Below are 55,698 nucleotides of genomic sequence, written 5' to 3' on the forward strand. Positions count from 1 at the left end.
GCATCCGGGCGCGGTCGGCGGCGGAGGTGCCGGGCGGGAGCTTGTAGGCCAGGGCGTCGTAGAGGGTTTCGTTGTCGTGCGCGTCGGCGTAGGCGAGGGCGTCGCCGGGCGCGGCGGCATAGCCGGCGGGGGCGCCGTTGTAGTCGACCTGGGAGCCCTTGACCCGGTGGCCGACGGTGTCGGTGAACGTGTAGTCCGCGAGGTTGCCGGTGAGGCCGACCTTGATGAGGTCCTGGTAGTGGAGGAGTCGGGAGCGCTGGGCGGCCGGATCGCCGTTGGCGGGCGAGGAGTTGGGGTCGGTGGAGAGGCCGGAGGCGAAGCCCTGGACGCGGGGGTCGGTGTCGAAGGGGCTGCCGCCGCGGATCGCGTCGCGGGTCCGGTCGTTGAAGGTGGCGATGCCGGTGCCGGCCATGTTGCGCTGGGTGGCCTGGACGAAGCGGGCGTCGTCGGCGGCCTCGCCGAAGTTCCAGCCCTCGCCGTAGAGGATGACGGCTCGGCCGTCCACGCCGTCGCGGGCCGGGGTCAGTGCGTCGAGGGCCTTGCGTACGGCGAGGACGTCGGCCTTGGGGTGGTGCCCCATGAGGTCGAAGCGGAAGCCGTCGACCTTGTACTGCTTGGCCCAGGTGACGACGGAGTCGACAACGAGCTTGCCCGTCATGGTGTGTTCGGGCGCGGTGCCCGAGCAGCAGGTGGAGGTGGCGACGCCGCCGTCGTCGAGCAGCCGGTGGTAGTAGCCGGGGACGATGCGGTCCAGGATGGAGTGCGGGTCGTTCTGGCCGCTCGCGGCGGTGTGGTTGTAGACGACGTCCATGACGGTGCGCAGGCCGATGCCGTTCAGTCCCTGCACCATGCGGCGGAATTCGACGATCCGGGCCGTCCCGGACGGGTCGGAGGCGTAGGACCCTTCGGGGACGCTGTAGTGGAGGGGATCGTAGCCCCAGTTGTAGGCGTCGTGGTCGGCCACCTTCGCCACGCACTCCTGCTGGCGGTCGGAGTCGGCGGGCAGGGAGGGCAGGTCGCAGTCCGGCCGTTGCTGGTCGGCGCGGCGCTCGGGGACGGAGGAGAAGTCGAACGCGGGCAGCAGGTGGACGTGGGAAGTTCCGGCCGCGGCCAGGGACTTGAGGTGCCGCATGCCCGCCGAGCGGGTGTCGGTGAAGGCGAGATACTGGCCGGGGTGGCGGGTGGTGGGGTCCTCGACGGAGAAGTCGCGGATGTGCAGCTCCTGGATACGGGCCCGGCGCAGCGGCACCGGCGCGGGCTTGCGGAGCGTCGCCCAGCCCGCGGGGGCGAGGCGCGGATCGGCGAGGTCGACGACCAGACTGCGGGCGGAGTCGGTGGTCAGCGCGGTGGAGTACGGGTCGGTCACCTTGTTGGTGACGGTCCTGCCGGCCGTGGGCGCCCAGACGGTGACGAGGTAGCGGTAGGGCTTCCCGGTCCAGGTGCGCTCGCCCCGTACGCTCCACACCCCGGTCGCATCGTCCCGGCGCATGGGGACCGGGCGGCCGTCCAGTTCGAGCGCCACGGTGCGGGCGGTCGGCGCCCAGACGGAGAGCGTGGGCCGGCCGGCGTGGAACACCGGGCCGAGGGCGGCGTGTTGGGCGCGGGTGCCGTAGAGGTCGTCCAGGATGCCGGGGATCTGCACGCCGGTGGTCGTGGTCTGCCGTCCGTCCGCGGTGCGCTGGGTGGCGACCAGCCGTTCGCGCAGGGCGGTGGGGGCCAGCCGGCGGTCGCGCGGGTCGACGGTGAAGGCGGGGAAGCCGGTGAGGTGCGGGTACTTGGCCCGTTCGGCCGGGGCGAGGGTGCCGGGGGTGAGCCGGATGCGGCCCGACGCGCGTCCCTTCGACCCCCCGGCCCGCTCCCCCGGCTCCCCGAACTCCAGCTGGGCGGCAGCGTGTCGGGCGCCCTTCCAGACCACGGTGGTGCGGTCGATCCACTGCGCCGCGGCAGTGACCGGGCCGTCGGCGGAGGCGGCCGGAGCGGCCGGCTGCGGCGGCAGGACCAGGGCCGCCGCGCCGGCGAGCAGCGCGAGGAGGGCGGTCGTGCGGCGGCGGGCGCGGTGCGGGGTGGCGGACATGACCCTTGGTTCTATCCGTGCCACCTCATTGCTGCAAGACCTTTCGCAAGAGATTGCAACGGTGTTACGTTCCCGTGGTAGCCGGTCCGGCCGGCCGGAGGCCCACCGGGTGGTGGTCCCTACGCGCCCGGCCGGTCGGACCGGTGCCATATGTCTTCGCGGAGAACGGGTTCGCCGGTGGTCCGGCGGGTTGGCGCATAGTCACCCAGGCAGCAGACGAGGTGAGTTGCCCGGACGACAGCGGGGAATCCACCCACCATGATCAACAATCCCGAGGACACCACCGGCACCACCGGCACCACGCCGCACCACGACACCGCGACCCGCAGCTATTACGAGACCGGCGACGTCGACGCCTTCTACGACGCCGTTTGGGGCGGCGAGGACATCCACATCGGCGTCTACGCCCATGCGCACGAGGCGATCGCGGACGCCTCGCACCGTACCGTCGAGCACGCGGCGGACAACGCCGCGGACCTGCTCGGCCCGCACGCGACCGTGCTCGACCTCGGCTCCGGATACGGCGGTTCCGCCCGCGCGCTCGCCGAACGCTTCGGCTGCCGGGTCGTCGCCCTCGACCTCAGCGAGGAGCACAACCGGCGCCACCGTGCGGCCAACGCCCGGCGTGGACTGGACGGCCTGATCGAGGTCGTCACCGGCTCCCTCAACGAACTGCCCTACGAGGCGGGGCGGTTCGACGTCGTGTGGTCCCTGGAGGTCCTCAGCCATGTGCCGGACAAGGAGAGCGCGCTGGCCGAGGCCGTACGCGTGCTCAAACCGGGCGGCGCCGTGGTCTTCTCGGACATCATGATGGCCGAGGAGACCCCGGCGGAGGCCGTGCGGCCCGCGACCTCCCGGCTCTCCATGCCGGCCCTGGCGACACCGTCCTTCTATCTGGACCTGCTCTCCGGCCTCGGCCTCAAGGACGTCGATTACGAGGACCGCACAGCGGACATCACCACCCACTACGCACGCCTCGACGAGGAGGTGCACCGACGCGCGGCCGAACTGCGCGACGTCATCAGCCCGGCCTACGTCGACGAGTTGCTGACCAACCTTCCCCTCTGGACCGACATCACCCGCCGGGGCCTGCTGCGCTGGGGCATCTTCCACGCCCGGCACCCGGTCGCCTGAACCGAACCAACCATCCCGTTCCGCGTCCCCCTCTCCTCCCCTCTCGGCCCCTCTCCTCCCCTCTCCTCACCTGTCCGGGAGGTCCAGATCGGCTCGGACGATCTTGCCGACCGGGGGCCGGTCGAGGACGGTCCAGCAGGTGGCGAGCGCGGCGACGAGGATCAGTCCACGGCCGGTCTCGGAGTCGGGCGCGGGCGGAGCGAGCGTCCAGGGGTCGGGTGGGCGCCGCTCCGTCCGCGTGTCGGCGACCTCGATCCGCAGGGTGCCCGGTCGGGCCGAGCCCGGCAGTTTCACGAGCCGCAGCTCGAAGTCCCGTCCGGGCACCCGGCCGTGGGTGGCCGCGTTGGCGGCGAGTTCACCGACGATGGCGGCGGCGGTGTCCGAGACCTCGCCGCCGTACGGAAAGCCCCATACGTCGAGTTGCTGGACGGCGAGATGGCGCGCGAGACGGGCCCCGCGCGGGGTGGCACTGAAACGCTGTGTGAACATCCGTACGGCGACGGTCGGCTGGACTGGCATGGCGCCAACGGTGCTGGTCAGCAGGCTCGTACGCCAGGTACTCGGCTCGTACTCCGGAAACTGTACGAGTTCGGTACGTGGACGGGACGAGTAACAGGCGGTAACCATGGGTGACTTGCGGGGCAGTCAGTACCAGTACATCGGGAGCACCCGACCATGGAAGACAGCAACACCGACCACTACGACGGCGGCGAGCCGCCCGAGCCGTCCGGCAGTCTGCGGACCTTCGGCGCCGTCTATCAAGGGTTCCGCGAGAACGCGGGATTCACACAGGAGTCCCTGGCGCCGGTGATCCGGTACTCGGCGCACTACATCGGCTCTGTCGAGCAGGGCCGACGCCTCCCGTCGAAGAAGTTCGTCGACCGCTCGGAAGACACGCTCAACGCGAACGGAGTGCTGCGGAAGGCGGCCAGTCGACTTTCCAAGCAGCCGGGACTGGCCCGGTGGTTCCGTGAGTGGGCGGAGCTGGAGAAGCAGGCGATCAGTCTCTACACGTATGAATGCCGCCTGGTGCCTGGCTTGTTACAGACGGAGGCGTACGGCCGGACGTTGTTCACCCATCAGGTCCCGCACCTGGATGACGACGAGATCGAGGTCCGTTGGGCGGCCCGGTGCGAGCGTAAGCGGCTGTTGCGGGAGCGCCCGAACACCGCGTTCAGTTTCATCCTCGAAGAGCAGCTCTTCCTGCGCCGCACGGGTGGAGCGGAGGTCACCAAGCAGCTCATCGATCACGTCCTCGAACTCTCCGAGATCCGGAACGTAGACGTCCAGCTCATGCCGCTGGTGCAGCAGAATCATGCCGGACTGCACGGGCCGATGCAGCTGCTGGAGACCCCGGACAACGAGTGGTTCGGCTACTGCGAGGGACAGCGCACCGGGCTGTTCATCTCCGACCCAAAAGAGGTCAGCATCCTTCAAATGCGTTATGCGAGACTGCTTTCGCAGGCTCTGACCCCCCAAGACTCGCGGAGCCTGCTGAAGCAGATCCGAGGAGCGCTATGAGCAGCACCCCCGAACTGGCGTGGTTCAAAAGCAGCTACAGCAGCAGCGGTGACGGCGACTGCGTAGAAGTCGCCCTCTCCTGGCGCAAGTCCAGCTACAGCAGTGGCGACGGCGACGACTGTGTAGAAGTCGCCCTCCCCTGGCACAAGTCCAGCTACAGCGGTGGCGACGGCGACGACTGCATAGAAATCGCCACCTGCCCCACCACCGTCCACATCCGGGACTCCAAGGACAAGGGCGGCCCACAGCTCGCGGTTCCGGCCGGAGCCTGGGCGGCGTTCGTCTCGTACGCCGCCCAGGATGCCTGACCCGCGGTCACTCACCCGCACCGCGGGCCGGTCGACCCCCGTACGACCAACTCCGGCCGGAAGACGAACTCGGTGCGCTGGACGGGGTTTCCCTGGATCTCCTCGATGAGCGCGCCGACCGCGGCGGTCGCCATGGCCTGTACCGGCTGTCGCACCGTGGTCAGCGGTGGGTCGGTGAAAGCGATCAGCTGGGAGTCGTCGAAGCCGACGACGGAGAGGTGGCGGGGAACCTCAAGACCCCTTTGGCGGGCGGCGCGTACCGCGCCCAGCGCCATGAGGTCGCTGCCGCAGACGATGCCGGTGCAGCCGTCGTCGAGCAGTACGGCGGCAGCCGCGTGGCCGCCCTCGACGCTGAACAGGGTATGGCGGACGAGTCGTTCGGCCTGCCCCCTCGACAGGCCGAACGACTCCCCCAGCGCGGCGGTGAAGCCCTCCGCCTTGCGGCGAGAGGGAACGTAGCGGGCGGGGCCGACCGCCAAACCGATGCGCTCATGGCCCAGTTCGGCGAGATGGCGTACGGCCATACGGGCCGCGGCCCCGTCGTCCGGTGAGACGAAGGGCGCGTCGATGCGGTCGTTGTAGCCGTTGATCAGGACGTAGGGCACGCCACGGGAGGTCAGGCGGGCGTAGCGGGACGGGTCGGCGGCGGTGTCGGCGTGCAGGCCGGACAGGAAGACGATGCCGGTGACGCCACGCTCCTCCAGTTGCTCGACGAGTTCGTCCTCGGTGGCGCCGCCGGGCATCTGCGTGCAGAGCACCGGGGTGTAGCCGTGGCCCGCCAGCGACTGCTCGATGATCTGGGCGAAGGCCGGGAAGATCGGGTTGGTCAGCTCCGGGATGACCAGGCCGACGAGCCCGGCACTCCGCCGTTTCAGCCGTACCGGGCGTTCGTGGCCGAGGACGTCGAGCGCGGCGAGCACCCGCTGCCGGGTGCTCGCCGCGACGCCCGCCCTGCCGTTCAGGACGCGGCTGGCGGTGGCCTCGCTGACCTGTGCCTGGGCGGCGATGTCCGAGAGGCGCGGGGTCACTCCTCCCACCAGATCGTGGCCTCGGCAGGGATTTCACGAATTTCGGAAACTTCGAGATTCTCGGGAACACCCAACGCGCCGCGGGCGTTGGACGGTTGACGAGAGGAGGAGAGGGCCGCGAGGGCGGACGGAGTGGAGACGGCACCGGCCGCGGGGACGAACGGAGCGCGGGAGGAGAGGAGGATCCGGACGGGAGGCAGCGTCAGCCGTACTGCCTCACCGGTGGTGTTGACCGTGCAGAGGAGGCCGCCGGGGCGCCGGAAGGCCAGTACACCGTCGGGGGCTTGGAGCCATTCGACCGAGTCGCCCGCGCCGAGGCCGGGGTGACTGCGGCGCACCGCCAGTGCGCTGCGGTAGAGCTCCAGGGTGGAGTCCGGGTCGCCGGTCTGGGACTCGACGGTGAGGGCGGCCCAGTCGGCGGGCTGGGGCAGCCAGCTGCCGCCGTCGCCGAAGCCGTACGGGGGTGCCGTGCCGCTCCAGGGGATGGGTACGCGGCAGCCGTCGCGGAGGCCGTCCTGGCCACTGGCGCGGAAGAAGGACGGGTCCTGGCGGACCTCGTCGGGCAGGTCGGTGACCTCGGGCAGGCCCAGTTCCTCGCCCTGGTAGAGGTAGGCGGAGCCGGGCAGCGCCAGCATCAGCAGGGTGGCGGCGCGGGCGCGGGCCAGTCCGCCGCCGAGGCGGGTGGTGTGGCGGACGACGTCGTGGTTGGAGAGGACCCAGGTGGTGGGCGCACCGACGGTGCGCATGGCAGTGAGGGAGGAGTCGATGGCGTCGCGGAGCGCTTCCGCGTCCCAACGGGTGTTCAGGTAGTGGAAGTTGAAGCCCTGGTGGAGTTCGTCGGGGCGGACGTAGCGGGCGAGGCGCTCGACGCTGGGGGCCCACGCCTCGGCGACGCCGATCCGCTCCCCGGCGTACTCGTCCAGGACCGTGCGCCAGGAGCGGTAGATGTCGTGGACGCCGTCCTGGTCGAAGAAGGGGAGGACTTGTGAGCCGATCAGCCGGGCCTGTTCGCCGTGGCCGATGTCGGGGAGGCCGGGGGCCTTGACCATGCCGTGGGCGACGTCGATCCGGAAGCCGTCCACGCCCAGGTCCAGCCAGAAGCGGAGGATGGAACGGAACTCGTCCTGGACGGCGGGGTGTTCCCAGTTGAAGTCGGGTTGTTCGGGGGCGAAGAGATGGAGGTACCACTCGCCGTCGGGAAGGCGGGTCCAGGCGGGGCCGCCGAAGACGGACTCCCAGTCGTTGGGCGGAAGTTCGCCGTCGGCGCCGCGGCCCTTGCGGAAGTGGAAGCGCTCGCGCAGTACCGAGCCGGGGCCCTCGGCGAGCGCACGGCGGAACCATTCGTGCTGGTCGGAGCAATGGTTGGGGACGATGTCGATGATGATGCGGAGGCCCAGGTGATGTGCCTCGCGGATGACGGCCTCGGCGTCCGCCAGGGTGCCGAACATCGGGTCGGTGGCGCGGTAGTCGGCGACGTCATAACCGGCGTCGGCCTGCGGGGAGGCGTAGAAGGGGCTGAGCCAGACCGCGTCCACGCCCAGGTCGCGGAGGTGGGGCAGCCGGCTGCGGATGCCCTGGAGGTCGCCCATGCCGTCGCCGTTTCCGTCGGCGAAGCTGCGCGGATAGACCTGGTAGATGACGGCGTCCCGCCACCAGCCGGCGGCGGTGTTCCCGGGAGCGGTGTTGCCGGAAACGGTGTTGCCGGGAGCGCTGTTGCCGGGAGCGCTGTTCCCCCTGGTGGTGGGCGCAGGAGTGACGTTGTGCTGTCGGGTCATGTCATCCCTTGGTGGTGCCGGCGGTCAGTCCGGATACGAGGTGGCGCTGGGCGAAGGCGAAGACGAGCGCGGCCGGTGCCGCGATGATCACGGCGGCGGCGGTCATCGAACCCCAGTCGTCGGTGTACTGGTTGACGAAGGTCTGCAGGCCCCCGGCGAGCGTCAGGTTCTCCTCGCCGGTCATGAAGGCGGAGGCATAGGCGACCTCGGCCCAGGCGGTGACGAAGGTGTAGAAGCCGGTGACGGCGAGGCCGGGGCGGGCGAGCGGGAGGACCAGGCGCCAGAAGGTGCCGAAGGGGTTGAGGCCGTCGACGCGGCCCGCTTCGTCGATCTCCACCGGGATGGTGTCGAAGAAGCCCTTCATCATCCAGGCGCAGAAGGGCACGGCGATGGTCAGGTAGGTGATGACCAGTCCGGCGGGCTGGTTGAGCAGGCCGAGGGAGGCGAGGAGGTTGTAGAGCGGCACGATCAGTACCGCGACCGGGAACATCTGGGTGATCAGCAGCAGCCACATCAGCGGGCGCATCCCGGGGAAGCGGAAGCGGCTGACGGCGTAGCCGGTGGTGGCGGCGGTGAAAACGCCGAGGACGGTGGTCAGCCCGACGATGATCACGGAGTTCCCGAACCAGGTCAGGAACTCCGTATCCGCCACCACGTGCGTGTAGTTGGCGAGGGTGAAGTGCCTGACGAGGCCGGTGGTGAAGGCGTCGGTTCGGGGTTTGAAGGAGGTGATCAGCAGCCAGAGGGGCGGGAAGACCGCGATGACGGCGGCGAGCGCCAGGGCGGTGTGCAGCCCGGCGGAGGCCAGCCGGTGCCGTTCGTTGCGCCGACGAGCCATGGTCACCACACCTCTCCCTGCTTGCGCAGCGCCCGGCGGTAGACGACCGCGACGACCGAGAGCAGTGCCAGGATCAGTACGCCCCAGGCGGCGGAGGCGGAGAAGTCGCGGGGGCTGTCGACGAAGGAGAGGCGGTAGGCGTAGGTCACCAGGATCTCGGTGGCATCGCCGGGACCGCCCCTGGTGAGCAGGAAGATCACCGGGAACATGTTGAAGGTCCAGATGGTGGAGAGCAGGATCACGGTGCCGCTGACCGCGCGCAGTCCGGGCACGGTGATGTGGCAAAAGCGCTGCCAGGGCCCGGCACCGTCCATCTCGGCGGCCTCGTGGAGCTCGCCGGGGATGGCCTGGAGTCCGCCGAGCAGTGCGACGAGCATGAAGGGCACGCCCAGCCAGACGTTGACGGCGATGACGGAGAGCTTGGCCCAGGTCGGGTCGTTGAGCCAGGGGACGGCGTCGATGCCGCCGCCGGCCAGCAGCTTGTTGAGGATGCCGTTCTTCTCGTTGTAGAGCATCCGCCAGGTGAAGACGGAGACGAAGGCGGGGACGGCCCAGGGGAGGATCAGCGCGAGGCGGTAGAAGGTACGGCCGCGCAGTGTCCGGTTGAGCATGGTGGCGAGCGTGAGCCCGATCAGGAAGGTGAGCGAGACGCAGGCCACGGTCCACACCACGGTCCAGCCCAGGCGGTTCCAGAAGACGCTGTCGGCAAGGACGGCCCGGTAGTTGTCGAGGCCGACGAAGTGGTAGGTGGCGGGGATGTGGTTCATGCCGATCGAGCGCTCGACATTGGCCTCGTTGGCGTCGGTCAGGGAGAGGTAGCCGCCGCGTACGAGGGGGTAGCCGATGATGACGCCGATGACGAGGACGACCGGGGCGACCATCGCCCAGGCGTACCAGTGCGTGCCGAGCGCGCGGCGGGCCCGTACGGCGAGCGTCACTTGTAGTCCTTGAGCAGCTTGCGGTAGGCGTCACCGGTGGCCCTGGCGGCCTGTTCGGGCGTGGCGGCGCCGGTGAGCACCTTGTTCATCTGGACCTTGACCGGCTCGAAGAGGGAGTTGCCCTGGGCGATCCAGGGGCGCTGGACGGCGCCGTCGACGGCGGGCTTGAAGAACCTGACCATCTCGTTCCGCTTGGCGGCCGGGACCTGGTAGACGGACGTGCGGGTGGGCAGCAGGCTGAGCTTGTCGGTGGTCTCCTGCTGTACCTTCGCGGAGCTCATGTACCGCACGAAGGCGTAAGCGGCCGGCAAGTTCTTGCTGCCGGCGTAGACGGAGAGGTCCCAGCCGCCCTGCGGGGAGCCCTGTGCGATGCTGCCGCCGGGGACGGGGGCGACGCCGAGGTTGCTCTTGTCCTGGAAGGCTTTGCCGGCGCGGGCACCCTCGATGTCCCAGGGGCCGTCGACGGCCATCGCGACGGTGCCGTCCTTGAGGGCCTTGAGCTGGTTCTCCTGGCCGTCGCTGGCGTCGGTGACGGCGGCCTTCGAGTCGACCAGGCTCTTGATGGTGCGGAACGCCCGTACCCCGGCGGCGTTGTCGATCTTGATGGACTTGCTGTGCGCGTCGACCATGTCGCCGCCCTCGCCGTAGAGGTAGGGCAGGAACCAGTAGGGGTCGTCACCGCGCAGGTAGAGGGCGGTGGCGCCGGTCTTCTCCTTGATCTTCGGGGCGGCGGCGGCCAGTTCGGCGAAGGTCCTGGGTACGGGGACGCCGGCGTCCTTGAGGAGCTTCTTGTTGTAGAAGAGGGCCAGGGTGTCGATGACCTGGGGCGCGGCATAGGTCTTGCCGTTGAACCTGGTGGAGCTGACGGCCTGTGGAAGGTAGTCGGCGGTCTTGTCGAGGGCCGGGGTGCCGTCGAGCGGGGCGAGGTAGCCGAGGCTCGCGAAGTCGGCGACCCAGGCGACATCGGTGCGCATCACGTCCGGGGCGCCCGCGCCGCCGCCGGCGGCGTTCTTGAACTTGGCGTTGGCATCGCCGAAGGGGACGTTCACATACTTGACGTGGACCTTGGGGTGCTCCTTCTGGAAACCCTCGGCCAGCTTCCGGTAGGTGGCCTTCTCGGCGTCGTTGGAGGTGTCCCAGAAGGTAACGGTTCCGGACAGTTCACCGCCCGCACTGCTGCCGTTGCCACCCCCGCCTCCGCATGCCGTCGCCGCCAGTGCCAGGCCCGCTACCAGCGCGGTGGCGAGAGCGCCACGTATGCCACGCCGCATGTGAACTCCTTAGGAAAAGCCTCAGTTGGCGGTCTGGAAGGTAACAGCGCCGAAAACAAACCGAAAGATGTTGCGGGAACTTTCTGCAAGACAACTGGAAGACTTTGCACTGTGATGGCCGGAACGGGACCCCTGGCGGCCCCCTCCCCCCGTCGCCCGCCGTCACCCGCCGCCCGCCCGAGCGTTGACTCGGTGGAAGCACCTTCGCCTCTTGACCTGACAGGGACGGCAGATGACCCAGGAGCTCACTTCCCCCAGCCCCGCCCCCCAGGCCGCCGGACCACGCCGAGGTCCGCGATGGTGGCGCGACGCCGTCATCTACCAGGTCTACGTCCGCTCCTTCGCCGACAGCGACGGCGACGGCGTCGGCGATCTGCGCGGGGTGCGCGAACGGCTGCCGTATCTGCGGGACCTGGGCGTGGACGCCGTCTGGCTCACCCCGTTCTACGCCTCCCCGCAGGCCGACGGCGGCTACGACGTCGCCGACTACCGCGCCGTCGACCCGCTCTTCGGCAGCCTCCAGGACGCCGGCGACCTGATCGACACCGCCCATGCGCTGGGTCTGCGGGTGATCGTCGACATCGTCCCCAACCACACCTCCGACCGGCACCCGTGGTTCCGGGACCCCGAGCTCGCCCGGCAGCGCTACGTCTTCCGGCCCGGCAAGGGCGAGCGGGGCGAACTCCCGCCCAACGACTGGGAGTCGGTCTTCGGCGGCCCGGCCTGGACCCGTACGGAGCGCGGTGACTGGTATCTGCACCTCTTCGCCCCCGAGCAGCCCGATCTCGACTGGGAGCGCCCGGAGGTGCATGAGGAGTTCGCCGCCATCATGCGGTTCTGGCTGGACCTGGGCGTGGACGGCTTCCGGATCGACGTCGCCCACGGCATGGTCAAGGCCCCCGGTCTCCCCGACATCGGCCACGGCGAACAGGCCCGGCTGATCGGCTCACAGGTCCTGCCCTTCTTCGACCAGGACGGGGTGCACGCCATCCACCGCACCTGGCGGCAGCTGCTGGACGGCTACCCGGGCGAGCGGATCGGCGTCGCCGAGGCCTGGGCCCCCAGCGTCGAGCGCCTCGCCCTCTACGTCCGCCCCGACGAACTCCACCAGGCGTTCAACTTCCAGTTCCTGAACACCGGTTGGGAGGCCGGGGCGCTGCGCCGGGTCATCGACGCCTCGCTCGCCGCGACCGCCTCGGTCGGTGCGCCCACCACCTGGGTCCTCTCCAACCACGACGTCGTCCGCCACACCACCCGCCTCGGCGGCGGACTGGCCCGCGCCCGCGCCGCCACCCTCCTGATGCTGGCGCTGCCCGGCTCCGCCTACCTCTACCAGGGCGAGGAACTGGGCCTGCCCGAGGTCACCGACCTGCCCGACGAGGTCCGCCAGGACCCGGCGTTCTTCCGCGGCGGCCGTGCCGCGGTCGACGGGCCGGGGGCCGACGGCCGCACCGCAGCCAGCGGGCAGGACGGCTTCCGGGACGGCTGCCGGGTACCGCTCCCCTGGTCCGGCGAACAGCCGCCGTACGGCTTCGGTCAGGGGGGCAGTTGGCTGCCGCAGCCCGCCGGCTGGCACCTGTTCAGCGTCGCGGCGCAGACCGGCGATCCGTCCTCCACGCTGGAGCTCTACCGCGCCGCGCTGGAACTGCGCCGCCGTCTGCCGGGGCTGGGCGACGGGGAGATGAGCTGGCGGCCGGCCCCCGAGGGAGTGCTGGCGTTCGCCCGCCCCGGGGTGCTGTGCACGGTCAACACCCTGGGCCGGGACGCCGAACTCCCGCTGCCCGGCGAGCTGCTGCTCTCCAGCGCCCCGGTGGCCGTGGACGGCGGTTGCGCGGTGGTCCCGGGGGACAGCTGCGCCTGGTGGGCAATCTGACATGCGACCGGTACAGTCCCGTTCCATGACCGCCCGGCTGGCCGATATCGCAGCGCAGGCGGGTGTCAGCGAGGCCACCGTCAGCCGGGTTCTCAACGGGAAGCCCGGCGTCTCCGCCACCACCCGCCAGTCCGTGCTGGCCGCTCTCGACGTGCTGGGCTACGAGCGCCCGGTGCGGCTGCGGCAGCGCAGCGCCGGCCTGGTCGGACTGATCACCCCGGAGCTGGAGAACCCCATCTTCCCGGCCTTCGCCCAGGTCATCGGGCAGGCGCTGACCCGGCAGGGCTACACCCCCGTACTGGCCACCCAGACGCCCGGCGGCTCCACCGAGGACGAGCTGACCGAGATGCTGGTGGACCGCGGGGTGGCCGGCATCATCTTCGTCTCCGGGCTGCACGCGGACACCTCCGCCGACATGTCGCGCTACGAGCGGCTGCGCGGCCAGGGCGTGCCGTTCGTCCTCATCAACGGCTTCTCCGACAAGGTGCAGGCGCCGTTCGTCTCCCCCGACGACCGCGTCGCGGTGCAACTGGCCGTCACGCATCTCACCGCGCTGGGGCACCGGCGGATCGGGCTGGCGCTCGGCCCCAAGCGGTTCGTACCGGTCCAGCGGAAGATCGAGGGGTTCCTGCGCTGCCTGCGGGAGCAGCTGGACATCGGGCCGGCCGCGGCGGAGCCGTTCATCCAGCACTCCCTCTACACCCTGGAGGGCGGCCAGGCCGCGGCGGGCGCGCTGATCGAGCGGGGCGCCACGGCCATCGTCTGCGCCAGCGACATGATGGCGCTCGGGGCGATCCGGGCGGCCCGCCAGCGCGGGCTGGACGTCCCGCGGGAGATCTCCGTGGTCGGCTTCGACGACTCCCCGCTGATCGCCTTCACCGATCCGCCGCTGACCACCATCCGCCAGCCGGTGCCCGCCATGGGCCAGGCCGCGGTGCGGGCCCTGCTGGAGGAGATCGGCGGCACCCCGGCACCGCACAGCGAGTTCGTCTTCCATCCCGAGCTGGTGGTGCGCGGTTCGACGGCGTCCGCCCCGAAGTCCTCGCCGCTGACGCCGACGACATCGCGGACATCACCGCCGTCACCGCCATCGACAACACCGGCGAAGACCGCAAAACCGGCAAAGCAGCCCAAAGTTGCGAAGATCCCCCGGCCGTCGCGGGGTGGCTAGCGGGCCGGCGGGGTGGACGCCGTGCTTCCCCGCGTGACCGGCCGGTGACCGGCGGGGGTCGGTGTGGTGTCCCGGGGGGACCCTTGGGGGAAACCCGTATCCTCCCCCTGAAGGATCCGGGGGGGCGCATACCCGACCCGGGGATGATCGGCGACACACCCCTTTCTGGCAGACTGTCTGCCTATGGGTGAAGCGAATGTGAGGACTCTGGACGACCTGTCGGCCCCCCCGGCGCCCAGCGGGGAGCGCGCGGACCGCCCGGACAGGGGGCTCCTGACCCACCTGAGGTCTCCTCGCACACCCCGTCTCTGGTTCGAGATCCTGCTGATCGCGGTCAGCTACTGGACGTACTCGCTCATCCGCAACGCGGTGCCCGAGCAGAAGGCCCAGGCGCTGCGGAACGCCGACTGGATCTGGCGGGCGGAGCACGCGCTGGGCATCGCCGTCGAGCACACCGTCAACCACGCGGTGAACTCGGTGACGTGGCTGATCGTCTCGATGAACTACTACTACGCGACGCTGCACTTCATCGTGACGATCGGCGTGCTGATCTGGCTCTACCGCTGGCATCCGGGGCGCTACGCGGCGGCCCGGCTGGCGCTGTTCGCCACCACCGGTATCGCGCTGGTCGGTTACTACTTCTACCCGCTGGCGCCGCCCCGGCTGATGCCGGACGGCGGCTTCATCGACACCGTCATCCAGCACGGGACCTGGGGCTCGATGGCGTCCGGCAACCTCGCCTCGATGTCCAACCAGTACGCCGCGATGCCCTCGATGCACATCGGCTGGTCGCTGTGGTGCGGAATCACCATCGCGCTGCTGGCGAAGCCCGTGTGGGCGCGGGTGCTGGGGCTGCTCTACCCGGCCACGACGCTGACCGTGATCGTCTCCACCGCCAACCACTTCTGGCTGGACGCGCTGGGCGGGGTGCTGTGCCTGGCCTTCGGCTTCGCGCTGGCCTTCGCCTGGTACGGGACGCTGCCGCACCGGCTGGCGCGGCACGTGGTGCCGGAGCCGGCCGCACTGCGGGCATGAGGGCGTGCGGGGCGTGGAGGGCTGAGGGCCACAGCGCCCGGGGCGGGGCTCAGCCCTCGTAGAACAGCTCCTCCATGACGCCCCGGGCCCGCCGGGTGATCCGCCGGTAGTCCTCGACCATGTCCCCGACGTGACCTTCCTCATAGCCGAGGTAGCGGCCCACCGCCGACAGCTCCCGGCCGTCCGCCGGGAAGGTGTCGCCGGGACGGCCGCGCACCAGCATCACCGCGTTGCGCACCCGCGCCGCCAGTACCCAGGCCTCGTCCAGCGTCTGGGCGTCCTCGGTGCCGATCAGCCCGGCGGCGTGCGCGGCGGCCAGTGCGTCGCGGGTGCGGGTGGTGCGCAGCCCGGAGATCTCCCAGCCGTGCCGCATCTGCATCAGCTGGACCGTCCACTCGACGTCGCTCAGCCCGCCGCGCCCCAGCTTGGCGTGGGTGGTCGGGTCCGCGCCGCGGGGCAGCCGCTCGGACTCCATCCGGGCCTTGAGTCGGCGGATCTCGCGGACCGCGTCGTCGCCCAGCCCCTCGGCCGGATAGCGCAGCGGGTCGATCAGCGCGATGAACCGCTCCCCCAGCTCCATGTCGCCGGCGACCGGTTCGGCGCGCAGCAGCGCCTGCGCCTCCCACACCAGCGACCAGCGCCGGTAGTACGCCGCGTACGAGTTGAGGCTGCGCACCAGCGGGCCCGACCTGCCCTCCGGGCGGAGATCCGCGTCGATGAGCAACGGCGGGTCGGAGGAGGGGAGTTGGAGGAGCCGGCGCATCTCGTTGGCGACCGCGTGGGCGGCCTTGGCGGCCTCCTGCTCGTCGGCGCCCGCGCGCGGTTCGTGCACGAAGAGCACATCGGCGTCCGAGCCGTAGCTCAGCTCGTGGCCGCCGAAGCGGCCCATGCCGATCACCGTGAACCGGGTGGGCAGGGTGTCGCCCCACCGCTCGCGGACCGCGGCCCGCAGGGCGCCCGCGAGGGTGGCCGCATTGACGTCGGACACCGCCGAGCCGACCGCGTCGACGGCATGGCCGTGGTCGTTGTCGGCCGGGCTGAACTCCGTTCCGTACGCGCCGATCACGTCGGACGCGGCGGTGCGGAACAGCTCCCGGCGGCGCACCCCGCGGGCCACCGCCACCGCCGCCTCGGCGCCGTCCGCGCGGCCCACCGCGGCCAGCACCTCCTGCTCCAGGGCGGCCCGGCCGCGCGGCTGGAGCCCGTCGGCGGCGCCGAGCAGGGCCACCGCCTCGGGGGCGCGCAGCAGCAGATCGGGGGCGAGCCGGCCGGCGGACAGCACCCGGGCGAGGTTCTCGGCGGCGGCGCCCTCGTCGCGCAGCAGCCGCAGGTACCAGGGGGTCTTGCCCAACGCGTCCGACACCTTGCGGAAGTTGAGCAGTCCGGCGTCCGGGTCGGCGGAGTCCGCGAACCAGGCGAGCAGCACCGGCAGCAGCGTCCGCTGGATCGCCGCCTTGCGGGTCACCCCGGACGCCAGCGCCTCCAGATGCCGCAGCGCGCCCACCGGGTCGGCATAGCCCAGCGCCTCCAGGCGGTGGCCGGCGGCCTTGGCGGACAGCCGGGTCTCGCCGGGCTCCAGATGGGCGACGGCGTCCAGCAGCGGCCGGTAGAACAGCTTCTCGTGCAGCCGGCGCACCTCGCGGGCGTGCCACTTCCACTCCCGGCGCAGCGTCTCGGCCGGTTCGGTGCGCAGCCCCAGCGAGCGCGCCAGCCGCCGCAGTTCGGTCCCCTCCTCCGGCATCAGGTGGGTGCGGCGCAGCCGGAAGAGCTGGATACGGTGCTCCAGGGTGCGCAGGAAGCGGTAGGCGGCGTCGAGGGCCGCGGCGTCCTGGCGGCCCACATAGCCGCCGGCCGCGAGCGCCGCCAGGGCGTCCAGGGTGGTGGCGCTGCGCAGCGTGGCGTCACTGCGGCCGTGCACCAACTGGAGCAGCTGGACGGCGAATTCGACGTCGCGCAGCCCGCCGGGGCCGAGCTTGAGCTCGCGGTCGACCTGGGCGGCGGGGATGTTCTCGACGACCCGCAGGCGCATCTGGCGGACGTCGGCGACGAAGTTCTCCCGCTCGGCGACGTCCCAGACCATCGGCGACAGCGCGTCGACGTACTCCTGGCCCAGCGCCACGTCCCCGGCCATCGGGCGGGCCTTGAGCAGCGCCTGGAACTCCCAGGTCTTGGCCCAGCGTTGGTAGTAGGCGAGGTGGCTGCTGAGAGTGCGCACCAGCGGGCCGTTGCGGCCCTCGGGGCGCAGGTTGGCGTCGACCGGCCAGATGGTGCCCTCGGCCGTGCTGTCCGAGCACAGCCGCATCATCCGGGCGGCGAGCCGGGTCGCGGCCTGGAGCGCCTTGGCCTCCTCGGCGCCCTCCCGGGGCTCGGCGACGAAGATGACATCGACGTCCGAGACGTAGTTCAGCTCCCGGCCACCGCACTTGCCCATGCCGATGACCGACAGCCGGCACAGCGCGGCGTCGCCGGGCTGCTCCTCGTAGGCGATCTCCAGGGCGGCGCGGACGGTGGCGGTGGCCAGGTCCGCGAGTTCGGCGGCGGCCTCGGCGACATCGGTGGTGCCGCACACGTCGCGGGCGGCGATGCCCAGCAGGCAGCGGCGGTAGGCGGCGCGCAGCGCGTCCGCGCGCGGCCGGTCGGCGCCCCGCTCGCCCCAGACGCCCTCGGCGAGCGCCTGCTCGAACTGGGGCGTGGTGGGGTGCAGGTCGACCGACTCGTAGGTGACCAGCGACCGCCAGTCCCGCGGGTGCCGGGCCAGATGGTCGGCGAGCGCCTCGGAGGCGCCCATGACCCCCAGCAGCCGGTCGCGCAGCGGCTTGGCGGCGGCCACGGTGGCCAGCAGCTCCTGCCGCTCGGCCGGCTCCTGCGCCTCCACCAGGCGCACCAGGCCGAGCAGCGCCAGGTCGGGATCGGCGGTGGCCCCGAGCGCTTCGAGGAGCACCGAGTCCTCGCGTACGGAGGCGAGTTCGGGGGCGTCGAGCAGCTTCCCGGCGGCCGAGGGGTCGGTAAAACCGTGCCTCAGCAGCCGGGTGAAGGTGCTGCTCCGCCGTCCCTGCGGAGCGGGTAGTGCCATGGGGCGGCCTCTCGGTGGCTGGTCGGCTCGGGCACGGGGCTGATGCGGGCTCAGAGCACCGGCGGCATCGTCCGCAGCGCGCGGGCGGTGGCCCAGGAGCGGTGCTCCGCCCGCTCCCGCTGCGTGGTGCGCAGGGTTCGACGCATGGTGCTCCTCTCCTCACACGACTCTACCGGCGGGCCCTCTGACCTGCGGCGGAGCGGTCGTTCTCGGTCCTCGTCGGCCCCTCTCGGACGGGCCTCCGGGGGACCGGCACGGGGCCGCCGCTGCCGGCGGGGCCGGTCGCCAACGTTAGCGGCTCCGCGGGTTCCGTCGTAAGGCGCTGATCACTGTGGAGCGCGCTTCGGGCCGGGTCGGCCGATGTTCGCCGGGGCCGGCGCCAGGGGGTGCGGACAGCGCGCGGGAAAACGGCGAAAGGCGGCGAACGACCCGCAAGTCCCGGAAATCACGGCGCCGGTGCACCGTTTTCAAAAGCCGATTCACCGGATTCCATGCGATTCCGCGTTTCACCCGATCAGCCGCCCTCCAGGCGAAAGTCGCCACCGGAGCGTGCATGGTGATTGAGTGAACGCTCCGCCAGATGAATCGCCCGAAGAAAGGAGCACTCCGAAGATGAACCAACGAAAGAAGACTCTTTCCCGGATATTCTCGGTCGGCGCCGCCCTGGGTATCGCCCTCGCGGCGGGGGCGCCGACGGCTGCCTCCGCCACGGCCATGACACCGCCCGCCTCGCACGCCGCCACGAAGGCTCCGGACGCCCAGGCGCACCCGGCCGACGGCAAGGGCGGCAAGGGCGACAAGGACAAGGGCGACAAAGACAAGGGTGACGAGGACAAGGGCGACGAGGACAAGGGCGGCAAGGGCCACCACCACGGAGGCGGCGGTGGCGAAGGCGAAGAGGGAGACTGCAAGGGCCTCATCGTCCTCCTCTGCGCGTGACGGGAATCCCGCACGGGCTCGGGCCGGGCGGCGGAGGGCGACCATGCGCCCGCACCATCCCTCCCCCGCCTCGCCCGGTACCCGAAGCCGGCACCTCGGCCAGGAATTCGCGATAGCGGAAATCCCGCCGTCCGGCGGACCGCACCGCATTTCCCGCGCCTGATTCACCGCCATTTCCCCGTACGGTATTCCGCCCCGGCATTCCGTCCGCACTTTCCGTCAAGGCATTCCACCGAGAATGCACAGTACGGCGTTCAAACCTTCGAGGACTCCGCTACAAGGAGTGCGGACGGCATGCGCGGTGGCGGATATCGCCGCGCATTTCCACCGGGCGACGCCCCGGGGAGGGGGAGGCGGGGCGTGGGGGCCTGCGGCAACTGCCGCAGGCCCCCACGCCGTTCCCCGTGGAAGCGCTCCGGCCGGTTACAGCACCGGCAGCATCTTGCGCAGCTCGAAGGCGGTGACCTCGGAGCGGTACTCCTCCCACTCCTGCTTCTTGTTGCGCAGGAAGAAGTCGAAGACGTGCTCGCCCAGCGTCTCGGCGACCAGTTCGCTGCGCTCCATCAGCTCGATGGCCTCGCCGAGGTTCTGCGGCAGCGGCTCGATGCCCATCGCGCGGCGCTCGGAGTCGGACAGCGCCCAGACGTCGTCGTCGGCGCCGGCCGGGAGCTCGTAGCTCTCCTCGATGCCCTTGAGGCCGGCCGCGAGCAGTACCGCGTACGTCAGGTACGGGTTGGCGCCGGAGTCGATCGAGCGGACCTCGACCCGCGTGGAGCCCATCTTGCCGGGCTTGTACATCGGGACGCGGATCAGCGCGGAGCGGTTGTTGTGGCCCCAGCAGATGTACGAGGGGGCCTCGCCGCCGGCGCCCGCGGTGCGGTTGGTGCCGCCCCAGATGCGCTTGTAGGAGTTGACCCACTGGTTGGTGACGGCGGAGATCTCGCCGGCGTGCCGGAGCAGGCCGGCGATGAACGACCGTCCCACCTTGGAGAGCTGGTACTCCGAGCCCGACTCGTGGAAGGCGTTGCGGTCGCCCTCGAAGAGGGAGAGGTGGGTGTGCATGCCCGAGCCCGGGTACTCGGAGAACGGCTTGGGCATGAACGTGGCCTGCACGCCCTGCTCCAGCGCGACCTGCTTCATCACCAGCCGGAAGGTCATGATGTTGTCGGCGGTGGAGAGCGCGTCGGCGTAGCGCAGGTCGATCTCCTGCTGGCCGGGGGCGCCCTCGTGGTGGCTGAACTCCACCGAGATGCCCATCGACTCCAGCATCGTGATCGCCTGGCGGCGGAAGTCCATGCCGACGTTCTGCGGGGTGTGGTCGAAGTAGCCCGAGGAGTCGCCGGGGATCGGCCGGGAGCCGTCGACGGGCTTGTCCTTGAGCAGGAAGAACTCGATCTCGGGGTGGGTGTAGAAGGTGAAGCCGAGGTCGGAGGTCTTGGCGAGGATGCGCTTGAGGACGTAGCGCGGATCGGCGTACGAGGGCGAGCCGTCCGGCATCAGGATGTCGCAGAACATCCGGGCGGTGCCCGGGGCCTCGGCGCGCCAGGGCAGGATCTGGAAGGTGCCGGGGTCCGGCTTGGCGATCATGTCGGACTCGTACACCCGGGCGAATCCCTCGATGGCCGAGCCGTCGAACCCGATGCCCTCGTCAAACGCCTGCTCCAGCTCGGCCGGCGCCACCGCCACGGACTTGAGGAACCCGAGAACGTCGGTGAACCATAGCCGGACGAAGCGAATGTCGCGCTCTTCCAGCGTCCGGAGCACAAACTCCTGCTGCTTGTCCATGGGTCACCAATCCTCGCAGGTCAATCGGCCTGTCCACGCGCGTGGAACACCGCGGTCCGGCACACCAGTATCACGTCAGGGGGTTACCGTCACATTACGCACCCTTGGCCTGAATCAGAACCGCTGACCCGTGACCCCCATCGCGCATCTTTCCCGCCGTCACCACGCTCAGCGCGACGGGACGCGGCAATCGGCCGGCTTGGCGCAGTCTTGGACGGCCGCAGATGCCCTGTTGACCGGATATTGAGTACCTCGTGCCTCGGCGTTCCTCCCCTCCCCCAGGGTGCACGAACACCCGCCGCGGCGCGGACCGGGACGGCCCGCGTGTCCCTCGGGCAGGCGCTCCGCCGACCGCTCACGGGAGGTCCAGTACCGCCCGGGCCACCGCCCCCGGCGCGTCCGCCATCACCAGGTGGCCGGAGGGCGCGGCGAGTGCGAAGTGGCCGCCCAGTTCCGCCGCCAGGGCCCGCTGGCGCTCCAGCCGGCGCAGTTCGCGGGGCGCCTCGCCGCCGTCGTGGGCCGCCAGGACGGCGACCGGGACGGCGGGCAGCGGGCGGCGGCGGCGCAGCGCGGCGAGGTCGGCGGCCTGGTACGGGTAGCTCGCGTTCTCCAGGACGCACCCGCGCAGAACCCGGCTGGTGCGGTATCCGGCGCGCTCCCACCCGTGCCGCGGGTGGCTGCCGACGGTCGAGGCGCGGGTGATCAGGCGGCGGGCGGCGGGGCCGAGCAGCCACGGCAGCCCGGCGGCGGACAGCGCGCCCGCGAGGCCGCCGGCCCAGGCCGTGCGGACCGCGCGCGGCAGGCGGGGCCGTGGGTCCTCCTCGATGCTGCCGTCGACCAGGACCAGACCGGCGCAGCGGGCCGGGTGCAGCCGGGCGAACGCCTCGGCGTGGAAGCCGGCGAGCGAGTGCCCGACGACCGTCGCCGGCCCCATGTGGCCCAGCGCGTCGAGGAGTTGGGCGATCCGGTCGGCCTCGGCGGCGAGGTCGGGCGGCCCGGGCGCGGCGGCGCTGAGGCCGAGTCCGGGCCGGTCGAACCGGACCACGGTGCGGTACGGGGCGAGCAGCGCGGCGACCGCGTCCCAGTCGAACCAGGCCATGCCGAGTCCGCCGCTGAGCACGCACAGCGGGCCGCGGCCCTCGCGCAGCACGTGCAGCGGCAGACCGCCCACGCGCACCATGCGGCCGGGGGCGGTGCGGGTCCGTACGGGCTGGTTCACGGCTCTCCTCGGGGCGGGGTAGGCGGGTTCGGCAGGGTAGGCGGGTTCGGCGGGCCAGCGGCCGGGGCGGCGGGAGCGGCCGGGTGCGGGTGCGCCGCCGCGCGGCGGGCCGCGGCTCCGCCCGGCCGCGCGAGGCAGCCCGCGAGCAGCGCGAGGTAGAGGGCGACCAGCAGGACCTGGAGGCGCTGGCCGACGCCGAGGGCCCAGGTGCCGCGGTCGGCGGTGAAGGCGGCGACCGCGGCCAGGGTCCAGAGCGTGGCGGCCAGTTCCGCCAGTACCAGCGGCGGGCCGAAGCGGGCCAGCGCCGGCCACTGGCCGTGGCGGCGGGCGGCCACGGTGAGCAGCACCAGCGCGGCGAGCGCACCCAGCATGGCGAGGGAGCTGCTGACGGCGTGCGCGGTGTGGGTGGCCGGGACCAGTCCGGCGGTCTCGCGGGCCGCGCACACCGGGTCGCCGGTCGGCGCGCAGCTCAGCGGCAGCCGGGAGTCCAGCGCGGTGGCGCCGCCGAACAGCGCCAGCGCGGCCCAACCGGCCACCGCCCAGGGCTGCCGCTCCGCGCGCGGCGAACCGGCCGGCCCCCGCGGCCCGGCCCCTCCCGCCGGCGCGGTCAGCGCACCGGCCAGCACCAGCAGCCCGGCGACCAGGTCGGTGGCGCGGAACAGGCCGCCGAGCGGCTGGTCGGCGGCGGCGAGTTCGCTGACGTACGCCCGTACCGGGTCCAGGCCGGTGGCGATCACCAGCTCCAGGACCCAGGCGGTGTAGGCGACCGCGCCGAGCAGCAGGAGCGCGGCGGCGAGGCGGCGGGCGGCGGGGCGGGGGCGGCTCACGGACATCCTGGTGTTCGGGTGGTCCCGACGACGCATCCGGAATGCCGGATATGCCGGAGGGACGGGGAAGGCCAAGAATAGGCGGATGGCCATCGGGACGCGGCGAGCGCGGCGCGAGGGGCCACCTCCGGGGCCGGCAGGCCCGGGAGCAAGGGTGCGTGCGTTGGTCCCCGGCTGTCGAGAGGTCCGCGATGGGTGCACACCGCAAGGCCGCCGCCCGGTGCGGTCACCCGCCGCGCGGGGGCTGGCCGATACCCCCGGGGCCGCACTGACGGCGCCTCGCCCCACCGCCGACCGCGTGCGCAGGAGCGCACCGTGCCTGCCCCGAGGACCCCGGCACTCCCCGGTTCCGACTCCGCTCGGCCGCGTAACGCCCCTCGGTCCGGGGACCCGCGGCGCCTGCCGGAGTCCGCTGCCCGCCGCCGCTCCCCGCTCCCCTGACATCGCCACGAGGTACTCACCCCATGGATTCCCTTCCCACGCACTCCCGCCGCGCCCTGCTGGGTGCGGGCATCGCGGTCGCCGGCAGTGGCCTGCTGGCCACCCCCGGTTCGGCCGCCTCGCGTCCCGGCCCGGACCGCGGGCACGACGGCCACGGCCGGCACGGCGAGCACGGCTCCAGCCAGGCCGGCTACGTCGACCCGAACGGCCCCGAGGTCTCCGCGGCCGAGGGCCGGCGGCACTCCGGCCCGGTGCACACGCTGCGCGTCACCGCCCGCAAGTCCCGGATCGATCTGGGCAGCCGCACGGTCGACACCTGGACGTACGGCGAGCGGCTGCCCGGCAAGGAGGTCCGGATCACCGCCGGCGACACCCTCGCGGTGACCCTGTTCAACGACCTGCCGCAGTCCACCACGCTGCACTGGCACGGGCTGCACCTGCGCAACGACATGGACGGCGTCCCCGACGTCACCCAGCGTCCGGTCCGGCCCGGCGGCTCCTTCCGCTACAGCTTCCGGGTCACCGAGCCCGGCACCTACTGGATGCATCCGCACGTCGGGGTCCAGATGGACCGGGGGCTGTACGCCCCGCTGATCGTCGAGGACCCCAAGGAGCCGCTGTCGTACGACAAGGAGTGGGTCGTCGTGCTGGACGACTGGCTCGACGGGGTGGACGGCAGCGACCCGGACACCGTGCTGAAGGATCTCAACCACGGCCGGGACCCCATGCACGGCGACGGTGACGGCGGCGGGAACGGCGGCTCGCACGGCGGTGGCCACGGGCACGGCGCGGGCCACGACGGGCACGGACGCCACTCCGGACACGACCACGACCACGACTCCGGCCACGGACACGGACACGGTTACAGCCACGGTCATGACCACGACCCCGGAGAGCACGGGCGACACGGCGACCACAGCGGCCGTGGCGACCGGGACGACTGGCTGCCGGACCCGTCCCCGGTGGACACGGACGAGCTGACCGAGGCCTTCCGCCGCGGCATGGACCTCAGCCGGGACGGCCTGGACCTGGGCTTCATGGGCAGGGACGGCTTCCTCTACGACGACCGGTTCACGGAGGAGCGGGCGAGCCGCGGGGGGTTCCGCCAGCAAGGCCGCCCCGGGCCCGGCCACGGCGGGCCCCCCTCCCGCCTCCTGCACGACACCGCCCGCAGCTCCCTGCTGCGCAGCATGCCGGGCAACATCGACTACCCGTACCACCTCATCAACGGCCGCACGGACCGGCACCCGGAGACCTTCCACGCCAGGCCCGGCGACCGCATCCGCATCCGCTTCATCAACGCGGGCGGCGACACCGCCTACCGGGTCGCGCTGGGCGGCCACGACATGACCATCACGCACACCGACGGCAACCCCGTCGAGCACACCGGGACCGGCGCGCTGCTGATCGGCATGGCCGAGCGCTACGACGTCGTGGTCACCGCCAAGGAGGGCGTCTTCCCGCTGGTCGCGCTCGCCGAGGGCAAGAGCCGGTCCGCGCGCGCCCTGCTGCGCACCGCGAACGACCGGGCACCGGACTCCAGGGACCGGCCCAGGGCGCTGGACGGGCATGTGATGACCGCCGACAAGCTCCGGGCGCACGAGAGCGTACGGGCCCGCTCCCGGCGGCCGGACCGCACCCTGAGCATGCGGCTCACCGGCGACATGCTGCGCTTCAACTGGGCGATCAACGACCGCCCGTACACCCCGTCCCAGCGCTATCCGGTGCAGCAGGGCGAGCGGGTGCGGCTGGAGTTCCGCAACCTCACCAAGATGTGGCACCCGATCCACCTGCACGGGCACAGCTTCACGCTCCCGGGCGGCGGGCCGCGCAAGGACACCACGATCGTGCGGCCCGAGGAGGACGTCGCCGTCGACTTCGACGCCGACAACCCGGGGCTGTGGATGCTGCACTGCCACAACATCTACCACTCGGAGTCGGGGATGATGACGGTCCTCGGCTACCGCCGGGGCTGACCGCCCGGTCCGGCCGCCCCGTGGAGCGCACCGGGGCGGCCGGAGCGCCGGCCGCGCCGTACCGCGCCGCCGATCCGCGCCGTCGCACACCCCCATTGCGTCAGAAAGACGATTACACTGGCGGAGTGCCTCAACTTCGCCTCGCCCTCAATCAGATCGATTCCTGCGTCGGCGACATCGACCGGAACGCCGAGACGATCGTGCACTGGACCCGGCACGCCGCGGGTCAGGGCGCGCATCTCGTCGCGTTCCCCGAGATGGCGTTGACCGGCTACCCCGTCGAGGACCTCGCGCTGCGCCCGTCGTTCGTCGAGGCGAGCCGCGCCGCACTGCCCGCGCTGGCCGCCCGGCTGGCCGCCGAGGGCCTGGGCGACACCCCCGTAGTGGTCGGCTACCTCGACCGCGGCGAACAGGACCGGCCCCGCTACGGCCGCCCGGCGGGCGCCCCGCAGAACGCGGCGGCCGTCCTGCACCGGGGCCGGGTCGCGCTCACCTTCGCCAAGCACCACCTGCCCAACTACGGCGTCTTCGACGAGTTCCGCTACTTCGTCCCGGGCGACACCCTCCCGGTCGTGCGGATCCACGGGGTGGACGTGGCGCTCGCCATCTGTGAGGACCTGTGGCAGGAGGGCGGCCGGGTGCCGGCGACGCGGAGCGCGGGGGCCGGGCTGCTGGTGTCCGTCAACGCCTCCCCCTACGAGCGGGACAAGGACGACACCCGGCTGGAGCTGGTGCGCAAGCGGGCGCAGGAGGCCGGCTGCACCACCGCGTACCTGGCGATGATCGGCGGGCAGGACGAGCTGGTCTTCGACGGGGACTCGATCGTCGTCGACAAGGACGGCGGGGTGATCGCCCGGGCGCCGCAGTTCGCGGAGGGCTGTGTGCTGGTCGATCTGGAGCTGCCCGCCGCCGCGGCCGAGCCGCCCGCCGGGGTGCTGGACGACGGGTTGCGGGTGGACCACGTGGTGCTCTCCGCCGACCCCCCGGTGCAAGCACCGGCTCCACCGGAGCCCCTCGGCGGGCAGGCCGAGCGGCTGGACGACATCGAGGAGATCTACACCGCGCTGGTCGTCGGGCTGCGCGCCTATGTCGCCAAGAACGGCTTCCGGAGCGTGGTGCTGGGGCTGTCCGGCGGGATCGACTCGGCGCTGGTCGCGGCGATCGCCTGCGACGCGCTGGGCGCCGGGCAGGTGCACGCCGTCGCGATGCCCTCGCGCTATTCGTCGGACCACTCGCTCACCGACGCCGCCGAACTGGCCCGCCGCACGGGTCTGAACTTCCGTACGGTGCCGATCGGCCCGATGTTCGACGCGTACATGGAGGCGCTGGGGCTGACCGGGCTCGCCGAGGAGAACCTCCAGTCGCGGCTGCGCGGCACGACCCTGATGGCGATCTCCAACCAGGAGGGGCATCTGGTGCTCGCGCCGGGCAACAAGTCCGAGCTGGCGTGCGGCTATTCGACGCTCTACGGCGACTCGGTCGGCGCGTACGGCCCGATCAAGGACGTCTACAAGACCGTCGTCTACGAGCTGGCCCGCTGGCGCAACCGGGCCGCCGCCGACCGCGGCCGGACCCCGCCGATCCCGGAGAACTCGATCGGCAAGCCGCCCAGCGCCGAGCTGCGCCCCGGCCAGGTCGACACCGACTCGCTGCCCGATTACGACGTGCTGGACCGGATCCTGGAGCTGTATGTCGACCGCGACCGGGGCCGCGAGGAGATCGTGGCGCAGGGCTTCGACGAGGCCCTGGTGACCCGGGTGCTACGGATGGTGGATCACGCCGAGTACAAGCGGCGCCAGTACCCGCCGGGCACCAAGATCTCCGCGAAGGGCTTCGGGAAGGACCGGCGGCTGCCGATCACGAACCACTGGAGAGAGGGGGCCTGACGGCCCCGGCGGCTGCCGCGTCCGCCCCGGCGCGCTCGGCGCTCCCGGTGTCTCCGGCGTTACCGGAGCTCTCGGTGCCGCGCGCCACGATGCGGGTGGCGTCGGGTGCGCCGCGGTCCAGCAGGCCGGCGGTAACCGCGACGGCCAGGCCGGCCGCGGCCAGTACGGCGCCCACCAGGCTGGGCGAGGTCCAGCCCCAGCCCGCCGACAGGGCCAGGCCGCCGACCCAGGCGCCGCCCGCGTTGGCCAGGTTGAACGCCGACTGGTTGGAGGCGGCGGCCAGGGTGGGGGCCTGCCGGGCCTTGTTCATCACCAGCATCTGGAGCGGGGTGGTGGTCAGGAAGCCGACGGCGCCGATGACCACCACGCCGACCAGGGCCGCCCACTTCACCTGCGCGGTGAAGTGGAAGGCCGCCAGCACCAGCGCCAGCGCGGCCAGGGACCCGTAGAGGGTGGGGCGCAGCGCCCGGTCGGTGAGCGGTCCGCCGGCGAGCGCGCCGAGGGTCATCCCGATGCCGAAGAGGGCGAGGACGACCGGGACCGTACCGGCCGCGAAGCCGGTGACCTCGGTCATCATCGAGGCCAGGTAGCTGTAGACGGCGAAGACGCCGGCGAAGCCGAAGACCGTGGTGAGCAGGCCGAGCAGCACCTGGCGGTGCGCCAGGGCGCGCAACTCGCCGCCCAGCCCGGTGGGTTGCTCGGCCGGCAGCGGCGGGATCAGCCGGGCCAGGGACGCCATCGCGACCAGGCCGACGGCGGCCACGACGAGGAAGGTGGCCCGCCAGCCGAGGTGCTGGCCGAGCAGCGTCGCGGCCGGGACGCCGACGATGTTGGCGATGGTCAGGCCGAGGAACATGGTGGCGACGGCGCGGGCCTGGCGCCCCTCGCGCACCATCCGGGCGGCGACCACCGCGCCGACGCCGAAGAACGCGCCGTGCGGCAGCCCGGCCAGCAGCCGGCCGGCGACCAGCAGACCGAAGTCGGGGGCGAAGGCGGAGGCGAGGTTGCCGACCGTGAAGACCGCCATCAGCGCCACCAGCATCCGCTTGCGGGGAATGCGGGAGCCGAGGGCGGTCAGTAGGGGTGCGCCGATGACGACGCCGAGGGCGTAGGCGGAGACGAGGTAGCCGGCGGTGGGCACGGAGGTGCCCAGATCGTTCGCGACGTCGGGCAGCAGGCCCATCATCACGAATTCCGTGGTGCCGATACCGAAGGCCGAGATCGCGAGCGCGAGCAGAGCCAAGGGCATGGAGTGCCTTTCGGGGTGGGGTGGGCGCGTGCGGATGCGCCGAGGTCTAAGTTCGCTTACGGAACAAAGTCTCTCAGCCACGGTATTCCGGCGTGAAAACGGCAGGTGAAAAGCCCGCTGCGGACGGGCGTCCGCAGCGGGCGCTCTCGCTGTGGCAGACAGCGACGGAGAGGGTCCGCGGCAGCTGTCAGATCTTGACCGTCGCGGCGACCGGGAGGTGATCGCTGCCGGTGGCCGGCAGCACCCACGCCCTGACCGGGTCGATCCCCTTCACCATGATCTGGTCGATCCGGGCCATCGGGAAGTCGACCGGCCAGCTGAAGCCGAAGCCGTCGCCGGCGGCGCCCTGCGCGGAGCGCATCTGGGAGGTCAGCGGGGCCAGCGAGCGGTCGTTCATCGTGCCGTTGAGGTCGCCGAGGAGCATCACCTTGCGGACCGGGTCCTGCACGATCGCGTCGCCGAGCGCCTTGGCGCTGCCGTCGCGCTGGTTGGCGGTGAAGCCCTTGTCGACGTGGACCCGCACGGAGGGCATGTGGGCGACGTAGACGGCGAGTTGCTGGCCGTCGGCGGCGGTGACGGTGGCGCGCAGCGCCCGGGTCCAGCCGATCCTGATGTCCACCGGCCGGGCGTCGGTCAGCGGGCGCTTGCTCCACAGGCCCACGGTGCCCTGGACCGTGTGGTACGGATACGCCTGCGCCAGGCCCTTCTTGTACGTGGGCAGCGCGGCGCCGGTCAGCTCCTCCAGGGCCACGACGTCGGCGTGCGACGCCACGATGTCCCGTGCGGTGCCCGCCGGATCGGGGTTGCCCGCGTCGACGTTGTGGGTCAGCACCGTCAGGTTGCCGCCGGTACCCGACTTGTCGGTGATCTGCCCACCGAAGAGGCTGACCCAGGCGACGGTCGGCAGCAGCAGCGCCACCAGCGCGGTCGCCGACCTGCGCAGCACCGCGCAGAGCAGCAGCAGCGGGATGCCCAGCCCCAGCCACGGCAGGAAGGTCTCCACCAAACTGCCCAGATTTCCCAGGGTGTTGGGGATCCGGGCGTGCAGCACCATCGCCAGTCCGAGGGCGACCGCGAGCACCGCGAGGACGATGCCGCGCCGCCACATGCCCTCGGGGCGCCACCAGTTCCGCAGGCGGGCGGCCCGGGAACGGGCCCCTGCGGGCCCCTCGCCCTGCCCCGGCTCCGTCACGTACGCCTGCGTCATACCGCTGCCCTCACTGCCTTGCCGCCCTGCTCGGTCCGCCCCGCCTGTGATCATCGACCGTAGGCGGGGCCCGTAAAACACGTTCTTAGATCCGCACCGCCCCGGTCCGTGCGCGAACCGGCGGCACGCTCAGCCGAAAGCGTGTCTTCTCGACGGGGAGGACGGGGCGCCGGCCCGCCCGGGTTCCGCTCCCGGGCCTTCGTGACAGCTGCTGTGACAGAACGGGCATCGTCCGGTCATACGGAGCCCGTTCCAGGTCACACCGCGCCCGACAGACCCGCTGCCGGGCGGGGCCGTACGCCCTCCAGGACCATGTCGACGATCTCCTCCGAGAGCCCCTCGGGGAGCTCCTTCCACTCGTGGAGGACGGCGCGGGCCAGCATCGGGCCGACGAAGAGGTCGGCGAGGGCGTCCAGGTCCCGGTCGGCGCGGATCTCGCCGTTGGCCACCCCGCGCCGGAGCACGCCGAGCAGGGCCTCGTGGCGGGCCCGGACGACCGTCTCATGGTACTCCGCCCACAGTTCGGGCTGCGCCTGGACGTGGCTGACGACGGTGCGCAGCAGGGCGGAGCTGCGCTTGGCCAGGCCGCGGCGGCGCAGGAACTCCAGCAGGGAGACCAGGTCGTCGCGGACCGAGACGCCCTCCAGGGGAGGGGTCGGGGCGTCCAGCGACCGCATCACGTCGAGCAGCAGCGCGCTCTTGCCGGGCCAGCGGCGGTAGACGGTGGCCTTGCCCACGCCGGCCTCGCGGGCGATGCGCTCCATGGACAGCTCAGCTATGGAGCAGCCGTCCTCGATCAGCCGGAGCACGGCCTCGATGATGGCGGAGTCGGCCGCGGCGCTGCGCGGCCGGCCCCGGCGCCCGGGAGCCGCCGCGCCCGCCCCGGCCGCCGCCCCGCCGTCTCCCGCCGCCCGGCTCATCGTGCTGCGCCCGCCTTCCACTCGTCCCGCGGCTCCGCCGCGTGCGGAGCCGCAGCCATTTTGCCCGGCAGGAAGGCCGCGACCACCACGGCCCCCAGCACCGAGACGGCCGCCGAGCCGAGCGCGGTGACGTGCATGGCGTGGAGGAAGGCGTCGTCGGCGGAGGCGATCAGCGGGCGGCCGGCCGGTCCCATCCGGGCGGCGAGGCCGAGGGTCGCCTCGATGGATTCACCGGCCGCGGTCCGGGCGGGTCCCGGCACCCCGGGCAGCGCGTCGAGCGTGCCCTGGATGCCGTCGCGGTAGGTCGTCGAGAGCAGCGAGCCGAGGACGGCGACGCCGAGGGTGCCGCCGACCTGCCGGAAGGTGTTGTTGAGCGCCGAGGCGGAGCCGGCCTTCTCACGCGGCAGCGACTGCATGATCGCGACGGTGACCGGCGGCATGATGTGCGCCATGCCGGTGCCCTGGAGGAAGAACAGCAGCTCCAGGCCCCAGAGGGGGGTGTCGGTGCGCAGCAGCAGCATCCCGGCCATCGTGACCGCCACCACCAGCATGCCGGCGGTGCACACCGCGCGGGCCCCGAAGCGGTCCACGACGAGCCGGGCCCGCGGCGCGAAGACGAGCTGGGCGAGAGCCAGCGGCAGGATCAGCAGCCCGGACTCCAGCGGGCTGTAGCCGCGCACGCTCTGCACGTAGAAGACGATGAAGAAGGTGACGCCCATCAGCGCGAAGAAGACCAGCGCGATGGCGGTGACGGCGGCCGAGAAGGCGGGCTTGCGGAAGTAGCCGATGTCGATGGACGGGTGGTCGCTGCGCTTCTGGTGGACCACGAACACGGCCAGCACCGCCAGGCCGCCGAGGGCGGTGGCCAGCACCTCGGGGGCGGCGAAGTCGTCGAGCTGGCCGCCCTTGATGATCCCGAAGACCAGCAGGACCAGGCCGACGACGGAGAGCAGCACCCCGACCGGGTCCAGCCGGCCGGGGGCGGGGTCCCTGGACTCGGGCACCAGGACGATCATCGCGGCCAGCGCCAGCAGCACGATCGGGACGTTGATCAGGAAGACCGAGCCCCACCAGAAGTGGTCGAGCAGCAGCCCGCCGGCGATCGGGCCGACGGCGATGGCCAGGCCCACGCCGCCGGCCCAGACGCCGATGGCCCGGGGCTGCTCCTCGCGCTCGAAGACGTTCATCAGGATCGCGAGCGTGGCCGGCATCACGAAGGCGCCGCCCAGCCCCATCAGCGCGCGGAAGGCGATCAGCTCGGCGGGCGAGACGGCCGCCGCGGCGAGCGCCGATCCGGCGCCGAAGACGGCCAGGCCGAAGAGCAGGACCTTCTTCCGGCCGATCCGGTCGCCGAGCAGGCCGGAGGTGAACAGCAGCCCGGCGAAGACCAGCGTGTAGGCGTTGATCGCCCACTCCAGCTCGCTCTGGGTGGCGCCCAGGCCCGCGGGGGCCGGGGTCGCGATGGTCTTCATCGCGACGTTGAGGATGGAGTTGTCCAGCACCACGATCAGCAGGCTGAGCATCAGGACGGAGAGGATCGCCCAGCGCCGGCGGTGGATGTGGTCGGGAATCCGTGGAGCGGCGGGTGCGCCCGGTGGGGGCGGTGAGGTGGCCATGGCGCCACCATACGACGGTATCGATACGGAACCGTTCCGTATCGATGACACGACGGGCCGGACTGGTCCGGCCGGACCAGCGACCCCCTCCCCTTTTCCTTTGCGGCACGTCGTGCCAGCATGGTCGGGAGTCCGGAGACACCGTCAGGGTGCTTCGAGATGGAGATACAGGAGCCGTCACCATGACGCAGCTTTCGCCTGCCCGGAAGCCGGCCGCGGGGGCCACCGCAGAGCCCACCGCCAAGCCCGCCACCAAGGAGAGCACCAAGTCGCTGTACGGGGGCACCAGTTCGCGCCGCATCACGGTCCGCGACATCGCCGCCGCCAAGGAGCGCGGCGAGAAGTGGCCGATGCTCACCGCCTACGACGCGATGACCGCCTCGGTCTTCGACGAGTCCGGCATCCCCGTCCTGCTCGTCGGCGACTCGATGGGCAACTGCCACCTCGGCTACGAGTCCACCGTCCCGGTCACGATGGACGAGATCACGATCCTGTCCGCCGCGGTCGTGCGCGGCACCAGGCGCGCCCTGGTCGTCGCCGACCTGCCGTTCGGCGCCTACCAGGAAGGCCCGGTCCAGGCGCTGCGCAACGCCACCCGGCTGGTCAAGGAGGCCGGTGTCGGCGCCGTCAAGCTGGAGGGCGGCGAGCGCTCCGCGCACCAGGTGGAGCTGCTGGTCTCGTCCGGTATCCCGGTGATGGCGCACGTCGGGCTGACCCCGCAGTCGGTCCACGCCTACGGGGGCTACCCGGTCCAGGGCCGCGGCGAGGAGGCCGCCCAGCAACTGCTGCGGGACGCCAAGGCGGTACAGGACGCCGGGGCGTTCTCGGTCGTCCTGGAGGCCGTACCGGCCGAGCTGGCCGCCGAGGTGACCCGCTCGCTGCACATCCCGACCGTCGGCATCGGCGCGGGCCCGGACTGCGACGCCCAGGTGCTGGTGTGGACCGACATGGCGGGCCTCAACGCCGGCCGGGTGCCGCGGTTCGTCAAGCAGTACCTCCAGCTGCGGGAGCTGCTCGGCGGCGCGGCCCGCGCGTTCGCCGAGGACGTGGTCGGCGGCGCCTTCCCCGCCGAGGAGCACACCTTCCACTGATGCCCGGCCGACGGGCCGCCGACAGCCGGTCCTCAGGGGCTGTCGGCGGCCTGTCGGCGCGTTGTCGGTGGCGGCTGGCACCTTGGAGTGCATGACGCGACAGACGATATCCACCAAGGGCGGCAACGCCGTGGAGGTGCGCGGTCTGGTCAAGCACTTCGGCGAGGTGAAAGCCGTCGACGGGGTGGACCTGGACGTGCGGGAAGGCACCGTGCTCGGTGTGCTCGGCCCCAACGGCGCCGGCAAGACCACGCTCGTACGCTGCCTGTCCACCCTCCTGGTGCCGGACGCCGGGCGCGCCGTGGTGGCCGGATTCGACGTGGTGCGCCAGCCGCGGGCGCTGCGCCGCACCATCGGGCTGACCGGGCAGTACGCCTCGGTCGACGAGAAGCTCTCCGGCTGGGAGAACCTCTACATGATCGGGCGGCTGCTCGATCTGTCCCGCAAGGACGCCCGCAGGCGCGCCGACGAGATGCTGGAGCGGTTCTCGCTCACCGAGGCCGCCAAGCGGCCGGCCGCGAAGTACTCCGGCGGGATGCGCCGCCGGCTCGACCTCGCCGCCTCGATGATCGGCCGGCCGGCGGTGCTGTATCTGGACGAGCCGACCACCGGCCTCGACCCCCGCACCCGCAACGAGGTGTGGGAGGAGGTCCAGCGGATGGTGCGCGAGGGCGCCACGGTCCTGCTGACGACCCAGTACATGGAAGAGGCCGAGCAGTTGGCCGACGAGCTGACGGTCATCGACCGCGGCCGGGTGATCGCCGAGGGCCGGGTCGACGAGCTGAAGGCCAAGGTCGGCGGGCGCACCCTCCAGATACGGCCGGCCGACCCGGGCGACCTGGACCGGATGACCGGCGTGATCACCGAGGCCGGCCTGGACGGCATCGCCGGCGCCACCGCTGATCACCACGGGGGTGTGGTCAACGTCCCGATCATCAGCGACGAGCAGCTGACCGCGGTCGTCGCGGTGCTCGGCCGGCAGGGCCTCGCGCTCGCCGGGATCAGCACCCATCTGCCCAGCCTGGACGAGGTGTTCCTGGCGATCACGGGCCAGAAGACCTCCGAGGCGCACGGCCCGGAGAGCACGTCGGACGACGAGCGGTACGCGGAGGTGTCGGCATGAGTGCCGTGACGACGACGGCGCCGGTGGCCGGGCCCGGCGCCGACGAGGGACGGATCGGCCTCCGCGCCAATCTGCGGCACATCGGCGCGCTGGTCCGGCGCAACGCCCTCCAGATCAAGCAGGATCCGGAGTCGATGTTCGACGCGCTGCTGATGCCGGTGATCTTCATCCTGCTGTTCGTCTACGTCTTCGGCGGCGCCATGTTCGGCCCCGGCCACCAGAAGGAGTACGTGCAGTATCTGGTGCCCGGCATGATGGCGATGATGGGCATGAACATCGCCATGGCGGTGGGCTCCGGCGTCAACGAGGACTTCCGCAAGGGCGTGATGGACCGCTTCCGGACGATGCCCATCGCCCGGTCCTCGGTCCTGATAGCCAAGATCGTCGTGGAGATCGGCCGGATGCTGATCGCCACCGCGATCCTGCTCGGCATGGGCTTCCTGCTGGGCCTCGAAATACGCGGCTCGCTGCTGGAGTTCGCCGCCTCGATCGTGCTGTCCACGGTCTTCGGCGCCGCCCTGATGTGGATCTTCATCCTGCTCGGCCTGAGCGTGAAGACCCCGCAGGCGGTGCAGGGCATGGCGATGCTGGTGCTGATGCCGCTCCAGTTCGGCTCGTCCATCTTCGCGCCGACCCGGTCGATGCCCGGCTGGCTGGAGGGCTTCACCAAGGTCAACCCGCTGTCCAATCTGGCGGACGCGGCCCGTGCGCTGATCAGCGGCCACGGCGCGGTGGCCCATCCGGCGCTGATCACGCTCGGCTGGGCGGTGGCCATCACGGCCGTGACGATGCCGCTCGCGGTGGCGAAGTTCCGCAACAAGACCTGACGCACGCCTTCCGGGAATCCCGCAGCCGGGACGCCCAAAGGACGGCATCCGCCCGGCTCGCGTCAGACGAGGGCGGTGGCCTCCTCGATCGAGAGGCCACCGCCTTCGGCGTACGCGGCTCGGTACGCCGGATCGCCCAGCAGGGCGCGGGCGGTGTGCTCCGCACGGGCCCGGTCGTCGCGGACGATCAGCGGCGGCACGTGCGAGACGGCTCGCAGCGCGTCGTAGGCACCGACCAGCCGGGCCGCGTCCCGGGCCCCGGCCGCGCCGCGTACCGCCATCAGCACCCGTGCGCCGGAGAGGAGTTGGACCACCGGCAGGTCCGGCGCGACGATCCGCGCCATGGAGTCCTGGGTCAGCACCAGCGCCGCCCGCATCCGCAGCAGGAGGTCCTCGCCGTGCCGCCCCTCCGCCACGTCCAGCGTGACCAGCATCGACTCCAGCACCCCCAGGAACATGTCCGGGCTGCGCGAGGTGAACACCTCCCGCACCGCTTCGAGTTGCTCACGGGCCTCGTGGAAGCGCTCCGCCATCGTCAGCAGCATGGCGAGCGTCATCCGGGCGAACGGCACCGCGTCCCGGCCGCTGTTGCGGTCCTGCGCGTCGTCCAGCACCTCGCGCAGCATCCGCTCCCCCTCCTCCGGCCGGCCGTCCTCGATCATCAGCGCGCCCAGCCGGGTGCGCAGCAGCAGGGTCTGGCCGTGCGCGCCCAGCTCCTCGGCGTGCACCATCGCCGCCCGGTAGTCGCGCGCCGCGGGCGCGTACGCACCGCGCTTCTCCTCGGACTCACCGCGCCCCGCCAGCGCCTCGGCCGCGCCCCAGGCGTCGCCCAGCCGCCGGAAGATCCGCAGCGACTCGTCGGCGTCCCGGGTGGCCTGCGCCAGCCCGCCGGGGCGGTCGTTGAGGATCTTGGAGCGCAGCTGGAGGACGTACGCCAGCTCCCACTCGTAGCCGAAGTCACGGCAGGCGCGCACCGCGACGTCGACCTGCTGCGCCAGCTCGTCCCACCGACTGCTGATCAGCACCGCGAAGTACCAGAGGGCCCCGGGCACCTTGCAGGTCTGCGGCATCCCGCTGCGGTACGCGGTCAGCATCCCCGCCAGCTCCTCCTTCATCTCCGGGCCGCGCAGTGCCTCCATGTCGTTCTCGTTGGAGAGCGCCACCAGCCGCACCTCGCGGCGGGCCTCCAGCAGCTGCTCGGGGGCCATCGGCGGGGGGCTGTCGATGGGCCGGTCGTGGAGGTCGGGGGCGGGTTCGACGGGCGGCACGAACGGGTTGGGGCCGAGCGCGCCGGCCGCCGCGGCCCAGGTGTGGGCATCGCTGCTGTGGTCGCGCAGCGACCAGAACCACTGGAGGGACAGCACCAGGCACAGCGCCTCGTGCTCGTCTCCCGCTGCCAGCGCCCGGCGCAGCGCGGTGCGCAGATTGTCGTGCTCCAGCTCCAGCCGGCCGATACCGGCCCGCTGCCCGGGGCCGCGCAGCAACGGATCGGTGGTACGCGCCAGTTCGCGGTACGCGACCAGATGGCGGCGCTCGGCGGCGGCCCGCTCCCCGGCCTCGTCCAGCCGCTCCGCGGCGTACTCCCCCACCGTCTCCAGCAGCCGGTAGCGCATCCCGTCCAGGCCGCCCTCCTTGCCGACCGGGGCCGCCACCACCAGCGACTTGTCGATCAGCGAGCCCAGCAGCCCGGCCACCTCGTCGGCGTCGACACCGTCGCCCGCGCACACCTCCTCGGCGGCGGCCAGGTCGCAGCCGCCGGCGAACACCGACAGCCGCCGCAGCACCGCCCGTTCGGGCTCGTCGGTCAGATCCCAGGACCAGTCCACCACCGCGCGCAGCGTCTGCTGGCGCGGCAGCAGGGTCCGGCTGCCGCCGGTCAGCAGCCGGAAGCGGTCGTCCAGCCGGTCCGCGAGCTGCCGCGGAGTCAGCAACCGCAGCCGGGCGGCGGCGAGTTCGATGGCCAGCGGCAGCCCGTCCAGCCGGCGGCAGATCTCGGCACAGGCCGCCGGATCGTCCGCCACCCGGAAACCGGGGGAGGCGGCGGCCCCCCGCTCGGCGAGCAGCCGCAGCGCCACCGGGTCCGGCAGCGGCTCGACCGGCCGCAGCACCTCGCCCGGCACGGCCAGCGGCTCCCGGCTCGTCGCCAGCACCGTCACCCCGGGACAGACGGCCAGCAGCCGCTCGGCCAACTCGGCGGCGGCGCCGATCACATGCTCGCAGTTGTCCAGGACCAGCAGCATCCGGCGGCCCGCGCAGTGCTCGGCGAGCCGGGCGTGCGGATCCCGGGCGGTCGGGTCGGAGGCGGCCCGCAGCCCCTCGGCGGTGGTACCGCGCACGACCGTCTCGCGCGCCCCGAGCGCGGTCAGCACCGCCTCCGGCACGGTCCGCGGATCGTCCACCGGCGCCAGCTCCACCAGCCAGACGCCGTGCGGCCAGGCGTCCGGCAGCGCCGCCGCGGCGGCCTCGGCGCCCTCCTGCGACAGCCGGGTCTTGCCGGCGCCACCGGGCCCCAGCAGCGTCACCAGCCGGTGCGCGGCCAGATCGCCGCGCAGCGCGGCCAGGTCGCGGTCCCGCCCCACGAAGGAGGTCAGCCGCGCCCGGAGGTTACCGGGACGGGCGGCCGGGGCCGGCGGGGCGACCGGGGTGGACGGAGGGCCGGCGGCGACGGGGGCCGCGGGGGTGCCGTGGGGAACGGGGACGCTGTGGGGAGTGGGGGTGCCGAAGGGGTCGGGCATCCCGTGGGCCCCGGGAGTCGCGGGAGTGCCGGCCACGGTGCCACCCCGCACCGTCCCCGCGGTCGGCGGCTGCCCCGGTCCCGGCTGCGGCTGCGGCTCCGGGCCGGGCCGGAGCAACGCGCGGTGCAGGGCGCGCAGTTCCGGGCCGGGGTCGGCGCCCAGGCGGTCGGCGAGGTCGGTGCGTATCTCCTCGTAGGCGGCCAGCGCCTCGGCACCGCGGCCGGCGTCCCGCAGCGCGCGCAGCCGCAGGGCCTGGAGGGGCTCGTCGAGCGGGTTGTCCCGGCACAGTGCGACGAGGGTGGGCAGCGCCTGCGCGGCCCGGCCCAGCGCCAGCTCGGCGGCGAGGCGGGTGCGCCGGGCGTCCAGCCGGCGGCTCTCGGCGCGGGCCGCCTCCACGGCCGCGTCGGGCAGGTCGGCGAGCGCCGGGCCGCGCCAGAGCGCCAGCGCCTCGTCGAGCAGGGCTGCGGCGCGGGCCGGGTCGGCGTCGTCGAGCGCCCGGCCGCCCTCCGCCGCGAGCCGCTCGAAGCGGTGCAGGTCGACCGCGTCCGGCTCGGCGCACAGCCGGTAGCCGCCGTCGACGGAGGCGACGGCGGTACGGCCCAGGGCCCGGCGCAGCCGGCCGACCAGCGCCTGGAGGGCACCGGGCGCGTCGGCCGGCGGGTCCATGCCCCAGACGTCGGCGATCAGGGCGTCCGCGGTCAGCGCCCGGCCGGGGCGCAGCGCGAGCGCGGCGAGCAGGGCGCGCAGCCGGGGACCGCCGAGGGCGACGGGGCTGCCGTCGGCACGGCCGGCCTGCGTGGTGCCGAGGATTCCGTAACGCACCGGCCCATTGTCGTGCAACGCCGGACGTGCGTGCCGACCGAGCGGGCGGTAGGAACGGTTCCGGTTCGGCGCGGGGGACCGGGTCCGCCGCCGGGAATCCGTGCGCCCACCGCCGCACCGCGGATACGGTCGTGGCTGCCCGCCCCGAGACCCCTGGAGCCCGCTACCGATGACCACAGCAATCCCGCGCGCCGACCGCCGCGTCAGCCCGGTCTTTCTCGCGCTCGTCGCCGTCCTCGCGGTGTCCGGCTGGGCCGTCTGGAGCGGGGCGGCCGGGTCCGGTACCGGCTTCGCGGTCTTCGTGTTCGTGGTGTCCGGCTGGGTGGTGTCGCTGTGCCTGCACGAGTACGCGCACGCCCGCACCGCGCTGCACAGCGGCGACATCTCGGTGGGCGCCAAGGGCTATCTCACCCTGAACCCGCTCAGGTACACCCACGCGCTGCTGAGCATCGTGCTACCCGTGATCTTCGTCATCATGGGCGGGATCGGGCTGCCCGGCGGCGCGGTGTTCATCGAGCGCGGCCGGATCCGGGGCCGCTGGCGGCACAGCCTGATCTCGGCGGCCGGGCCGCTGACCAACATCCTGTTCGCGGCGGTGGTCAGCGCGCCGTTCTGGCTGCACGGCCTCGACGGCGTACCGGACCCGTTCCGCTACGCGCTGGCGTTCCTCGCGCTGCTCCAGGTGACCGCGGCGATCCTGAACTTCGTGCCGGTGCCCGGACTGGACGGCTACGGCGTGATCGAGCCCTGGCTCTCGTCCGACGTACGGCGGCAGGTCGAGCCGTTCGCGCCGTTCGGCCTGCTGGCGGTCTTCGGGCTCCTGTGGGTGCCGGAGATCAACCAGGTCTTCTTCGACCTGGTCCACACGGTTCTGCGTGCCCTGGGCGTCTCTGCCTGGGACGGCTACTGGGGCCAGGAGTTCTTCCGCTTCTGGCAGGGCGCACCGCAGGTCCCGCGGACCGGCGGCGTGCTGTAGGCCGTCAGCCCGACGCCTCGGCGCGGTGCGCCTGCGCCAGCTTCGCCCTGCGTACGTAGAACCACGTCATGTTGCTGGAGACGCCCGCCAGCAGGACCCAGACGATGCCGATGAAGCTGCCCTCCACGAAGGAGACGACCGCCGCGGCGACGGCGAGGACGCACACGACGAGGGCGAGGACGGCAAGGCGCCGGTCCGGGCCGGACGGGGGCAGGGAGGGCATGGGGCGAGCTCCTGTCGGGGATGGGGCGGTCTGTTCCAGTGTCCCCCATGCCCTGCGGGCGGCTGTCCCCCGCCCCCTCCCCCTCTCCCCCTTCGGGGGAGGGGGCGGGGGGGGGGTTCGGGGGGGGGGGGGAGCATGCGGCAGCGAGCCACGCGCGCTCACGAGCCGGCCCCCAACCCCCAACGAGCCGGCCCCGACCCCCTCCGCCCTCAGACGTCCGTGACCCGGAGCCCGGCGTGCGCCTTGTAGCGGCGGTTGACCGAGATCAGGTTGGCGACCAGGGACTCGACCTGGTGGGCGTTGCGCAGCCGGCCGGCGAAGACGCCGCGCATACCGGGGATGCGGGCGGCGAGCGCCTGGACCAGGTCGGTGTCGGCGCGGCTCTCGCCCAGCACCATCACATCGGTGTCGATCTCCGCGATCTCCGGGTCCTGGAGGAGCACGGCGGAGAGGTGGTGGAAGGCGGCGGTGACCCGGGAGTCCGGCAGCAGGGCGGCGGCCTGCTCGGCGGCGCTGCCCTCCTCCGGCTTCAGCGCGTAGGCGCCCTTCTTGTCGAAGCCGAGCGGGTTGACGCAGTCGATGACGAGCTTGCCGGCCAGCTCCTCGCGCAGTGACTCCAGGGTCTTGCGGTGGCCGTCCCACGGCACCGCGACGATCACCACATCGCTGCGCCGGGCGCAGTCGGCGTTGCCGAGGCCCTCGACGCCCAGGCTGCTCAGCTGGGGGTCGGCGGCGGCGGTCTGCGCCCGCTCGGCGGCCCGGGAGCCGATGATCACCTTCTGGCCGGCCTTGGCGAGCCGGTAGGCCAGGCCGCGGCCCTGGTCACCGGTGCCGCCGAGGACGCCGACCACCAGGCCGGAGACGTCCGGGAGGTCCCAGGGGTCGCGGGGCGCCGGCTTGGCGCCCGCCGGGCCAGATGAAGCAGACGAAGCGGACGGAGCAGACGAGGCGGGCGCGGTCGGGGCAGCGTCGGAAGTAGTCATGACAGCGATACTGTCACGCCCGGACCGGCACACCGAGGCCCGGTCCTGACGGGCCCTCCCCCGCTCGCCGCGCCCCCCGCGACCACGGCGGAAGGCCCTGCCGCCCGCCTCCGCCTCACGACGTCACGCTCCCCTCCGTCAGCCCGGTGCGCCAGTAGCGCTGGAGGACCGCCATCAGCACCATCAGCGGCAGCACGGACAGCAGCGCGCCGCCCACCGTGTACTGGTAGAGCACCGGCTGCCGGTCCGCGTACCCGGTCCAGCTCGTCAGGCCCAGCTGGACCGGGTAGAGGTCGGAGTCGGAGAGCATGACCAGCGGCAGGAAGTAGTTGTTCCAGATGTGGACGAACTGGAAGAGGAAGACGGTCACCAGCGCGGGGGTCATCAGCCGCAGCCCCAGCCCGCCGAAGATCCTGGCCTCGCCCGCGCCGTCGATCCGGGCCGCCTCCAGGAGCGCGTCGGGGACCGCGGCAGCCGCGTGGATCCGGCAGAGGTAGACGCCGAACGGGCTGACCATGCTGGGGACGAGCACCGCCCAGTAGGTGTTCGCCAGGCCCATCGCGCTGAAGAGGAAGTACAGCGGCAGGGCGAGCGCCGTACCGGGGATCAGCACCCCGGCCAGCACCACGTTGAAGACCGTCTCGCGCCCGCGGAACGGGAACTTGGCCAGGGCGTAGCCCGCCGCGGCGGAGAGCAGGGTGGCGCAGACCGCACCGATCCCGGCGTAGAGCAGGGAGTTGGCGAACCAGCGGGCGTAGACGCCGTGGTCGTAGGTGAGGACCTCGGTGAGGTAGCGGACGGGGTGCGGATGGCGGGAGAACCAGAAGCCGAAGGTACCGAAGAGGTCGGCGCTGTTCTTGGTGGCGGAGACGACCAGCCAGTAGACGGGCACCAGGAAGTAGATGGCGGCGACGGCCAGCAGCGCGTTGGTGATGATGCGGTGGCGGAGCGGAGGCCGGGTCATCCGCGCTCCTTCCGGCGCCCGCCGACCAGGCGCAGGAAGCCGAACGACGCGGCGCAGGCCACCAGCGCCAGCAGCACCGCCTCGGCCGCCGCGAGCTGCTGATTGTCGCCGACGAACGCCTCGCTGTAGGCGTGCAGGTTGGGGGTGTAGCCGGAGTCGATGGCGGAGGCGAGCGGGCGGAGCACCATCGGCTCGGCGAACAGCTGGAGGGTGCCGATGATGCTGAACACGCAGGTCAGTACGAGCGCGGGCCGGATCAACGGGAGTTTGATGTGCCGGGCGACCTGCCAGGCGTTCGCGCCGTCGATCCGCGCCGCCTCGTAGAGCTCGCCGGGCACGGCCTTGAGCTGGGCGATCAGTACCAGCATGGTGTAGCCGGTGAACTGCCAGGTGACGATGTTGGCGAGGGACCACAGGACGCTGCCGCGGGAGAGGAAGTCGACGTGCCAGCCCACGGATTGGGCGATCTTCACCAGCGGACTGATGCCCGGTACGTAGAGGAACCCCCAGAGGATCGAGGCGATCACCCCGGGCACTCCGTAGGGGAGGAAGAAGGCGCTGCGGAAGAAGGTGATCCCGCGGGCGGCGGCGCTCTCCAGAAGGAGCGCGAGGGCGGTGGCGAGCACCGTCATCAGCGGGATCTGGACGGCGCCGAAGAGCAGCACCCGGCCGAAGCCGGCCAGGAACCGGTCGTCGGCGAGCGCCTGGGCGTAGTTGGCAAGGCCGGCGAAGACGTCGTGCTGCCGGCCGCCGAGACCGAGCGGGCCGGTGCGCTCGGTCCGCTGGAGGCTGGTCCACAGGGCGTAGCCGATCGGGGCGAGGAAGCAGAGGGCGAAGAGGGTGAGGAAGGGCAGCAGGAACCCGGCGGCGGCACGGGCGTTGCGGGCCCGGGTGCGGCTGCGGGACGCCGCCGGGCGCCGGCGGCCATCGGCGGCGCGACGCGCGCCCGGCTCCGGACCGGCCGCCGCGGGGGCCCCGGGGCGGACCGGCGTGTCCCGGCTCACCCGCCGCTCTCCGCCTTCAGGCCCTTGCCCCTGAGGTCGGCGACGGTCTGGCCCTGCACCTTCCGCAGCACGGAGCGGAACGAACTGCCGTCGGCGAGCGCGTCGGTGAAGGCGTCGCCCAGCCGCTGGTAGAGGGTGTCCACGCCGGGTCCCCACCGCCAGCGGGTGTCGACATGCGCCGCGGCGTCCGCGAACACCGTGCTGTACGCCTGGCCGCCGAAGAAGTCCTTGTCGGCGTCGAGAGCGGCGGGGGCATAGCCCGTTCTGGCGCTCGGGAAGCCGTAGCCGCCGGCGATCAGCAGCGCGAGGGACCGCGGGTCGGTGTTGAGCCAGAGCGCGAAGTCCAGGGCGTCCTTGGGATAGGCGGCCCGCGCGAAGACGGCGGTGGTCGAGCCGCCCCAGTTGGCGTACGCCCGGCCGCCGGGCTGCCACTGCGGCAGCGGTGCGGCCCGCCACTTCCCCTTGGTGCCGGGCGCGTTGCCGGCCAGCAGCGCATCGCCCCAACTGGCGCCCACCCAGGCCGGGATGGCGCCGGTCTGGATGTCCTTGTACCAGGCGTTCTGGCGGTCCGGGATGGTCTTGACGAGTTGCTGCCGGACGAGGGATTCCCAGTAGTCGGCGACCTTGCGGGTGGGCCCGTCGTCGAGGTGCACGATCCAGGTGTCGCCCCGGGCGGTGTACCAGGCGGCGCCGGCCTGCCAGGCCAGTCCCGCGAAGCGGTTGCCGTTGGTGGGGGCGAAGGTGTCGATCCAGGCGCCGTGCCGGCGGATCGCCCTGGCGGCGGCCTCGTACTCGTCCCAGGTCCCCGGGACCGGTACTCCCCACCGGTCGAAGAGGTCCTTGCGGACGAACAGTCCCATCGGCCCGGACGCCTGCGGAATCGCGTAGATCCGCTTCCCGAAGACGGACTGCTGCCACTGCCAGCCGACGAACTCGCCGCGGTGGCGGGCGGCGCCGAGCGGGGCGAGGTCGCGCAGGCCGTCGTCGAGCAGGAAGCCGGGGAGCACCGGGAACTCGATCTGGCCCAGGTCGGGCGGGTTGCCGGCCTTGACGGCGGCGTGCATCTTCGCGTACTGCTGGCCGTTTACGGCGGAGACCTTCTCGACCCTGACCTGCACCTCGGGGTTGCGGCGGTTCCACAGGTCGACCGGCCGGTCGATGCCCGGCACCCAGGACCAGAAGGTGAGCGCGATCTTCTGCCCCTTCTTCCGCTCCTTGGGGGCGCCGCCGTCCGGCCCGGCCGCGCAGCCGGCGAGCGCGAGTCCGGCGGCGGCGCCGGCCGCGCCGCCCAGCACCGTCCGCCGCCGCGGGGCGCCCCCGGCAGGGCCGCCGCCGCTGGTGCCGCCGCTGGTCGCCTCGCTGCTGGTCATGCCGGCTCCTTGAGGGGGATGCGGCGGAAGGTGACGGTCTCGTAGGCGCTGAAGTCGCCCGTCTCGTAGAGCAGTCCGACGCTGCCCCGGTCGAGGCGCACGAGGTCGCAGTAGCCGGCCGGGAGCCCGCTGACGGTGTGCGCGGTGCGCCAGGTCCGTCCGCCGTCGCGGCTGGCCCGCAGGGTCATCAGGGCGCGTGCGGCGGGGGGCGCGGGCCCGGCGAAGAGCAGTTCGCCGCGGTCGTCGAGGTACAGGGTGCTGCCCTGGACCTGCGGCCCGGCCAGCCCCGCCTGCGGCCGGAAGCGGCGGACCAGGCTCTCTCCGCCGTCCGTGGAGACCGCGTCCAGTCGGCGCCAGGCGGCGCTGGCCGCGTTGCGGGCGTTCACATAGACGGTGCCGCCCGGGAGTTCGGCGGCGGTGGTCTCGTTGGGCGCGGCGAACCGGCCGGTGGTGCCGGGGTCGTGGTCGTGGTCGTCGTCGGTGTAGCCGATGCGCCAGGTGGCGCCGTCGTCGTCGCTGAGCAGCGCGTGCCCGCCCTCGTAGCGGGGTTCGGTGCCGGTGTCCCCGGGTTCGGCGGGCGGCAGGGAGTGGTTGGCGGGGACGACCAGCCGGCCGGCGTACGGGCCGTGGCACAGCCGCAGCGCATGGCCGGGCCCGGTGGCGTACCAGCGCCAAGGGGGCGGCTTGGTCTCGTCGGTGATCTCGCGGGGAGCGCTCCAGCTCGCACCGTCGTCGTCGCTGTACTGGAGCCAGACGCGGCGGCCGTCGGCGGGCGGGACCTCGCCGCGGCGGATGCGGTCCTCGGTGGCGTCGGCGGCGTTGTGGACCTGGACGAGCAGCACCCGGCCGCCGGCGAGGACGACCGGGGCGGGGTTGCCGGCCGTGCCGGTGCCGTTGCGGGCGACGCACTGCAACGGACCCCAGGTGTGCCCACCGTCCGCGGAGCGCTTGAGGACGAGGTGGATCTCGCCGGAGTCGGCGGCCGAGGAGACCCGGCCCTCGGCGAACGCGAGCACGGCCCCCGAGCGCGCCCGCACCACGGCCGGGATCCGGAAGCTCGTGTACCCCTCGGTCCCGGCCCGGTACGGCACCGAACTCCCGGACCCGGGTGCGTCCTCGTGGGCCGGGGTGCTCGCGGACGGCTCCCAGCCCTCGTGCGGCTCCGAGGTCTCGTACGCCACGGGTCACCCCTCAACTGGGCAAGGACGTAGGATGTCCCTTGTCCTGCGGACCATAGGCAGCGCCCAACTGACCGTCAAGGCACCGCACATGGCGCATTTCCGTGTCGGCAACGGCCCCGTCGACGCCGGGTGAAATCCCGGTGAACGGGGTGGACGGGATGACCAGGACGAACGGGGTGAATGGCGGCAGGGCGGTATTGCGGACAGCCGCTGTTCACCGAGGGGCGCCCGCGCCGCCGCGGCCGGCTGCCCGCCCTTCGGGCGGACGACGGGAGTTCGACGACCGGGCCTGCGCCGCCGGCCCCCGCTCCTTCCCGGTGAGCCGCCGGCGGATGCCGTCGAAGTGGCGGTGCATCGCGGCCACCGCGCGGTCGCCGTCGCCCGCCTCCAGCGCGTCGACGATCTCCTGGTGCCGGCGGTAGGTCACCTGGGGGTCCTGCCGGTCGTCGGCCAGGTCCTCGCGGACCCGGCGCAGCGCCGCCCAGAACGCGTCCAGCACCTCGCTCAGCAGGTGGTTGCCCAGCGAGCGGTACAGGGCGAGGTGGAAGGCGCGGTCGGTGGCGCTCTGCACCTGGCCGCCGCGCGCCTCCTCGGCCATCCGCTGCACCAGCCCCTTGAGGACGGTGAGGTCCGCCGCGGGCAGCTCGCGCGCGACGGCGCCGATCAGCCCCGCCTCCAGGGCCTCCCGGACCTCCATCAGCTCGTACAGGCTCGGCTCCCCCTGGAGGTGGCGGACCGCGGCGCGGAAGGCGACGCCCTCGACGAACGGCTCCAGGCTGAGCGCCCCGACGTAGGTGCCGAAGCCGTGCCGGATCTCCACGATCCGCATCGCCTGGAGGGCCTTGAGCGCCTCGCGGACCGAGTTGCGGCTGACGTCGAGCATGGCGACCAGCTCGGCCTCGGTGGGCAGCGGGTCGCCCGGGGTCAGCCTGCGCCGCAGGATCAGCTGCTTGATCCGCGCCTGGACGTCCTCGGCCATCGTCCCTCGCGCCATCCCTATCGCCCTCTTCCTCTGCCGCGCCCTCACCTGCCGCGCGCCGCCGGCCCGTTCGGCCCGCGCCGGGGCCGGGAATCCTTGACCGTGCGCCTGCGCGCATGCCTATTGTGACCGCGGCATCGGACCTCCCATGTCCCTTGTCCCAGCTCAGAGCCGCCCTTGGAGGCCCCATGGCACTCCCCGCCCCGCCGCACGGCGTCATCCCCCCGGTCTGCACCCCGCTCGACGCGCGCGGCGAGGTCGACACCGCCTCCCTCGCCCGCCTTGTCGAGCACCTCCTCGACGGGGGCGTCCACGGCCTGTTCGCACTCGGATCCACCAGCGAGGCGGCCTACCTGACCGACCGTCAGCGCGCGGTCGCCCTGGAGACCGTCGTCACCGCCGCACGCGGCCGGGTCCCGGTGCTCGCCGGGGTCATCGACACCACCACCGCCCGCGTACTCGACCACGCCAGGGCCGCCGCCCGGCTGGGCGCCGACGCGCTGGTCGCCACCGCCCCCTTCTACACCCGCACCCACCCCCGCGAGATCGCCGCCCACTTCCGGCACCTGCGCACCGCCACCGGCCTGCCCCTCGTCGCGTACGACATCCCGGCGGCGGTACACAACAAGCTGACCCCGGCTCTGGTCCGCGAGCTGGCCGCGGACGGCACGCTGACCGGCCTGAAGGACAGCAGCGGCGACGACAACTCACTGCGCCGGCTGCTGGTCTCCCTCGGCGGCCGGACCGCCCGCCCGGCCGGCCCCGCGCCCGGCTTCGCGGTCCTCACCGGCTCCGAACTCACCGCGGACGCCGCCCTGTTGGCCGGTGCGGACGGGATCGTTCCGGGCCTGGGCAACGTCGACCCGGCGGGCTACGTCCGCCTCTACGACGCCGCGCGTGCCGGCGACTGGCCCCGGGCCGCCGCCGAACAGGAGCGCCTGGTCGCGCTGTTCGCGATGACCGACGCCGGCCCGGAGAGCGAGATGGGCCGCAGCTCCTCGGCCCTGGGCGCCTTCAAGGCGGCGCTCCAGCTCCTCGGCGTCATCGAGGGACGCGCCACGGCGCTGCCGCAGGTCCCGCTGAGCGAGGAAGCGGTGAGGGAGGTAGGACGTCGGCTGAACGAGGCGGGCCTGCGACCGGGCCCGTAGCCGAGCAGCCGGCCCTGTAGCCGGGCGACCGGTCCCGAAGCCGGGCCGCGGACCCCCGGCCGGACACCCGCACCCGAAGACCCGCGTCCGGGCCCCACGCCCCGACACCCGAACCCCGGCACCCGAACCCTGACCCCCGCTCCCCTCGGCCTCCCCCGCCGGACCTCCTTACGGGTGACGCCGCGCCGAGCGGCCCCCCGGAGGCCCGGCGCTGCGGCAGTATGCCGCGCCATGGATGCCGTACGAGTCGCCCTGCTGCGCGAGGTCCTCGCCGGAACCGAGTGGGTGCAGGCCAGCCGCCGGTTCGCCGGTTCGCTGCGGGCCGCGGTCGCCCCGCACGGCGGCGGACTGCTGCTGGTCGGCAGCGCCACGTACGAGCCCTGGCACCTGGCCGCCCACCTGGACGAGGAGGCCGCCTGGTCGGGCCTGCCGGAGCTGTCGCCGACCCTGGTGCGCCACCGGGTCCCGGGTGAGGCGCCGGCGCATCTCGCCGTCGGACTGGGGCGGCTGGCGGCGGCCGGGCGCGGGGCGACGCTGCTGGTGGTGGCGCCGGGCCAGCCGGGCGCCGGGCTGCTGGAGCGGGTGCACGACGCCCGCCGCAACGGCGCCACGGTGCTCGCCCTGGACGGCGGCGACCGCGATCTGCACTCCCTGGCGCACGACGCGCTGGCCGCTCCCCCGCCCCCGCCCGAGGGCACCGTGGGCACCCCGCAGGGCCGGGACCTGGACCTGGACACCGTCCAGCACCTGGTCAGCGCCGCCGCCGGGGAGAATGCCGGGCCCGCGCCCCGCCGCCACCGCCGCTTCCGCGACCGCCTCTCCCGCCTCGCCGACAGCCTCTCGGCCCCGCCCCCGCCCCGCTGGTAACCGCCCGGCCCCGGCTGCCGCACGGGCCCGCCGCCCACGAGGACGGAGGGCGCCCGAGGAGCACCGTTGGACGTCCTACGACCGGGCCCAGGAGGGGAGGGGGACCAGGGATCGTCCTACGAGAACCGGGGACGCCCACGACCAGGACCGGGGATCGTGTTACGAGGAGGGGGATCGCCCTGTAGGGGACCGCCCTATGAGGAGGGAGAGCCTCCTACGAGGAGCGGGGCTCGTCCCCGTCGTCGCCCTGGCCCTTTCCCATGTCGTGCCACTTGGGGTCGGTCTCCCACTCCAGGTTCCGCTCGCGCGCGGTCTCCATGGCGTGGGCCGCCTCCTCGCGGCTGCGGTACGGGCCGAACCGGTCGGCCGCCCGGCACTGGGGGCCCTCCTCGACCGTCCCGTGCCTGAGGCAGTAGAACCACTCGCCCGGCTTGCCGACCGTCCGCCGCTTGAACAGCGCCATTGCCGCCTCCCGTACCTGGCTCCAGTGCCACCATCCTGCCCGACGGGCCGCGGATACACTCGCTGGCATGTCTGGCCAGTCGCTTCTTGTCCCGGGGAAGATCTCCCCCACCCGCCCCGTCCCCGCCTCGATCCCGCGCCCCGAGTACGTAGGAAAGGCCGCACCCACCCCGTACACGGGCCCGGAGGTGCAGGACTCCGACACCATCGAGCGGATGCGGATCGCCGGCCGGATCGCCGCGCAGGCGATGGCGGAGGCCGCCAAGCTGATCGCGCCGGGCGTGACCACCGATGAACTGGACCGGGTCGCCCACGAGTTCATGTGCGACCACGGCGCCTACCCCTCCACACTCGGCTACCGCGGCTTCCCCAAGTCCCTGTGCTCCTCGCTCAACGAGGTCATCTGCCACGGCATCCCGGACTCGACCGTCCTGAAGGACGGCGACATCGTGAACCTCGACGTGACCGCGTACATCCACGGCGTGCACGGCGACAACAACGCCACCTATCTGTGCGGCGACGTGGACGAGGAGTCCCGGCTGCTGGTGGAGCGCACCCGTGAAGCGCTCAACCGCGCGATCAAGGCCGTCAGGCCGGGCCGCCAGATCAACATCATCGGCCGGGTCATCGAGTCGTACGCCAAGCGCTTCGGATACGGCGTGGTCCGCGACTTCACCGGGCACGGCATCAACTCGTCGTTCCACTCCGGCCTGATCGTTCCGCACTACGACAGCCCGCACCACACCACCGACATCAGGCCCGGGATGACCTTCACCATCGAGCCGATGCTGACGCTGGGCACGTACGAGTACGACATGTGGGAGGACGGCTGGACGGTGGTCACCAAGGACCGCAAGCGGACCGCGCAGTTCGAGCACACGCTAGTGGTGACGGAGACCGGGGCGGAGATCCTCACGCTCCCCTGATGCCGCCCTGATGCCGCTGGATTCGGGCAGGAGTAGGGTTTTTACCGACAGCTTGTCGGGAACAGGTTGACCGGGGCGGCTCCTCCGTAGTTGGGTAACGCCGAGTTGTCAGGCTGCGGCGCCCCGGGTTCCCGGGGCGCGGCGTCCCCGTGGCGCCGGCCTGTTCCCGTCCGCTCCCCCGGCCCCCGGAGGTCCGCCTTGGAAGCGTCCAGCCCGACCCCGCCCGCGCCGTCCACGCCGTCCGCGCCGTCCACGCCGTTCTCCACGGTTATCCGCACCGCGTCCCAGGCACAGCACACCGAGGCCGAGAACTCCTCGTTCATGGGCGACCTCCTCGGCGGCAGGCTCGGCGTCGCGGCCTACCGGCGCTACACCGAGCAGCTCTGGTTCGTCTACCGCGCGCTGGAGGACGCCTCCGGGACCCTGGCCGCCGACCCGGTCGCGGGCCCCTTCATTCGCCCGGAGCTCGCCCGCACCGCCGAGTTGGAGCGCGACCTCGCCCATCTCGGCGGCGCCTCCTGGCGGACCGGCCTGGAGCCCCTGCCGGCCACCGCCGCGTACGCCGACCGTATCGCCTGCTGCGCCCGCGACTGGCCGGCCGGCTATGTCGCCCACCACTACACCCGCTATCTCGGCGACCTCTCCGGCGGCCAGATCATCCGCGGCACCGCCGAGAAGACCTGGGGCTTCGCGCGCAAGGGCGACGGCGTCCGCTTCTACGTCTTCGAGGAGATAGCCAACCCCGCCGCCTTCAAGCGCGAATACCGCGAGCTCCTGGACGCGCTGCCGGTCGACGACCTGGAGAAGCAGCGGGTGGTCGACGAGTGCAAGCGCGCGTTCGCGCTGAACAGCGCGGTGTTCCGGGAGCTGGGCGAGCAGTTCCCGATGAGCGCGTAACGGCGCCGGGGACGGGACAGGGCGCACCGGCCGCCGCGCCGCACGGGCCCCGCACAGCACCCGCCCCGCAGCGCTATGCGGCCTCGGCGCGCACCCGCCCGCCGACCTCGATCGTGCCGTCCGGGTACGTCCGCGTGCGGATCTGCGAGCCGACGCCCTGGCGGATGTCCAGCGGGCGGCCGAGCTGATGCGTCAGGAGCAGGGCGGCGGCGCCGGTGGCCTCGTCCTCGACGATGCCGTCGCCGCGCCGCGGGAACGCCCGCGCGCGGACCACGCCCGCGGCCTCGTCCAGCCAGGCCCAGGCGTAGAGCCAGCCCTCCCCCGGCGGCGGCGCGGGCAGCGCGTCGACCGCCGCGGCGGAGGGGTACTGCTCGGTGGTGCGGTGGGTGACCCACTCGGCGCGCCCGCGCACCCAGGTGAGGTCCCCGTCGTGACGGACCGCGACGTCGCCGGCCGGCGGGCGCAGCACGGCCGGCGGGCGGCCCTGGCTCCGCAGCAGCCAGGCCAGGCCGACGAGGGGGTGGCCGGCGAACGGGAGCCGGACACTGGGGGTGTGGATGTCGGCGGTGCCGCGGGCGGCGTCGTCGAGGAACACCGTCTCGCTGAAGCCGAGTTCGGCGGCGAGAGTGGCGCGGGCGGCCGGGTCGGGGAGGGCGGCGCCGTCGCGCACGACGCCCAGCAGGTTGCCGCCGGCGCCCGCCGGCCCGCAGAACACCCGCAGCACATCCACCTCCACCTCCACGCCCACATCCACGGCGCCGGCCACGACCGCCGCCGCGGCGGCACCGCCGGCGGCAGCGACATCATTCGCGTCGGTTCTCGCCTCAGTTCTCGCGACGGTATCCGTGTCGGTATTCGTGTCGGTCGTCTCCGCGTTCCAGTCCGTCATCCCGGCATTCAACAGGACGCCCGGGCACCGGAGTCGGGGCGGGGGCGTCCGGGCGCGGGTACGGGGGTGGGGGCGGTGCGGCGCGGGGCCGTGCCGAACTCGGGGGCGACGACCCGGACCAGCCCCCGCCGTAGCCCCGCGCACAGCACCCGGACGCGGGCGCCGGCGCGGGTACGGGTCTGGCCATGGGTGCGGGCGTGGGTGTGGGCGTGGGTGTGGGTATGGAGCCGGAGGTGGCGGTGACGGCGCATGGGACCCCTTCCCGAGGAAGCCGAGAAAGCCGAGGAGCTCGTGAAGGCAGTTGCCTGGGCGAGCACTTAGGTAAGCCTAACCTAACTAGATCTTCGCTGCGTCGGGCAGGCCCGGTGCCGACGGGTCGACGGACCGCCGGGCCGAGTGCCCGTCAGATCACGGTGTGGGCTCCGTATCCGATCCCCACGGTCTGGTTCTCCCGCAGCACGGGTAGGGTTGCGCCGAATCGTGCCACCCCGGCGGCCATCCAGTCCGCCCCGGTCGCCCCGAAGGAGCCCGAGCCCCATGACACGCAGGTCGCCGTTCCGGGTGCCCGCAACACTGACGTCGGCAGCGGCGGCGCTGGTGATACTGAGCGGGTGCATGACGGTGCACGGCGAGCGGGAGATCCTGCCGGCGGTGTCGGAGGCGGACGCCGCACAGGCGCTCAAGCACTTCACCGACGGCTTCAACAAGGCCAACCGCACGCTCGATCCGCAGGTGAACACCTCCTTCGAGGCGGGTGCGCTGCTCGCCATCGACCAGGCCGGGATAAAGGCGGCGCACGGGCTCCGGCCGAACGGCAACCCCGGGTTCACGCCGCTGCGCTTCTCGGACGCGCACTTCACCGTGCCCAAGCAGAAGGGCTGGCCGAAGTTCTTCATCGGGGACGCGCTCAGCAACCGCCGGAACCGCAGCGGCGAGAACACCCGCTGGTTCCTGGTGTTCAGCCGGGACGCCATCGGCGCGAAGTGGCGGGCCGTCTACCTGGCGACGTTCGACAGCAACACCGCCCCGGAGCTGAAGATCACCGACGGCTACGCGGAGACGGTGCCCACCGACGGCTCGTCGGGCCTGACGGTCGATCCGGGCAAGCTCGGCCAGACCTACGCCGACTACCTCAACACCGGCAAGGGCGGCGCCTTCGCGCCGGGGCCGAACACCGACCAGTGGCGGGCCCAGCGCGCCCGCGACGCCAACCAGCCCGGCGCCCGCATCCAGTGGGAGGACCAGGCGTCGGAGTACCCGCCGGTGGCGCTGCGGACCACCGACGGCGGTGCGCTGGTGTTCTTCTCCACCGTCTACCACCAGCAGAAGACGGTCTCCCAGGGCCTGATGATCACCGTGCCGCCCAGCCTGCGCGGCATCGTGCAGGGGCCGGACAAGAAGACCACGCGGATGGCCTTCACCACGGTCTCGGGCCAGACGGTCACGGTCCCGGCGAAGAGCGCCGGCGGCAAGATCACGGTGCTCAACCGGATCGAGGCGAAGACCTCGGCCAGGGCGCTGTAGCCGCGGCGTTCGCGGCGAAGGTGCCACGCGGGGCCGTCGGCGGGAGCCGGCGGCCCCTGCGCCGTCGGACGCGGGCCCCGTACGGGAGAGACGGGCTCCGTACGGGCGCGGTCAGCGGCCGATCGGCCAGGCCGCGGTCTCGTGGTCGGACTCGCGGTCGATGAACGCGGCGCAGGCGTCGGTCAGCGATTCCAGCAGCGTCAGCGGGTCGGGCAGCGGAAGTTCGGGGCCGCGCAGCCAGGTCACCGCGGGCTGCTCGCCGGGGAGGGTGGAGGGCGGCAGGAGGACATAGCTGCCGCGGCAGTGCCAGCGCAGGCCCGGATGCTCGTCGAGGGTCTCGGGGTGGCAGTCCAGTTCGCACGGCCACCACTCGTCCTCGTCGTCCGGGGTGCCGCGGGTGGCGGTGAAGAACAGCATCCGGCCGTCCCCGAAGCCGGCACCGCTGAGGCTGACCGGTCCGACGTCGACGCCCGCCGCGTCCAGCCGGCCGAGGGCGCTGCGGCCCGCTTCGACGGGGACGTCGAGGACGTCGTGGGCGATGCCGGTGGCGGTGACGAAGTTGGCCTGCGGGAGGGTGCGGACCCAGGCGGCGACCTTGTCGCGGTCGGTGGTGGCGACGGTCTGCCAGCCGAAGGAGATGGGATGTCGTCCCGGGGTGGGACAGCCGATGCGTTCGCAGGAACAGCCGTAGCCGGAGGGGTGGGCGGCGGGGGCGACCGGGAAGCCCGCGTCGGCCGCCGCCAGCAGCAGGTCCGCACGGCCGCGCGCGGCCGCTGATCCCGTGTCCGTATCGCCGCCGTCCGATCCGCTCTTCGGCCGGCGCAGCCACTGGGAGAACCTGCTCTTGCGTTCCATCTATCCCCTCACTTCGAGCGGTGGTCTGGGATCAATGCTGCCACCATCCTGGGCGCCAGGTGACCGGTGTGCGGATCCGGGGTGAACGCGGTACGGGCGAACAGGGGCAATTCACGCCATCACCGACCGACCGCCCGGTGCGGTCAGTCGCGCGGGCGCAGACCACGCAATACCTGGTCGACGAGGGTGTCGACGTAGTCGTGGGTCAGTTCGCCGGTGCGCATCAGCCACCGTTGTGAGAAGGGACTCAGCAGCATCTCGGCGGCGATCCGGACGTCGATGCCGGGGTCCACCTCGCCGGCTTCCTGGGCGGCGCGCAGCCGCTCGACGTAGACGCGGATACCGGGCTCCAGGAGGCGGCCGACGAAGGTGCGGGAGAGCTCCTCGTCGTTGGCGCCGGCCACCGCGAGGGCGCGGTAGGGGGCCTGCCAGGTCGCGTCGTTGAACTCGTCGGCGGTGGCCCGCAGGACGGACTTCAGGTCGGCGGCCAGATCGCCGGTGTCCGGAATCCCCTGCTCGTAGTCGTCCTCGACGCCCGCGCTGAAGGCGTCCAGGAGGACGGCGGCCTTGGAGGGCCACCAGCGGTAGATCGTCTGCTTGCCGACGCCGGCGCGGGCGGCGATGCCCTCGATCGTGAGCTTGTGGTAGCCGACCTCGCCGACGAGGGCGAGGGCGGCGTCGAAGATCGCGCGGCGGGAGCGTTCGCTGCGGCGGGAGGCGTCGGGGGCGGGTTTGTTGGCCATGGGCGGAGTCTAGCGAGGAGAAGGCGAGACGTATCGTCTTGACAAGACGGAGCGTCTCGCTTGAGGATGGGGCGCGAGCGAGACGCCCCGTCTCGCAATCGGTCCGGAGAAGGGAACTCGCCTGATGAGCAAGGGAAATGCGGGCGGCATGCTCGGTGTCGGCGGTACGCGCAGCAAGCTCTCCCGCGGCGCACTGCGCGGCGGCACGGGCGGCGGACGGAGCGGCCGGGGAGGCCGCGAGGACCCGCAGCGCCGCGAGCTGCTACGGAAAATGCAGGAGCGGACAGAGAAAGGCTGAGTTGCGCCCCCGGCGGAGGGTCCCCGGCGGTCAGGCCGGGGGCCAGTCGTCGCCCCAGGCGGCGTCGCGGGCCGCGCGGTAGACCGTGCCCCGGCGCTTGGTGACCGTGCCGCGCCGGAGGCCGTCGTCCGCGGTGCACAGCTCCAACAGGACCTGGCCCTTGCGGAGTTGGGGCTTGCGGACCACCCGGGCGGCGGCCGGCGCGGCATCGCCGCGGGTGGCCGCGACATAGCTGAACTTCTCGTCCTCGTACGCGAGGGAGCCGCCCTTGATCTGGCGGTGGAGGGAGGAGCGGCTGACCCGGACGGAGAAGTGGCACCAGTCGTCTTCCGGGACGATCGGGCAGGCGGCGCTGTGCGGGCACGGCGCGACGATGCGCAGACCGGCGGCGATCAGCTGCTCGCGGGCCTCCCGGATGCGGAGGTAGCCCTCCGGGGTGCCCGGTTCGATCAGCACGACGGACCCGGCGGTGGCCGCGGCGTCGACCACCGCGCGGCGCGCCTCGGGCCGCAGCTCGCCGAGGACGTAGGAGACGGTCACCAGGTCGGTGCCGTCCGGGACGGTGAGGCCGTCGCCGATGACCTGCCGCTGCCACGTGGTGTCCGGCAGGATTCCGGCGGCCAGTTCGCGGCCGAGGTCGAGGGCGGGCCGGGCCCAGTCCAGGACCGTGCTGCCGACGCCGTCCCAGGTGGCCGCGGTGGCCCAGG

General features: G+C 72.7%; 48 protein-coding genes (2 of these 48 running past the window's edge). 19 read left to right on the top strand and 29 right to left on the bottom strand.

The annotated features are described in order from the left end of the window. Positions 1–2,074 carry the 5' portion of a pullulanase-type alpha-1,6-glucosidase gene (pulA, locus tag RZ84_RS10315; protein WP_078893667.1) on the bottom strand. Its footprint begins 626 nt before the window's first position, so the window shows 2,074 of its 2,700 coding nt (coding positions 1–2,074); it begins with the start codon at positions 2,072–2,074; its stop codon lies off the left edge, out of view. 258 nt (positions 2,075–2,332) lie between these two features. Between pulA and RZ84_RS10320 the strand changes: the two genes are divergently transcribed. Continuing rightward, entirely contained in the window at positions 2,333–3,208 is an 876-nt protein-coding gene (locus RZ84_RS10320) for an SAM-dependent methyltransferase (protein ID WP_043264071.1), read from the top strand. A gap of 66 nt (positions 3,209–3,274) precedes the next feature. Here the strand turns inward: RZ84_RS10320 and RZ84_RS10325 are convergent, their stop codons facing one another. Continuing rightward, a complete protein-coding gene (locus RZ84_RS10325) occupies positions 3,275–3,727 on the bottom strand; it encodes an ATP-binding protein (protein ID WP_043264072.1) in 453 nt (150 codons plus the stop codon). 156 nt (positions 3,728–3,883) lie between these two features. On the opposite strand from RZ84_RS10325, the gene RZ84_RS10330 reads away from it, so the two are divergent. Continuing rightward, positions 3,884–4,729, top strand: a complete 846-nt coding sequence (locus tag RZ84_RS10330) for a helix-turn-helix domain-containing protein (protein ID WP_043264073.1) — start codon at positions 3,884–3,886, stop codon at positions 4,727–4,729. Beyond that, complete coding sequence (locus RZ84_RS10335) at positions 4,726–5,037, top strand: DUF397 domain-containing protein (protein ID WP_043264074.1); 312 nt, start codon at positions 4,726–4,728, stop codon at positions 5,035–5,037. Before RZ84_RS10330 ends, RZ84_RS10335 begins: the two co-directional genes overlap by 4 nt. A gap of 11 nt (positions 5,038–5,048) precedes the next feature. Here RZ84_RS10335 and RZ84_RS10340 read toward each other — a convergent pair whose 3' ends face one another. Genes RZ84_RS10340 through RZ84_RS10360 form a run of 5 tightly spaced genes read right to left on the bottom strand, consistent with a single transcriptional unit; the run spans position 5,049 to position 10,887 of the window. Beyond that, positions 5,049–6,074, bottom strand: coding sequence for a LacI family DNA-binding transcriptional regulator (locus RZ84_RS10340; RefSeq protein WP_078893668.1), 1,026 nt, complete (start codon positions 6,072–6,074; stop codon positions 5,049–5,051). Further along, a complete protein-coding gene (locus RZ84_RS10345) occupies positions 6,062–7,840 on the bottom strand; it encodes a glycoside hydrolase family 13 protein (protein ID WP_078893669.1) in 1,779 nt (592 codons plus the stop codon). Before RZ84_RS10345 ends, RZ84_RS10340 begins: the two co-directional genes overlap by 13 nt. Position 7,841: 1 nt before the next feature. Next, complete coding sequence (locus tag RZ84_RS10350) at positions 7,842–8,678, bottom strand: sugar ABC transporter permease (RefSeq protein WP_043264076.1); 837 nt, start codon at positions 8,676–8,678, stop codon at positions 7,842–7,844. 2 nt (positions 8,679–8,680) lie between these two features. Continuing rightward, positions 8,681–9,616: a carbohydrate ABC transporter permease gene (locus RZ84_RS10355; RefSeq protein WP_043264077.1), complete on the bottom strand. Its 936-nt coding sequence runs from the start codon at positions 9,614–9,616 to the stop codon at positions 8,681–8,683. Next, entirely contained in the window at positions 9,613–10,887 is a 1,275-nt protein-coding gene (locus tag RZ84_RS10360; RefSeq protein WP_043264078.1) for an extracellular solute-binding protein, read from the bottom strand. The genes RZ84_RS10355 and RZ84_RS10360 overlap by 4 nt, the downstream gene beginning before the upstream one ends. A gap of 232 nt (positions 10,888–11,119) precedes the next feature. Between RZ84_RS10360 and RZ84_RS10365 the strand changes: the two genes are divergently transcribed. The 3 genes from RZ84_RS10365 (at position 11,120) to RZ84_RS10375 (ending at position 14,966) form a co-directional block, all read left to right on the top strand. After that, entirely contained in the window at positions 11,120–12,760 is a 1,641-nt protein-coding gene (locus RZ84_RS10365; protein ID WP_043264079.1) for a glycoside hydrolase family 13 protein, read from the top strand. Between the two features lie 25 nt (positions 12,761–12,785). After that, complete coding sequence (locus tag RZ84_RS10370; RefSeq protein WP_241777645.1) at positions 12,786–13,931, top strand: LacI family DNA-binding transcriptional regulator; 1,146 nt, start codon at positions 12,786–12,788, stop codon at positions 13,929–13,931. A gap of 183 nt (positions 13,932–14,114) precedes the next feature. Beyond that, positions 14,115–14,966 (top strand): phosphatase PAP2 family protein, encoded by an 852-nt coding sequence (locus RZ84_RS10375; RefSeq protein ID WP_043264080.1) that lies wholly within the window; start codon positions 14,115–14,117, stop codon positions 14,964–14,966. Between the two features lie 49 nt (positions 14,967–15,015). Here the strand turns inward: RZ84_RS10375 and RZ84_RS10380 are convergent, their stop codons facing one another. After that, positions 15,016–18,039 (bottom strand): bifunctional [glutamine synthetase] adenylyltransferase/[glutamine synthetase]-adenylyl-L-tyrosine phosphorylase, encoded by a 3,024-nt coding sequence (locus RZ84_RS10380; protein ID WP_043264081.1) that lies wholly within the window; start codon positions 18,037–18,039, stop codon positions 15,016–15,018. 612 nt (positions 18,040–18,651) lie between these two features. Between RZ84_RS10380 and RZ84_RS39620 the strand changes: the two genes are divergently transcribed. Then, positions 18,652–18,978 (top strand): hypothetical protein, encoded by a 327-nt coding sequence (locus tag RZ84_RS39620; RefSeq protein ID WP_043264082.1) that lies wholly within the window; start codon positions 18,652–18,654, stop codon positions 18,976–18,978. A gap of 423 nt (positions 18,979–19,401) precedes the next feature. Here RZ84_RS39620 and glnA read toward each other — a convergent pair whose 3' ends face one another. The 3 genes from glnA to RZ84_RS10400 all read right to left on the bottom strand — a co-directional run bounded on the left by glnA (position 19,402) and on the right by RZ84_RS10400 (position 22,815). Beyond that, positions 19,402–20,763: a type I glutamate--ammonia ligase gene (glnA, locus tag RZ84_RS10390; RefSeq protein WP_043264083.1), complete on the bottom strand. Its 1,362-nt coding sequence runs from the start codon at positions 20,761–20,763 to the stop codon at positions 19,402–19,404. Positions 20,764–21,118: 355 nt separating this feature from the next. Next, complete coding sequence (locus RZ84_RS10395) at positions 21,119–21,943, bottom strand: alpha/beta fold hydrolase (protein ID WP_043269535.1); 825 nt, start codon at positions 21,941–21,943, stop codon at positions 21,119–21,121. Between the two features lie 35 nt (positions 21,944–21,978). Further along, complete coding sequence (locus RZ84_RS10400; protein WP_078893670.1) at positions 21,979–22,815, bottom strand: DUF998 domain-containing protein; 837 nt, start codon at positions 22,813–22,815, stop codon at positions 21,979–21,981. Between the two features lie 458 nt (positions 22,816–23,273). Here RZ84_RS10400 and RZ84_RS40885 point away from each other — a divergent pair, with 458 nt between their 5' ends. After that, positions 23,274–25,226: a multicopper oxidase family protein gene (locus tag RZ84_RS40885; protein WP_043264084.1), complete on the top strand. Its 1,953-nt coding sequence runs from the start codon at positions 23,274–23,276 to the stop codon at positions 25,224–25,226. 125 nt (positions 25,227–25,351) lie between these two features. Continuing rightward, positions 25,352–27,112, top strand: coding sequence for an NAD+ synthase (locus RZ84_RS10410; RefSeq protein WP_043264085.1), 1,761 nt, complete (start codon positions 25,352–25,354; stop codon positions 27,110–27,112). Here RZ84_RS10410 and RZ84_RS10415 read toward each other — a convergent pair. The 4 genes from RZ84_RS10415 to RZ84_RS10430 all read right to left on the bottom strand — a co-directional run bounded on the left by RZ84_RS10415 (position 27,084) and on the right by RZ84_RS10430 (position 32,104). Then, positions 27,084–28,361, bottom strand: a complete 1,278-nt coding sequence (locus RZ84_RS10415) for an MFS transporter (RefSeq protein WP_052229860.1) — start codon at positions 28,359–28,361, stop codon at positions 27,084–27,086. The genes RZ84_RS10410 and RZ84_RS10415 overlap by 29 nt on opposite strands. 187 nt (positions 28,362–28,548) lie before the next feature. Then, positions 28,549–29,568: an endonuclease/exonuclease/phosphatase family protein gene (locus RZ84_RS10420; RefSeq protein ID WP_043264086.1), complete on the bottom strand. Its 1,020-nt coding sequence runs from the start codon at positions 29,566–29,568 to the stop codon at positions 28,549–28,551. Positions 29,569–29,825: 257 nt separating this feature from the next. Beyond that, positions 29,826–30,488, bottom strand: a complete 663-nt coding sequence (locus RZ84_RS10425) for a TetR/AcrR family transcriptional regulator (RefSeq protein WP_043269541.1) — start codon at positions 30,486–30,488, stop codon at positions 29,826–29,828. Continuing rightward, the gene (locus tag RZ84_RS10430; RefSeq protein ID WP_043264087.1) at positions 30,485–32,104 is read right to left on the bottom strand and encodes an MFS transporter; all 1,620 of its coding nucleotides are present in this window, start codon (positions 32,102–32,104) and stop codon (positions 30,485–30,487) included. Before RZ84_RS10430 ends, RZ84_RS10425 begins: the two co-directional genes overlap by 4 nt. A 182-nt stretch (positions 32,105–32,286) precedes the next feature. Between RZ84_RS10430 and panB the strand changes: the two genes are divergently transcribed. The 3 genes from panB to RZ84_RS10445 all read left to right on the top strand — a co-directional run bounded on the left by panB (position 32,287) and on the right by RZ84_RS10445 (position 35,145). Beyond that, positions 32,287–33,195 carry a 3-methyl-2-oxobutanoate hydroxymethyltransferase gene (gene panB / locus RZ84_RS10435; RefSeq protein WP_043264088.1) on the top strand — a complete coding sequence of 303 codons (909 nt, stop codon included), beginning with the start codon at positions 32,287–32,289 and terminating at the stop codon, positions 33,193–33,195. A gap of 91 nt (positions 33,196–33,286) precedes the next feature. Next, positions 33,287–34,318, top strand: a complete 1,032-nt coding sequence (locus RZ84_RS10440) for an ATP-binding cassette domain-containing protein (protein ID WP_043264089.1) — start codon at positions 33,287–33,289, stop codon at positions 34,316–34,318. Further along, a complete protein-coding gene (locus tag RZ84_RS10445) occupies positions 34,315–35,145 on the top strand; it encodes an ABC transporter permease (RefSeq protein WP_043264090.1) in 831 nt (276 codons plus the stop codon). Before RZ84_RS10440 ends, RZ84_RS10445 begins: the two co-directional genes overlap by 4 nt. Positions 35,146–35,207: 62 nt before the next feature. On the opposite strand, the gene RZ84_RS10450 is transcribed toward RZ84_RS10445, so the two are convergent. Next, positions 35,208–38,702, bottom strand: a complete 3,495-nt coding sequence (locus tag RZ84_RS10450) for an AfsR/SARP family transcriptional regulator (protein WP_043264091.1) — start codon at positions 38,700–38,702, stop codon at positions 35,208–35,210. Positions 38,703–38,871: 169 nt separating this feature from the next. Between RZ84_RS10450 and RZ84_RS10455 the strand changes: the two genes are divergently transcribed. Beyond that, positions 38,872–39,678 carry a site-2 protease family protein gene (locus tag RZ84_RS10455; RefSeq protein ID WP_043264092.1) on the top strand — a complete coding sequence of 269 codons (807 nt, stop codon included), beginning with the start codon at positions 38,872–38,874 and terminating at the stop codon, positions 39,676–39,678. A gap of 4 nt (positions 39,679–39,682) precedes the next feature. Here the strand turns inward: RZ84_RS10455 and RZ84_RS10460 are convergent, their stop codons facing one another. The 7 genes from RZ84_RS10460 to RZ84_RS10490 form a co-directional block, all read right to left on the bottom strand. Further along, a complete protein-coding gene (locus RZ84_RS10460) occupies positions 39,683–39,901 on the bottom strand; it encodes a hypothetical protein (protein WP_043264093.1) in 219 nt (72 codons plus the stop codon). 209 nt (positions 39,902–40,110) lie between these two features. Further along, positions 40,111–40,884, bottom strand: a complete 774-nt coding sequence (npdG, locus tag RZ84_RS10465; RefSeq protein ID WP_043264094.1) for an NADPH-dependent F420 reductase — start codon at positions 40,882–40,884, stop codon at positions 40,111–40,113. Positions 40,885–40,999: 115 nt separating this feature from the next. Next, complete coding sequence (locus RZ84_RS10470) at positions 41,000–41,848, bottom strand: carbohydrate ABC transporter permease (RefSeq protein WP_043264095.1); 849 nt, start codon at positions 41,846–41,848, stop codon at positions 41,000–41,002. Beyond that, positions 41,845–42,705: a carbohydrate ABC transporter permease gene (locus RZ84_RS10475; protein WP_241778033.1), complete on the bottom strand. Its 861-nt coding sequence runs from the start codon at positions 42,703–42,705 to the stop codon at positions 41,845–41,847. The genes RZ84_RS10470 and RZ84_RS10475 overlap by 4 nt, the downstream gene beginning before the upstream one ends. A 143-nt stretch (positions 42,706–42,848) precedes the next feature. Continuing rightward, positions 42,849–44,222, bottom strand: coding sequence for an ABC transporter substrate-binding protein (locus RZ84_RS10480; RefSeq protein ID WP_052229861.1), 1,374 nt, complete (start codon positions 44,220–44,222; stop codon positions 42,849–42,851). Further along, positions 44,219–45,313 carry a sialidase family protein gene (locus RZ84_RS10485; protein ID WP_043269545.1) on the bottom strand — a complete coding sequence of 365 codons (1,095 nt, stop codon included), beginning with the start codon at positions 45,311–45,313 and terminating at the stop codon, positions 44,219–44,221. Before RZ84_RS10485 ends, RZ84_RS10480 begins: the two co-directional genes overlap by 4 nt. Positions 45,314–45,617: 304 nt before the next feature. After that, the gene (locus RZ84_RS10490; RefSeq protein WP_052229862.1) at positions 45,618–46,397 is read right to left on the bottom strand and encodes a FadR/GntR family transcriptional regulator; all 780 of its coding nucleotides are present in this window, start codon (positions 46,395–46,397) and stop codon (positions 45,618–45,620) included. Positions 46,398–46,570: 173 nt separating this feature from the next. Here RZ84_RS10490 and RZ84_RS10495 point away from each other — a divergent pair, with 173 nt between their 5' ends. Together RZ84_RS10495 and RZ84_RS10500 are read left to right on the top strand one after the other, a co-directional pair. Further along, positions 46,571–47,530 (top strand): dihydrodipicolinate synthase family protein, encoded by a 960-nt coding sequence (locus RZ84_RS10495; protein ID WP_043264097.1) that lies wholly within the window; start codon positions 46,571–46,573, stop codon positions 47,528–47,530. 231 nt (positions 47,531–47,761) lie between these two features. Further along, positions 47,762–48,397, top strand: coding sequence for a hypothetical protein (locus RZ84_RS10500; protein WP_043264098.1), 636 nt, complete (start codon positions 47,762–47,764; stop codon positions 48,395–48,397). A gap of 214 nt (positions 48,398–48,611) precedes the next feature. Here the strand turns inward: RZ84_RS10500 and RZ84_RS10505 are convergent, their stop codons facing one another. Further along, positions 48,612–48,860, bottom strand: coding sequence for a hypothetical protein (locus RZ84_RS10505; RefSeq protein ID WP_043264099.1), 249 nt, complete (start codon positions 48,858–48,860; stop codon positions 48,612–48,614). Positions 48,861–48,927: 67 nt separating this feature from the next. Here RZ84_RS10505 and map point away from each other — a divergent pair, with 67 nt between their 5' ends. After that, a complete protein-coding gene (gene map, locus RZ84_RS10510) occupies positions 48,928–49,785 on the top strand; it encodes a type I methionyl aminopeptidase (RefSeq protein WP_043264100.1) in 858 nt (285 codons plus the stop codon). 198 nt (positions 49,786–49,983) lie between these two features. Next, positions 49,984–50,682, top strand: a complete 699-nt coding sequence (locus tag RZ84_RS10515) for a biliverdin-producing heme oxygenase (protein WP_043264101.1) — start codon at positions 49,984–49,986, stop codon at positions 50,680–50,682. A gap of 73 nt (positions 50,683–50,755) precedes the next feature. Here RZ84_RS10515 and RZ84_RS10520 read toward each other — a convergent pair whose 3' ends face one another. Both RZ84_RS10520 and RZ84_RS10525 read right to left on the bottom strand, forming a co-directional pair. Continuing rightward, the gene (locus RZ84_RS10520) at positions 50,756–51,571 is read right to left on the bottom strand and encodes a PhzF family phenazine biosynthesis protein (RefSeq protein ID WP_078893673.1); all 816 of its coding nucleotides are present in this window, start codon (positions 51,569–51,571) and stop codon (positions 50,756–50,758) included. An 8-nt stretch (positions 51,572–51,579) separates the two neighbouring features. Continuing rightward, on the bottom strand, positions 51,580–51,822 hold the full coding sequence (locus RZ84_RS10525) for a hypothetical protein (protein WP_043264102.1): 243 nt from the start codon (positions 51,820–51,822) through the stop codon (positions 51,580–51,582). A 286-nt stretch (positions 51,823–52,108) separates the two neighbouring features. On the opposite strand from RZ84_RS10525, the gene RZ84_RS10530 reads away from it, so the two are divergent. Next, entirely contained in the window at positions 52,109–53,095 is a 987-nt protein-coding gene (locus RZ84_RS10530; RefSeq protein WP_241777646.1) for an SCO2278 family lipoprotein, read from the top strand. A gap of 111 nt (positions 53,096–53,206) precedes the next feature. On the opposite strand, the gene RZ84_RS10535 is transcribed toward RZ84_RS10530, so the two are convergent. Further along, positions 53,207–53,950, bottom strand: coding sequence for a bifunctional DNA primase/polymerase (locus RZ84_RS10535; protein WP_043264104.1), 744 nt, complete (start codon positions 53,948–53,950; stop codon positions 53,207–53,209). Between the two features lie 143 nt (positions 53,951–54,093). Continuing rightward, the gene (locus RZ84_RS10540; protein ID WP_043264105.1) at positions 54,094–54,693 is read right to left on the bottom strand and encodes a TetR/AcrR family transcriptional regulator; all 600 of its coding nucleotides are present in this window, start codon (positions 54,691–54,693) and stop codon (positions 54,094–54,096) included. A 124-nt stretch (positions 54,694–54,817) separates the two neighbouring features. Here RZ84_RS10540 and RZ84_RS39635 point away from each other — a divergent pair, with 124 nt between their 5' ends. Next, entirely contained in the window at positions 54,818–54,991 is a 174-nt protein-coding gene (locus RZ84_RS39635; RefSeq protein ID WP_198539966.1) for a DUF6243 family protein, read from the top strand. Positions 54,992–55,021: 30 nt separating this feature from the next. Here RZ84_RS39635 and RZ84_RS10545 read toward each other — a convergent pair whose 3' ends face one another. Next, positions 55,022–55,698, bottom strand: the 3' portion of a protein-coding gene (locus RZ84_RS10545; RefSeq protein WP_043264106.1) for a small ribosomal subunit Rsm22 family protein. 280 nt of this gene lie beyond the right edge of the window; only the last 677 of its 957 coding nucleotides appear in the window; the start codon falls outside the window, past its right edge — the gene reads right to left on this strand; the stop codon is at positions 55,022–55,024.

It is taken from the genome of Streptomyces sp. CT34 (assembly GCF_000805335.1).
GTDB lineage: Bacteria > Actinomycetota > Actinomycetes > Streptomycetales > Streptomycetaceae > Streptomyces.

Excerpts from the sequence above, each read along its gene's own strand:
- RZ84_RS40885 (WP_043264084.1), top strand. The coding sequence starts at position 23,274 with ATGGATTCCCTTCCCACGCACTCCCGCCGCGCCCTGCTGGGTGCGGGC.
- glnA (WP_043264083.1), bottom strand. The coding sequence starts at position 20,763 with ATGGACAAGCAGCAGGAGTTTGTGCTCCGGACGCTGGAAGAGCGCGAC.
- RZ84_RS10360 (WP_043264078.1), bottom strand. The coding sequence starts at position 10,887 with ATGCGGCGTGGCATACGTGGCGCTCTCGCCACCGCGCTGGTAGCGGGC.
- RZ84_RS10420 (WP_043264086.1), bottom strand. The coding sequence starts at position 29,568 with ATGACGCAGGCGTACGTGACGGAGCCGGGGCAGGGCGAGGGGCCCGCA.
- RZ84_RS10345 (WP_078893669.1), bottom strand. The coding sequence starts at position 7,840 with ATGACCCGACAGCACAACGTCACTCCTGCGCCCACCACCAGGGGGAAC.
- RZ84_RS10500 (WP_043264098.1), top strand. The coding sequence starts at position 47,762 with ATGGATGCCGTACGAGTCGCCCTGCTGCGCGAGGTCCTCGCCGGAACC.
- RZ84_RS10480 (WP_052229861.1), bottom strand. The coding sequence starts at position 44,222 with ATGACCAGCAGCGAGGCGACCAGCGGCGGCACCAGCGGCGGCGGCCCT.
- RZ84_RS10520 (WP_078893673.1), bottom strand. The coding sequence starts at position 51,571 with ATGACGGACTGGAACGCGGAGACGACCGACACGAATACCGACACGGAT.
- RZ84_RS10440 (WP_043264089.1), top strand. The coding sequence starts at position 33,287 with ATGACGCGACAGACGATATCCACCAAGGGCGGCAACGCCGTGGAGGTG.
- RZ84_RS10460 (WP_043264093.1), bottom strand. The coding sequence starts at position 39,901 with ATGCCCTCCCTGCCCCCGTCCGGCCCGGACCGGCGCCTTGCCGTCCTC.
- RZ84_RS10320 (WP_043264071.1), top strand. The coding sequence starts at position 2,333 with ATGATCAACAATCCCGAGGACACCACCGGCACCACCGGCACCACGCCG.
- panB (WP_043264088.1), top strand. The coding sequence starts at position 32,287 with ATGACGCAGCTTTCGCCTGCCCGGAAGCCGGCCGCGGGGGCCACCGCA.
- RZ84_RS10400 (WP_078893670.1), bottom strand. The coding sequence starts at position 22,815 with ATGTCCGTGAGCCGCCCCCGCCCCGCCGCCCGCCGCCTCGCCGCCGCG.
- RZ84_RS10495 (WP_043264097.1), top strand. The coding sequence starts at position 46,571 with ATGGCACTCCCCGCCCCGCCGCACGGCGTCATCCCCCCGGTCTGCACC.
- RZ84_RS10330 (WP_043264073.1), top strand. The coding sequence starts at position 3,884 with ATGGAAGACAGCAACACCGACCACTACGACGGCGGCGAGCCGCCCGAG.
- RZ84_RS10370 (WP_241777645.1), top strand. The coding sequence starts at position 12,786 with ATGACCGCCCGGCTGGCCGATATCGCAGCGCAGGCGGGTGTCAGCGAG.
- RZ84_RS10325 (WP_043264072.1), bottom strand. The coding sequence starts at position 3,727 with ATGCCAGTCCAGCCGACCGTCGCCGTACGGATGTTCACACAGCGTTTC.
- RZ84_RS10490 (WP_052229862.1), bottom strand. The coding sequence starts at position 46,397 with ATGGCGCGAGGGACGATGGCCGAGGACGTCCAGGCGCGGATCAAGCAG.
- RZ84_RS39635 (WP_198539966.1), top strand. The coding sequence starts at position 54,818 with ATGAGCAAGGGAAATGCGGGCGGCATGCTCGGTGTCGGCGGTACGCGC.
- RZ84_RS10470 (WP_043264095.1), bottom strand. The coding sequence starts at position 41,848 with ATGACCCGGCCTCCGCTCCGCCACCGCATCATCACCAACGCGCTGCTG.
- RZ84_RS10365 (WP_043264079.1), top strand. The coding sequence starts at position 11,120 with ATGACCCAGGAGCTCACTTCCCCCAGCCCCGCCCCCCAGGCCGCCGGA.
- RZ84_RS10445 (WP_043264090.1), top strand. The coding sequence starts at position 34,315 with ATGAGTGCCGTGACGACGACGGCGCCGGTGGCCGGGCCCGGCGCCGAC.
- RZ84_RS10535 (WP_043264104.1), bottom strand. The coding sequence starts at position 53,950 with ATGGAACGCAAGAGCAGGTTCTCCCAGTGGCTGCGCCGGCCGAAGAGC.
- RZ84_RS10505 (WP_043264099.1), bottom strand. The coding sequence starts at position 48,860 with ATGGCGCTGTTCAAGCGGCGGACGGTCGGCAAGCCGGGCGAGTGGTTC.
- RZ84_RS10425 (WP_043269541.1), bottom strand. The coding sequence starts at position 30,488 with ATGAGCCGGGCGGCGGGAGACGGCGGGGCGGCGGCCGGGGCGGGCGCG.
- RZ84_RS10335 (WP_043264074.1), top strand. The coding sequence starts at position 4,726 with ATGAGCAGCACCCCCGAACTGGCGTGGTTCAAAAGCAGCTACAGCAGC.
- RZ84_RS10530 (WP_241777646.1), top strand. The coding sequence starts at position 52,109 with ATGACACGCAGGTCGCCGTTCCGGGTGCCCGCAACACTGACGTCGGCA.
- npdG (WP_043264094.1), bottom strand. The coding sequence starts at position 40,884 with ATGACTACTTCCGACGCTGCCCCGACCGCGCCCGCCTCGTCTGCTCCG.
- RZ84_RS10430 (WP_043264087.1), bottom strand. The coding sequence starts at position 32,104 with ATGGCCACCTCACCGCCCCCACCGGGCGCACCCGCCGCTCCACGGATT.
- RZ84_RS10350 (WP_043264076.1), bottom strand. The coding sequence starts at position 8,678 with ATGGCTCGTCGGCGCAACGAACGGCACCGGCTGGCCTCCGCCGGGCTG.
- RZ84_RS10525 (WP_043264102.1), bottom strand. The coding sequence starts at position 51,822 with ATGCGCCGTCACCGCCACCTCCGGCTCCATACCCACACCCACGCCCAC.
- RZ84_RS10540 (WP_043264105.1), bottom strand. The coding sequence starts at position 54,693 with ATGGCCAACAAACCCGCCCCCGACGCCTCCCGCCGCAGCGAACGCTCC.
- RZ84_RS10415 (WP_052229860.1), bottom strand. The coding sequence starts at position 28,361 with ATGCCCTTGGCTCTGCTCGCGCTCGCGATCTCGGCCTTCGGTATCGGC.
- map (WP_043264100.1), top strand. The coding sequence starts at position 48,928 with ATGTCTGGCCAGTCGCTTCTTGTCCCGGGGAAGATCTCCCCCACCCGC.
- RZ84_RS10375 (WP_043264080.1), top strand. The coding sequence starts at position 14,115 with ATGGGTGAAGCGAATGTGAGGACTCTGGACGACCTGTCGGCCCCCCCG.
- RZ84_RS39620 (WP_043264082.1), top strand. The coding sequence starts at position 18,652 with ATGAACCAACGAAAGAAGACTCTTTCCCGGATATTCTCGGTCGGCGCC.
- RZ84_RS10395 (WP_043269535.1), bottom strand. The coding sequence starts at position 21,943 with ATGGTGCGCGTGGGCGGTCTGCCGCTGCACGTGCTGCGCGAGGGCCGC.
- RZ84_RS10380 (WP_043264081.1), bottom strand. The coding sequence starts at position 18,039 with ATGGCACTACCCGCTCCGCAGGGACGGCGGAGCAGCACCTTCACCCGG.
- RZ84_RS10455 (WP_043264092.1), top strand. The coding sequence starts at position 38,872 with ATGACCACAGCAATCCCGCGCGCCGACCGCCGCGTCAGCCCGGTCTTT.